General features: G+C 73.6%; 54 protein-coding genes and 2 pseudogenes (1 of these 56 cut by a window edge). 31 read left to right on the plus strand and 25 right to left on the minus strand.

Annotated features, from left to right (window positions below; translation table 11 throughout):
• A protein-coding gene (locus ACFY3N_RS32180) for a LysR family transcriptional regulator (protein ID WP_390820317.1) crosses the window boundary here: on the minus strand, positions 1-321 show its start. The gene continues 564 nt to the left of window position 1, outside the view; the window shows 321 of its 885 coding nt (coding positions 1-321); it begins with the start codon at positions 319-321; the stop codon falls past the left edge of the window.
• Positions 322-404: 83 nt separating this feature from the next.
• Here ACFY3N_RS32180 and ACFY3N_RS32185 point away from each other — a divergent pair, with 83 nt between their 5' ends.
• The 6 genes from ACFY3N_RS32185 to ACFY3N_RS32210 all read left to right on the plus strand — a co-directional run bounded on the left by ACFY3N_RS32185 (position 405) and on the right by ACFY3N_RS32210 (position 6,592).
• Positions 405-1,112 carry a succinate dehydrogenase gene (locus ACFY3N_RS32185; protein WP_390820318.1) on the plus strand — a complete coding sequence of 236 codons (708 nt, stop codon included), beginning with the start codon at positions 405-407 and terminating at the stop codon, positions 1,110-1,112.
• A gap of 2 nt (positions 1,113-1,114) precedes the next feature.
• Positions 1,115-3,064 (plus strand): fumarate reductase/succinate dehydrogenase flavoprotein subunit, encoded by a 1,950-nt coding sequence (locus ACFY3N_RS32190; protein WP_390820319.1) that lies wholly within the window; start codon positions 1,115-1,117, stop codon positions 3,062-3,064.
• Entirely contained in the window at positions 3,061-3,810 is a 750-nt protein-coding gene (locus tag ACFY3N_RS32195; RefSeq protein ID WP_390820320.1) for a succinate dehydrogenase/fumarate reductase iron-sulfur subunit, read from the plus strand. The genes ACFY3N_RS32190 and ACFY3N_RS32195 overlap by 4 nt, the downstream gene beginning before the upstream one ends.
• Positions 3,811-4,056: 246 nt before the next feature.
• Positions 4,057-4,830: a GNAT family N-acetyltransferase gene (locus ACFY3N_RS32200; RefSeq protein WP_390820321.1), complete on the plus strand. Its 774-nt coding sequence runs from the start codon at positions 4,057-4,059 to the stop codon at positions 4,828-4,830.
• Positions 4,827-5,627, plus strand: a complete 801-nt coding sequence (locus tag ACFY3N_RS32205) for a lysophospholipid acyltransferase family protein (protein ID WP_390820322.1) — start codon at positions 4,827-4,829, stop codon at positions 5,625-5,627. Before ACFY3N_RS32200 ends, ACFY3N_RS32205 begins: the two co-directional genes overlap by 4 nt.
• Before the next feature lie 104 nt (positions 5,628-5,731).
• On the plus strand, positions 5,732-6,592 hold the full coding sequence (locus ACFY3N_RS32210) for a DUF2382 domain-containing protein (RefSeq protein WP_390820323.1): 861 nt from the start codon (positions 5,732-5,734) through the stop codon (positions 6,590-6,592).
• Positions 6,593-6,621: 29 nt separating this feature from the next.
• Here ACFY3N_RS32210 and ACFY3N_RS32215 read toward each other — a convergent pair whose 3' ends face one another.
• Positions 6,622-7,644, minus strand: coding sequence for an LLM class flavin-dependent oxidoreductase (locus ACFY3N_RS32215; protein WP_390820324.1), 1,023 nt, complete (start codon positions 7,642-7,644; stop codon positions 6,622-6,624).
• Between the two features lie 61 nt (positions 7,645-7,705).
• On the opposite strand from ACFY3N_RS32215, the gene ACFY3N_RS32220 reads away from it, so the two are divergent.
• Positions 7,706-8,197, plus strand: a complete 492-nt coding sequence (locus ACFY3N_RS32220) for a hypothetical protein (protein WP_390820325.1) — start codon at positions 7,706-7,708, stop codon at positions 8,195-8,197.
• A gap of 25 nt (positions 8,198-8,222) precedes the next feature.
• Here ACFY3N_RS32220 and ACFY3N_RS32225 read toward each other — a convergent pair whose 3' ends face one another.
• Positions 8,223-8,438: a dodecin gene (locus ACFY3N_RS32225; RefSeq protein WP_390820326.1), complete on the minus strand. Its 216-nt coding sequence runs from the start codon at positions 8,436-8,438 to the stop codon at positions 8,223-8,225.
• 187 nt (positions 8,439-8,625) lie between these two features.
• On the opposite strand from ACFY3N_RS32225, the gene ACFY3N_RS32230 reads away from it, so the two are divergent.
• Positions 8,626-9,876, plus strand: a complete 1,251-nt coding sequence (locus tag ACFY3N_RS32230) for an extracellular solute-binding protein (RefSeq protein ID WP_390820327.1) — start codon at positions 8,626-8,628, stop codon at positions 9,874-9,876.
• A gap of 18 nt (positions 9,877-9,894) precedes the next feature.
• Here the strand turns inward: ACFY3N_RS32230 and egtD are convergent, their stop codons facing one another.
• The 6 genes and pseudogenes from egtD to ACFY3N_RS32260 form a co-directional block, all read right to left on the minus strand.
• Positions 9,895-10,857, minus strand: a complete 963-nt coding sequence (egtD, locus tag ACFY3N_RS32235; RefSeq protein WP_390820328.1) for an L-histidine N(alpha)-methyltransferase — start codon at positions 10,855-10,857, stop codon at positions 9,895-9,897.
• A complete protein-coding gene (gene egtC / locus ACFY3N_RS32240; protein ID WP_390820329.1) occupies positions 10,854-11,657 on the minus strand; it encodes an ergothioneine biosynthesis protein EgtC in 804 nt (267 codons plus the stop codon). The genes egtD and egtC overlap by 4 nt, the downstream gene beginning before the upstream one ends.
• Positions 11,657-12,973, minus strand: a complete 1,317-nt coding sequence (gene egtB / locus ACFY3N_RS32245) for an ergothioneine biosynthesis protein EgtB (protein ID WP_390820330.1) — start codon at positions 12,971-12,973, stop codon at positions 11,657-11,659. The genes egtC and egtB overlap by 1 nt, the downstream gene beginning before the upstream one ends.
• Complete coding sequence (egtA, locus tag ACFY3N_RS32250; protein ID WP_390820331.1) at positions 12,970-14,292, minus strand: ergothioneine biosynthesis glutamate--cysteine ligase EgtA; 1,323 nt, start codon at positions 14,290-14,292, stop codon at positions 12,970-12,972. Before egtA ends, egtB begins: the two co-directional genes overlap by 4 nt.
• Before the next feature lie 602 nt (positions 14,293-14,894).
• The gene (locus ACFY3N_RS32255; protein WP_390820332.1) at positions 14,895-15,341 is read right to left on the minus strand and encodes a type II toxin-antitoxin system PemK/MazF family toxin; all 447 of its coding nucleotides are present in this window, start codon (positions 15,339-15,341) and stop codon (positions 14,895-14,897) included.
• 173 nt (positions 15,342-15,514) lie between these two features.
• Positions 15,515-15,936 (minus strand): annotated as a pseudogene (locus ACFY3N_RS32260) (pyridoxamine 5'-phosphate oxidase family protein).
• Between the two features lie 190 nt (positions 15,937-16,126).
• Here ACFY3N_RS32260 and ACFY3N_RS32265 point away from each other — a divergent pair.
• From ACFY3N_RS32265 to ACFY3N_RS32280, 4 genes are all read left to right on the plus strand, one after another.
• Positions 16,127-16,663: a cysteine hydrolase family protein gene (locus ACFY3N_RS32265; RefSeq protein WP_390820333.1), complete on the plus strand. Its 537-nt coding sequence runs from the start codon at positions 16,127-16,129 to the stop codon at positions 16,661-16,663.
• Entirely contained in the window at positions 16,660-17,505 is an 846-nt protein-coding gene (locus ACFY3N_RS32270; protein WP_390820334.1) for an aminoglycoside adenylyltransferase domain-containing protein, read from the plus strand. The genes ACFY3N_RS32265 and ACFY3N_RS32270 overlap by 4 nt, the downstream gene beginning before the upstream one ends.
• Positions 17,506-17,652: 147 nt before the next feature.
• Entirely contained in the window at positions 17,653-18,081 is a 429-nt protein-coding gene (locus ACFY3N_RS32275; RefSeq protein ID WP_390820335.1) for a VOC family protein, read from the plus strand.
• 118 nt (positions 18,082-18,199) lie between these two features.
• The gene (locus tag ACFY3N_RS32280) at positions 18,200-18,625 is read left to right on the plus strand and encodes a CBS domain-containing protein (RefSeq protein ID WP_390820336.1); all 426 of its coding nucleotides are present in this window, start codon (positions 18,200-18,202) and stop codon (positions 18,623-18,625) included.
• A gap of 83 nt (positions 18,626-18,708) precedes the next feature.
• Here ACFY3N_RS32280 and ACFY3N_RS32285 read toward each other — a convergent pair whose 3' ends face one another.
• On the minus strand, positions 18,709-19,164 hold the full coding sequence (locus ACFY3N_RS32285; protein ID WP_390820337.1) for an archease: 456 nt from the start codon (positions 19,162-19,164) through the stop codon (positions 18,709-18,711).
• A 129-nt stretch (positions 19,165-19,293) separates the two neighbouring features.
• Here ACFY3N_RS32285 and ACFY3N_RS32290 point away from each other — a divergent pair, with 129 nt between their 5' ends.
• Positions 19,294-19,941, plus strand: coding sequence for a phosphoribosyltransferase (locus tag ACFY3N_RS32290; RefSeq protein WP_390820339.1), 648 nt, complete (start codon positions 19,294-19,296; stop codon positions 19,939-19,941).
• A 6-nt stretch (positions 19,942-19,947) separates the two neighbouring features.
• On the opposite strand, the gene ACFY3N_RS32295 is transcribed toward ACFY3N_RS32290, so the two are convergent.
• Positions 19,948-21,132: a CaiB/BaiF CoA transferase family protein gene (locus ACFY3N_RS32295; RefSeq protein WP_390820340.1), complete on the minus strand. Its 1,185-nt coding sequence runs from the start codon at positions 21,130-21,132 to the stop codon at positions 19,948-19,950.
• 204 nt (positions 21,133-21,336) lie between these two features.
• The gene (locus tag ACFY3N_RS32300; RefSeq protein ID WP_390820342.1) at positions 21,337-21,951 is read right to left on the minus strand and encodes a TetR/AcrR family transcriptional regulator; all 615 of its coding nucleotides are present in this window, start codon (positions 21,949-21,951) and stop codon (positions 21,337-21,339) included.
• A gap of 273 nt (positions 21,952-22,224) precedes the next feature.
• Here ACFY3N_RS32300 and ACFY3N_RS32305 point away from each other — a divergent pair, with 273 nt between their 5' ends.
• Genes ACFY3N_RS32305 through ACFY3N_RS32320 form a run of 4 tightly spaced genes read left to right on the plus strand, consistent with a single transcriptional unit; the run spans position 22,225 to position 27,014 of the window.
• The gene (locus ACFY3N_RS32305) at positions 22,225-22,782 is read left to right on the plus strand and encodes a 2Fe-2S iron-sulfur cluster-binding protein (RefSeq protein ID WP_390820343.1); all 558 of its coding nucleotides are present in this window, start codon (positions 22,225-22,227) and stop codon (positions 22,780-22,782) included.
• Positions 22,779-23,771, plus strand: a complete 993-nt coding sequence (locus ACFY3N_RS32310; RefSeq protein ID WP_390820344.1) for an FAD binding domain-containing protein — start codon at positions 22,779-22,781, stop codon at positions 23,769-23,771. Before ACFY3N_RS32305 ends, ACFY3N_RS32310 begins: the two co-directional genes overlap by 4 nt.
• Positions 23,768-25,885: a xanthine dehydrogenase family protein molybdopterin-binding subunit gene (locus ACFY3N_RS32315; RefSeq protein WP_390820346.1), complete on the plus strand. Its 2,118-nt coding sequence runs from the start codon at positions 23,768-23,770 to the stop codon at positions 25,883-25,885. The genes ACFY3N_RS32310 and ACFY3N_RS32315 overlap by 4 nt, the downstream gene beginning before the upstream one ends.
• Positions 25,878-27,014, plus strand: a complete 1,137-nt coding sequence (locus ACFY3N_RS32320) for an XdhC family protein (RefSeq protein WP_390820347.1) — start codon at positions 25,878-25,880, stop codon at positions 27,012-27,014. Before ACFY3N_RS32315 ends, ACFY3N_RS32320 begins: the two co-directional genes overlap by 8 nt.
• Positions 27,015-27,125: 111 nt before the next feature.
• Here the strand turns inward: ACFY3N_RS32320 and ACFY3N_RS32325 are convergent, their stop codons facing one another.
• Positions 27,126-27,689: an NADPH-dependent FMN reductase gene (locus ACFY3N_RS32325; RefSeq protein WP_390820348.1), complete on the minus strand. Its 564-nt coding sequence runs from the start codon at positions 27,687-27,689 to the stop codon at positions 27,126-27,128.
• Between the two features lie 123 nt (positions 27,690-27,812).
• Here ACFY3N_RS32325 and ACFY3N_RS32330 point away from each other — a divergent pair, with 123 nt between their 5' ends.
• Both ACFY3N_RS32330 and ACFY3N_RS32335 read left to right on the plus strand, forming a co-directional pair.
• Positions 27,813-28,475: a TetR/AcrR family transcriptional regulator gene (locus ACFY3N_RS32330; protein WP_390820349.1), complete on the plus strand. Its 663-nt coding sequence runs from the start codon at positions 27,813-27,815 to the stop codon at positions 28,473-28,475.
• Positions 28,476-28,536: 61 nt separating this feature from the next.
• Positions 28,537-29,574, plus strand: a complete 1,038-nt coding sequence (locus ACFY3N_RS32335; protein WP_390820351.1) for a LacI family DNA-binding transcriptional regulator — start codon at positions 28,537-28,539, stop codon at positions 29,572-29,574.
• Positions 29,575-29,796: 222 nt separating this feature from the next.
• Here ACFY3N_RS32335 and trxA read toward each other — a convergent pair whose 3' ends face one another.
• Complete coding sequence (trxA, locus tag ACFY3N_RS32340; protein ID WP_390820352.1) at positions 29,797-30,186, minus strand: thioredoxin; 390 nt, start codon at positions 30,184-30,186, stop codon at positions 29,797-29,799.
• 118 nt (positions 30,187-30,304) lie between these two features.
• Here trxA and ACFY3N_RS32345 point away from each other — a divergent pair, with 118 nt between their 5' ends.
• A complete protein-coding gene (locus ACFY3N_RS32345) occupies positions 30,305-31,750 on the plus strand; it encodes a dihydrolipoyl dehydrogenase family protein (protein WP_390820353.1) in 1,446 nt (481 codons plus the stop codon).
• 232 nt (positions 31,751-31,982) lie between these two features.
• On the opposite strand, the gene ACFY3N_RS32350 is transcribed toward ACFY3N_RS32345, so the two are convergent.
• The gene (locus ACFY3N_RS32350) at positions 31,983-32,627 is read right to left on the minus strand and encodes a peptide deformylase (protein ID WP_390820354.1); all 645 of its coding nucleotides are present in this window, start codon (positions 32,625-32,627) and stop codon (positions 31,983-31,985) included.
• A gap of 132 nt (positions 32,628-32,759) precedes the next feature.
• Between ACFY3N_RS32350 and ACFY3N_RS32355 the strand changes: the two genes are divergently transcribed.
• Complete coding sequence (locus ACFY3N_RS32355) at positions 32,760-34,169, plus strand: PepSY-associated TM helix domain-containing protein (protein ID WP_390820355.1); 1,410 nt, start codon at positions 32,760-32,762, stop codon at positions 34,167-34,169.
• Between the two features lie 49 nt (positions 34,170-34,218).
• Here the strand turns inward: ACFY3N_RS32355 and ACFY3N_RS32360 are convergent, their stop codons facing one another.
• The 4 genes from ACFY3N_RS32360 to ACFY3N_RS32375 all read right to left on the minus strand — a co-directional run bounded on the left by ACFY3N_RS32360 (position 34,219) and on the right by ACFY3N_RS32375 (position 37,331).
• Positions 34,219-34,566, minus strand: coding sequence for a tetratricopeptide repeat protein (locus ACFY3N_RS32360; protein ID WP_390820357.1), 348 nt, complete (start codon positions 34,564-34,566; stop codon positions 34,219-34,221).
• Between the two features lie 118 nt (positions 34,567-34,684).
• Entirely contained in the window at positions 34,685-35,347 is a 663-nt protein-coding gene (locus ACFY3N_RS32365) for a response regulator (RefSeq protein WP_390820358.1), read from the minus strand.
• Positions 35,344-36,501 carry a sensor histidine kinase gene (locus tag ACFY3N_RS32370; RefSeq protein ID WP_390820359.1) on the minus strand — a complete coding sequence of 386 codons (1,158 nt, stop codon included), beginning with the start codon at positions 36,499-36,501 and terminating at the stop codon, positions 35,344-35,346. The genes ACFY3N_RS32365 and ACFY3N_RS32370 overlap by 4 nt, the downstream gene beginning before the upstream one ends.
• Positions 36,498-37,331 (minus strand): CPBP family intramembrane glutamic endopeptidase, encoded by an 834-nt coding sequence (locus ACFY3N_RS32375; protein ID WP_390820360.1) that lies wholly within the window; start codon positions 37,329-37,331, stop codon positions 36,498-36,500. Before ACFY3N_RS32375 ends, ACFY3N_RS32370 begins: the two co-directional genes overlap by 4 nt.
• A 251-nt stretch (positions 37,332-37,582) precedes the next feature.
• Here ACFY3N_RS32375 and ACFY3N_RS32380 point away from each other — a divergent pair, with 251 nt between their 5' ends.
• From ACFY3N_RS32380 to ACFY3N_RS32390, 3 genes are all read left to right on the plus strand, one after another.
• Positions 37,583-38,227, plus strand: a complete 645-nt coding sequence (locus tag ACFY3N_RS32380) for a hypothetical protein (RefSeq protein ID WP_390820361.1) — start codon at positions 37,583-37,585, stop codon at positions 38,225-38,227.
• A 152-nt stretch (positions 38,228-38,379) separates the two neighbouring features.
• On the plus strand, positions 38,380-39,027 hold the full coding sequence (locus ACFY3N_RS32385) for a sigma-70 family RNA polymerase sigma factor (protein WP_390820362.1): 648 nt from the start codon (positions 38,380-38,382) through the stop codon (positions 39,025-39,027).
• A 548-nt stretch (positions 39,028-39,575) separates the two neighbouring features.
• On the plus strand, positions 39,576-39,935 hold the full coding sequence (locus ACFY3N_RS32390; RefSeq protein ID WP_390820363.1) for a cupin domain-containing protein: 360 nt from the start codon (positions 39,576-39,578) through the stop codon (positions 39,933-39,935).
• Positions 39,936-40,096: 161 nt separating this feature from the next.
• On the opposite strand, the gene ACFY3N_RS32395 is transcribed toward ACFY3N_RS32390, so the two are convergent.
• The 6 genes from ACFY3N_RS32395 to rhaI all read right to left on the minus strand — a co-directional run bounded on the left by ACFY3N_RS32395 (position 40,097) and on the right by rhaI (position 47,878).
• On the minus strand, positions 40,097-40,738 hold the full coding sequence (locus tag ACFY3N_RS32395) for a lactate utilization protein C (protein ID WP_390820364.1): 642 nt from the start codon (positions 40,736-40,738) through the stop codon (positions 40,097-40,099).
• On the minus strand, positions 40,735-42,213 hold the full coding sequence (locus ACFY3N_RS32400) for a LutB/LldF family L-lactate oxidation iron-sulfur protein (RefSeq protein ID WP_390820365.1): 1,479 nt from the start codon (positions 42,211-42,213) through the stop codon (positions 40,735-40,737). The genes ACFY3N_RS32395 and ACFY3N_RS32400 overlap by 4 nt, the downstream gene beginning before the upstream one ends.
• Entirely contained in the window at positions 42,210-42,965 is a 756-nt protein-coding gene (locus ACFY3N_RS32405) for a (Fe-S)-binding protein (RefSeq protein ID WP_390820366.1), read from the minus strand. The genes ACFY3N_RS32400 and ACFY3N_RS32405 overlap by 4 nt, the downstream gene beginning before the upstream one ends.
• An 86-nt stretch (positions 42,966-43,051) precedes the next feature.
• Positions 43,052-44,521 carry a rhamnulokinase family protein gene (locus ACFY3N_RS32410; protein WP_390820368.1) on the minus strand — a complete coding sequence of 490 codons (1,470 nt, stop codon included), beginning with the start codon at positions 44,519-44,521 and terminating at the stop codon, positions 43,052-43,054.
• Complete coding sequence (locus tag ACFY3N_RS32415; RefSeq protein WP_390820369.1) at positions 44,518-46,557, minus strand: bifunctional aldolase/short-chain dehydrogenase; 2,040 nt, start codon at positions 46,555-46,557, stop codon at positions 44,518-44,520. Before ACFY3N_RS32415 ends, ACFY3N_RS32410 begins: the two co-directional genes overlap by 4 nt.
• 160 nt (positions 46,558-46,717) lie before the next feature.
• Entirely contained in the window at positions 46,718-47,878 is a 1,161-nt protein-coding gene (rhaI, locus tag ACFY3N_RS32420; RefSeq protein WP_390820370.1) for an L-rhamnose isomerase, read from the minus strand.
• A 262-nt stretch (positions 47,879-48,140) separates the two neighbouring features.
• Between rhaI and ACFY3N_RS32425 the strand changes: the two genes are divergently transcribed.
• The 7 genes and pseudogenes from ACFY3N_RS32425 to ACFY3N_RS32455 all read left to right on the plus strand — a co-directional run.
• Positions 48,141-49,658, plus strand: a complete 1,518-nt coding sequence (locus ACFY3N_RS32425; RefSeq protein ID WP_386020492.1) for a sugar ABC transporter ATP-binding protein — start codon at positions 48,141-48,143, stop codon at positions 49,656-49,658.
• Positions 49,655-50,695, plus strand: coding sequence for an ABC transporter permease (locus ACFY3N_RS32430; protein WP_390820371.1), 1,041 nt, complete (start codon positions 49,655-49,657; stop codon positions 50,693-50,695). Before ACFY3N_RS32425 ends, ACFY3N_RS32430 begins: the two co-directional genes overlap by 4 nt.
• Positions 50,688-51,719 carry an ABC transporter permease gene (locus tag ACFY3N_RS32435; RefSeq protein WP_390820372.1) on the plus strand — a complete coding sequence of 344 codons (1,032 nt, stop codon included), beginning with the start codon at positions 50,688-50,690 and terminating at the stop codon, positions 51,717-51,719. Before ACFY3N_RS32430 ends, ACFY3N_RS32435 begins: the two co-directional genes overlap by 8 nt.
• A 27-nt stretch (positions 51,720-51,746) precedes the next feature.
• Positions 51,747-52,832, plus strand: a complete 1,086-nt coding sequence (gene rhaS, locus ACFY3N_RS32440; RefSeq protein ID WP_390820373.1) for a rhamnose ABC transporter substrate-binding protein — start codon at positions 51,747-51,749, stop codon at positions 52,830-52,832.
• A 31-nt stretch (positions 52,833-52,863) separates the two neighbouring features.
• Positions 52,864-53,184: an L-rhamnose mutarotase gene (locus tag ACFY3N_RS32445; RefSeq protein WP_390820375.1), complete on the plus strand. Its 321-nt coding sequence runs from the start codon at positions 52,864-52,866 to the stop codon at positions 53,182-53,184.
• 92 nt (positions 53,185-53,276) lie between these two features.
• A pseudogene (locus ACFY3N_RS32450) lies at positions 53,277-53,474 on the plus strand (Tat pathway signal sequence domain protein); the annotation flags it as partial.
• Positions 53,475-53,554: 80 nt separating this feature from the next.
• Positions 53,555-53,915 (plus strand): LacI family DNA-binding transcriptional regulator (locus ACFY3N_RS32455; protein ID WP_390820377.1); only part of this gene is annotated, 361 nt, incomplete at its 3' end.

A 53,915-nucleotide genomic window follows, 5' to 3' on the forward strand; every position in this document is an offset into this window, starting at 1 on the left:
CGGCAGCAGCCCGGTGCACAGGCTCGGCGTCGCGCCCAGCCGCACCCGCCCGCTGCGCAGCTGCGCCACCTCCTGCACCTCGTGCCGGGCGGTGTCCGCGTCGGCGAGGATCCGCCGGGCCAGTGGCAGCAGCGCCTCGCCCGCGTCGGTCAGCGTGATGTTCCCGCGCGCCCGCCGGAACAGATCCGCCCCCAGCTCCCGCTCCAGCGCCCTGATCTGCTGCGACAGCGACGGCTGCGCGACGTGGACCAGCTCCGCGGCCCGGGTGAAGTGCCGGGTCTCGGCGACGGCCACGAAGTACTGGAGCTGCTGGAACTGCATGCACTCAGCATAGGCTCCCCCTATCGAAACGAGCCGGACCATGTCTTGGACCGATGGGGCCTTCCGGCCCTAGCGTCTGGGACATGGCTCCGGCAACGCGGACGGACCGACGGCCGTCCCTCGCACGCACCCTGTGGGACTCGACCGTCGGCAAGAAGACAGTGATGGCGGTCAGCGGCCTGATCATGCTGCTGTACCTGGTCGTCCACATGATCGGGAACCTGAAGATCTTCTTCGGGGCCGGCGAGTTCAACCACTACGCCCACTGGCTGCGCACGGTCGGCGAGCCGTTCATGCACTACGAGTGGACGCTGTGGGTCGTCCGCGTCGTGCTCGTGGTCGCCGTGGTCGCCCACGGCGTCTCCGCCTACCAGCTCAGCCGCCGCGACATCAAGGCGCGCCCCAGCAAGTACGTGCACAGGAAGCCGCGCGCCAGTTACGCCACGCGCACCATGCGCTGGGGCGGCGTCATCCTCGCCCTGTTCATCGTCTGGCACCTCCTCGACCTGACCACCGGCACCGTGCACTCCGGCGGCTTCGAGACCGGCAAGCCCTACCAGAACGTCGTGGACACCTTCTCCACCTGGTACGGCAACGTCGTCTACATCGTCGCGATGCTCGCCGTCGGCCTGCACGTCCGGCACGGCTTCTGGAGCGCCGCCCAGACCCTCGGCGTCGGCAGCCGCACCCGCGACCGCGCCCTCAAGACCACCGCCAATGCCCTCGCGCTGCTGCTCACGGCCGGCTTCCTCGCCGTCCCCGTGGGCGTCATGACCGGAGTGGTGAGCTGACCATGACTTCCTACACCGAGTACACGACCGGCGAGCCGGTCGCCGACACCAAGGCCCCCGCGGGGCCGGTCCACGAGCGCTGGGACAAGCGCCGCTTCGAGGCCAAGCTGGTCAACCCCGCCAACCGGCGGGGCAAGACCGTGATCGTCGTCGGCACCGGGCTCGCGGGCGGTTCGGCCGGCGCCACGCTCGCCGAACAGGGTTACCGCGTCGTCCAGTTCTGCTACCAGGACTCCCCGCGCCGCGCCCACTCCATCGCCGCGCAGGGCGGCATCAACGCGGCGAAGAACTACCGCAACGACGGCGACTCGGTCCACCGCCTGTTCTACGACACCGTCAAGGGCGGCGACTTCCGCTCCCGCGAGTCCAACGTCCACCGCCTCGCGCAGATCTCCGTCGAGATCATCGACCAGTGCGTGGCCCAGGGCGTGCCCTTCGCCCGCGAGTACGGCGGACTGCTCGACACCCGCTCCTTCGGCGGAGTCCAGGTCTCCCGCACCTTCTACGCCCGCGGCCAGACGGGCCAGCAACTGCTCCTCGGCGCCTACCAGGCCCTGTCGCGCCAGATCGCGGCCGGGAACATCGAGATGCACCCGCGCACCGAGATGCTCGACCTGATCGTCGTCGGCGGGCGGGCCCGCGGCATCGTCGCCCGGGACCTGATCACCGGGAGGATCGACACGTACGTCGCGGACGCCGTCGTCCTCGCCAGCGGCGGCTACGGCAACGTCTTCTACCTGTCGACGAACGCCATGAACTCCAACGCCACCGCGATCTGGCGGGCGCACCGGCGCGGCGCCTACTTCGCCAACCCCTGCTTCACCCAGATCCACCCCACCTGCATCCCGCGCACCGGCGACCACCAGTCCAAGCTGACGCTGATGAGCGAGTCGCTGCGCAACGACGGCCGGATCTGGGTGCCGAAGGCCAAGGGCGACACCCGCCCGCCGAACCTGATCCCCGAGGACGAGCGCGACTACTACCTGGAGCGCATCTACCCCTCCTTCGGCAACCTCGTGCCCCGTGACATCGCCTCCCGCGCCGCGAAGAACGTCTGCGACGAGGGCAGGGGAGTGGGCCCCGGCGGCCAGGGCGTGTACCTGGACTTCGCCGACGCCATCGCGCGGATGGGCCGGGGGGCCGTCGAGGCCAAGTACGGCAACCTCTTCGACATGTACCAGCGGATCACCGACGAGGACCCGTACCGGGTGCCGATGCGGATCTACCCCGCCGTGCACTACACGATGGGCGGACTGTGGGTCGACTACGACCTCCAGACCACCGTCCCGGGCCTGTTCGCGATCGGCGAGGCCAACTTCTCCGACCACGGCGCCAACCGGCTCGGCGCCTCCGCGCTGATGCAGGGCCTGGCCGACGGCTACTTCGTCCTCCCGGCCACCGTCAACGACTACCTGGCCCGCACCCCGCGGCAGGAGGAGGTGACCGACGAACACCCGGTGGTGCAGGAGGTGCTGGCCGAGACCGAGGACCGGCTCAACCTGCTGCTGTCCGTGGACGGCGACCGCACCCCCGACTCCTTCCACCGCGAGCTCGGCGAACTCATGTGGGAGTTCTGCGGCATGGCCCGCACCGACTCCGGGCTGCGCAAGGCCCTCGAGCGCATCCCGGAGATCCGCGAGGAGTTCTGGCGGCGCATCAAGGTCCCCGGCACCGGTGAGGAGTTCAACCAGTCGCTGGAGAAGGCCAACCGCATCGTCGACTACCTGGAGCTCGCCGAGCTGATGTGTCTCGACGCGCTGCACCGCGCCGAGTCCTGCGGCGGCCACTTCCGCGAGGAGTCCCAGACCCCCGACGGCGAGGCCGCGCGCCGGGACGAGGCGTTCTCCTACGCCGCCGCCTGGGAGTTCACGGGCACCGGCACGGCGCCCGCCCTCCACCGGGAAGACCTGGTCTTCGAGTACGTCCACCCCACCCAGCGGAGCTACGCATGAAGCTCAACCTGCGCGTCTGGCGGCAGAAGAACGCCGACGCCGACGGCGCCATGTCCACGTACGAGGTGGACGGCATCTCGCCCGACATGTCCTTCCTGGAGATGCTCGACACCCTCAACGAGGAGCTCATCCTCAAGGGCGAGGACCCGGTCGCCTTCGACCACGACTGCCGAGAGGGCATCTGCGGCGCCTGCTCGCTCGTCATCAACGGCGACGCCCACGGGCCCGAGCGCACCACCACCTGCCAGCTGCACATGCGGTCCTTCGAGGACGGCGACACCATCGACGTCGAACCGTGGCGGGCATCCGCCTTCCCGGTAGTGAAGGACCTGGTGGTCGACCGGTCCGCCTTCGACCGGATCATCCAGGCCGGCGGTTACATCACGGCGCCGACGGGGTCCGCGCCCGAGGCCCACGCGACGCCCGTGCCGAAGCCGGACGCCGACCTCGCCTTCGAGCACGCCGAGTGCATCGGGTGCGGGGCGTGTGTCGCCGCGTGCCCCAACGGGGCGGCGATGCTGTTCACTTCGGCGAAGATCAACCACCTCAACGTGCTGCCGCAGGGGGCGCCCGAGCGGGAGACGCGGGTGCTGGACATGGTGGCGCAGATGGACGAGGAGGGGTTCGGGGGGTGCACTCTCGCCGGCGAGTGCGCGACGGCATGCCCCAAGGGCATCCCGCTCACCTCCATCACGGGGATGAACAAGGAGTGGCTGCGGGCCACCCGCAAGGTGAGCAAGCGGTAGCCTCGCGCGGCGGAGCCGCACGAGGTCACGCCCCGCGCCCCTCCGGGGCGCTCCACCGACGTCCGCCGGAAGGTGCGGACGGGCGGGGCCGGGAGAGGTGCTCCTCCCGGCCCCGTCCCGCTCTTCGTCCCTGGCATTCAGCATCTCCACATCCGTGCTCCCGGCTCCGGTCACGTACACGCCAACCCGGATCGGAAGAACAGGGGTGTCCTCACCCCCGCCCCGGCGCGTGATCAGGAGAGAGCCATGACCGGCGCACTGACCGTCGACCACCCCCCGCAGCCCGCCGCCCCCACCCGCTACACCGTCACCCTCGCCCGCGACGAGGAGGACGTGCGTGCCGCTCAGCGGCTGCGGTACGACGTCTTCGCGGAGGAGATGGGCGCCCTGCTGGCCACCCCGCAGCCGGGGCTGGACGTCGACCCCTTCGACGCGTACTGCGACCACCTGCTCGTGCGCGAGGAGACCGGCGGTCAGGTCGTCGGCACCTACCGGCTGCTGCCGCCGGAGCGTGCCGGGATCGCCGGACGGCTGTACGCCGAGGGGGAGTTCGACCTGTCGGCCCTCGACGCCGTACGGCCGTCCCTCGTCGAGGTCGGCCGTTCCTGTGTGCACCCCGACCACCGGGACGGCGCGGTCATCGGGCTCATCTGGGCCGGCATCGCCCGCTACATGACCGACCACGGCCACGCCTGGCTGGCCGGCTGCTGCTCCGTCCCGCTCGCCGACGGGGGCGCGCTCGCCTCCGCCGCCTGGGACCGGGTGCGGGCGGGGCACCTCGCGCCGGAGGAGTACCGGGTGCGGCCGCTGCTGCCCTGGCGGCCGCGGACCTCGGCACCCGCGGCCCCCCGGGAGCTGCCCGCCCTGCTGCGCGGCTACCTCCGGCTCGGCGCCTGGGTCTGCGGCGAGCCCGCGCACGACGTGGACTTCGGTGTCGCCGACTTCTACGTGCTGCTGCCGATGAACCGGGTCAACCCCCGCTATCTGCGGCACTTCCTCTCCCTCGTCCCCGCCCGGTGAGCGCCTGGCTGCCGGGCGCGCCCTGCACCCCGCGGGGCTGCGTGGAGCCGACCGCGTCCGCGGCGGCCGTACCGCTGGCGGTGCTGCGGCTGGCGGCGCTGGGCCTGCTGGTCCTCGCCGGGATCGCGCTGCTCCCGCTCGGGCGGCGGGTCCCGGCGGGCGCGGTGCGCCGGTGGTGCCGGGGGATCGTACGGGCCGCCGGGGTCCGGGTCCGCATCGCCGGGGCCGCCGAGCCCACGGGCGGACTGCTGCTCGTCGCCAACCACATCTCCTGGCTGGACGTGCCGCTGCTCGCGGCGGTCCGTCCGGCCAGGATGCTGGCCAAGGCCGAGATACGGCGCTGGCCCGTGGCGGGGGCGCTGGCCGCGCGCGGTGGCGTGGTGTTCATCGACCGCGACCGGCTGCGCGCCCTGCCGGACACGGTCGCCGCGCTCGCCGGGATCCTGCGCGGCGGCGCGGCGGTCGCGGCGTTCCCGGAGGGCAGCACCTGGTGCGGCCGGGCCCGGGGGCACTTCCGCCGCGCGGTCTTCCAGGCGGCGCTGGACGCCGGTGTCCCGGTGCAGCCGGTCCGCATCCGCTACCGGGTGGCGCGGGGCGCCCCGGCCACCGCGCCGGCCTTCGTCGGTGACGACACGCTCCTCGCCTCGCTGTGGCGGGTGGCGTCGGCCCGTGGCGTGGTCGCCGAGGTCGAGGTGCGGGCTCCCGTCCCGCCGGGGAGCCACGTCGACCGCCGCGCCCTGGCGCGCGCGGCACAGCCGGAGGCGGTGGCGGGACACGAGGCCGGCCGCCACGCGTGAGCACTGCGGAAAAGTAAGCGTATTTTGTCGCTTTCATGCTGTTTTTGGCGGGCGTTCCGGGAGAACCCGTGAGGGGGCGACCTGCGAAAGGAGGGTGATGGAAGATGATCACCCGCGAAGAGATCTCGATCATGCTGGACCATCCCGTCTACGACGAGGAGGGGAACAAGGTCGGCGAAGCGAAGCACGTCTTCCTCGACGACGCGAGCGGAAGCCCCGAGTGGGTGACCGTCAAAACGGGCATGTTCGGCTCCAGCGAGTCGTTCGTCCCCATCCGTGACGCCACCCTGGTGGAGGACCACCTCGAGGTCCCCTACCGCAAGGACAAGATCAAGAACGCGCCGAACGTCGACATCGACGCGGGCGGCCACCTGTCGGTGGACGAGGAACACCGTCTGTACGAGCACTACGGCATCGACTGGGACTCCGTGCTGGCCGGGCCCGGCGAACGCGACCGGTCACCCGGCACGGGCACGGCCGGTACGGCGGGCGCCGCCGGCACCGCGGGCATGACCGGCGGCCGGGGCGAAGCCCGGACCCGAGGGCACGACGACGACGCCATGACCCGCTCCGAGGAGCAGATGCACGTCGGCGTCGAGCGCCGCGAGGCCGGACGGGCCAGGCTGCGCAAGTACGTGGTCACGGAGGAGGTCCAGCAGACCGTGCCGGTGCGCCACGAGGAAGTACGGGTGGAGCGCGAGCCGATCACGGACGCCAACCGCGGCGAGGCCATGTCGGGCCCGGACATCAAGGAGGACGAACACGAGGTCATCCTGCACGAGGAGCGTCCGGTCGTGGAGACCGAGACGGTGCCGGTCGAGCGGGTCCGGATGACCACGGAGGAGAAGACCGCCGAGGAGACCGTCCGCGGCGAGGTCCGCAAGGAGCGCATCGAGGCCGAGACGGAGCTGGACGAGGAGTCCGGCCGCCGTGCCCGTGACGTTCCCGGGCGAGGCCGCGAGTAGCCCCGCCCCCAGCGCGCGCCGGTGTCGTCTCACCGGCGCGTCGCCGTGCCGCCGTCCAGTCCGGCGATCGCGGCGAGCCGCCGGTAGGAGTCCAGCAGCGCCTCCCGGTCGTGGGTGCTGGTGGTGACGAGCACCTCCTGCGCGCCCGTCTCCTTCAGGATCGTCTCCAGCCGGTGCGCCACCTCCTCCTCGGTGCCGGCCGTCTGGCCGCTGAGCCCCGACTCGTAGAAGCCGCGCTCCCTGGCGCCCAGGGAGAGCGCCTCGACGCGCTCGGCGGGCGGCAGCGGCGGAAAGCTGCCGCGGGTCCGGGAGTACGCCATCGACCAGGCCTCCGGGATCAGCAGCCGCCGGGCCTCCTCGGAGGTGCCGGCCACCGCGACCGTGCCGGAGACGACCACGTACGGCTCGCTCGCCCACTCCGAGGGGCGGAACCGTTCGCGGTAGCGGTCGATGCCGCGCCGCACCCCGTCCCGGTCGCGGAGGTCACCGATGACCATCGGCAGGCCCGCGCGAGCCGCGATCGCGGCGCCCTCACCCATGGCGAGCACGAACGGCGGCACGGTCAGGCCCTCGGCGGGCCGGGCGTGCACCCCGGTGGGGGAGGTGCCCCGGAACCAGCCGAGCAGTTCGTCGAGCTGGGCCGCGAAGTCCTCCGCGTCGTCCTTGCCGCGCCCCAGTGCCCTGCGCACCCCGTCGGTGAAGCCCACCGACCGGCCCAGGCCCATGTCCACGCGCCCCGGGAACAGCGATTCCAGCACCCCGAACTGCTCGGCCACCACCAGCGGCCGGTGGTTGGGCAGCATCACCCCGCCGGTGCCGACGCGGATGGTCCGGGTCGCCCCGGCGACGGCGGCGGCCAGCACGGTCGGCGCCGAACCCGCGACCCCCGGCACCCCGTGGTGTTCGGCGACCCAGAACCGGTGGTAGCCGAGCCGCTCCACCTCCCGCGCCAGGGCGACGGTGTCCCGCAGCGCCTCGGGGCCGGTGTGCCCCTCACGGATGCGGGAGCGGTCGAGTACGGAGAAGCGGGCCGAGGCGATCACGGAACTCATACCGGGTTCAACACCCGGGCGTGCTCAGGATTCCGCACGCCCCGTGTCTACGCTGGGCGGTGTGACCGACCGCACCGAGCGTCCGCTGGCCGTGTTCGACCTCGACAACACCCTCGCCGACACGGCGCACCGGCAGCGCTTCCTGGAGCGCAGACCGCGCGACTGGGACGCCTTCTTCGCCGCCGCGCCGCATGACCCGCCGCTCGCCGAGGGCGTCGCACTGGTCCGGGAGAGCGCGCGGGAGTGCGAGATCGTCTACCTCACCGGGCGGCCCGAACGCTGCCGGCGCGACACGCTGGACTGGCTCGCCGCGCAGCGACTGCCCGCGGGGGACCTGCACATGCGCGCGAACGCCGACCGCAGACCGGCCCGCCACACCAAGCTGGCGGTCCTGCGCCGCCTGGCCCGCGCCCGGGACGTCCGCGTGCTCGTGGACGACGACGAGCTGGTCTGCCAGGACGCCCGGCGGGCTGGCTTCACCGTCGTCCTCGCCCGCTGGACGGCCCCCTCCGGGGAGCTGGAGGACGCGCAGGAGCGGGAAGGGCGTACCTGAGCGGCGGCCCGGCCCCCGCCCCGGCTCAGTCCGCCTCCTCCAGCCGGAAGCCGACCTTCAGCCCCACCTGCCAGTGCGCGACCCCTCCGTCCTCGATCTGGCCGCGCACCTGGGTCACCTCGAACCAGTCCAGATTGCGCAGGGTCCGCGAGGCGCGTTCGATGCCGTTGCGTACGGCCTGGTCGACGCCGTCCGGTGAGGTGCCGACGATCTCCGTGACCCGGTAGGTGTGATTCGACATGGAAGTGCTCCTCTCGCGTCACTCCACCGTGCCCCACACCGCGGCGGGGCGCGAGGCGTCGGCCCCGCTCGCCCGGCGGCCTTGACCTACGCATTGGTCCATACCAAGATGCTGGGCGCCCGCCCGAGCCCCGCTCGCCCCCCACGCCGGGCCCCGCCCTGTCCGTCAGACAGAAACAGGACCCCTCGTGAGACGCCGTCTGCCCGCCCTTGTCTGTGTGTCCGCCTCCCTGCTCAGCGGCTGTGGGCTGATGCCCGGCGACGCCGAACGGCGCACGGTCACCGTGTGGTTGATGCGGCACAGCGCCTCGCCGGAGTACCTGGACCGCTTCACCGAGGAGTTCGAGCGCGAGCACCCCGCACTCGACCTCGACATCCGCGTCCAGGAGTGGACCGGCATCGGCGAGAAGGTGCAGAAGGCACTGGAGACGGACGAGGCGGACGGCCCCGACGTCATCGAGGTCGGCAACACCCAGGTCGCCACGTACGCGGAGGGTGACGGACTGCTCGACCTCACCCTGGAGTCGATGCGCGACTGGGGCCGCGACGACTGGCTGCCCGGCCTCGCCGAACCCGGCCGGTGGGGCTCCCAGCAGTACGGCATCCCCTGGTACGCGGCCAACCGCGTCGTTATCTACCGCAAGGACCTCTTCCGGAAGGCCGGCGTCACCGCCCCGCCGAAGACCCGCGACGAGTGGCTCACCCTCACCGAGAAGCTCGACAGCGGCGGCAACCAGGGCATCTACCTCGCCGGACAGGACTGGTACACGCTCGCCGGCTTCATCTGGGAGGAGGGCGGGGACCTCGCCAAGGAACGGGACGGCCTCTGGCGGGGCACGCTGGACAGCCCGGCGGCGCTGCGCGGCATGGACTTCTACCGCCGGCTCCAGGCGCTCGGCGACGGGCCGGTCGACGCCGACGAGGAACACCCGCCGCAGGCCGGCGTGTTCGCGCGGGGCGAGGTCGCGCAGATCGTGGCCGTACCGGGGCTGGCGCGCGCCATCGTCAAGCAGAACCCGCGCCTGGAGGACGAGTTGGGCTACTTCCCCGTCCCCGGCAGGATCACCGGCCGGCCCGGCGCCGTCTTCACCGGCGGGTCCGACCTCGTGGTCCCGGCCGGGACCGACGCCAGGGAGGACGCCGTCGAGGTCGTCGCCGCGCTCACCGGCGCCCGGTGGAACACCGACCTGGCCCGCACGATGAACTACGTCCCCAACAAGGCCGGACTCGCCGAGTCGGTGGCGGGGGAGGAGGGGGTCGCGGCCATGGCGGCCGGAGCCGCACGGGGCCGGGCGACCCCCGGCACACCCCGGTGGGCCGCCGTCGAGGCGGACAACCCGATCAAGGAGTACATGACCGAGGTGCTCACCGGGGCCGACCCGGCCACCGAGGCCGGGCGCGCCGCGCGCCGCGTCACCGAGGCCCTGGCCTTCGACTAGGGCGGCGCGGCGCTCCCGTCAGCGCGCGACGCTCAGCGACAGCGCGAACCTCCCCTCCTCGTCCGTCCACCACCGGGCCGGCTCCAGCCCCGCGGCCGACAGTTCCTCACGCACCCGGTCCCGGCGGAACTTCGCCGACACCTCGGTGCGCAGGTCCTCGCCCGCCGCGAAGTCCACGGCGAGTCCCAGGGAGGGGATCTTCACCGTCTGCGCGGTACGGGAGCGCAGCCGCATCTCGATCCACTCGTGTCCGGCGTCCCACAGTGCCACGTGGTCGAAGGCGTCCGGGTCGAAGTCGGCGCCCAGCTCCCGGTTGATGACGGTCAGGACGTTCTTGTTGAACGCGGCCGTCACACCGGCCGCGTCGTCGTACGCCCGGACCAGCACCCGCTCGTCCTTCACCAGGTCCGTGCCCAGCAGCAGGGCGTCGCCCGGGGCGAGCAGGGCGCGGACGGAGGCGAGGAACGCGGCACGCTCGGCCGGCAGCAGATTGCCGATGGTGCCGCCGAGGAACGCCACCAGCCGCGGCCCCGGTGCGTCGGGCAGCGTCAGCCGGGCGGTGAAGTCGGCGATCAGCGCGTGCACCTCCAGTCCCGGCCGTTCGGCCACCAGGGCCCGCCCGGCCAGGGTGAGGGCGCTCTCGCTGACGTCGACGGGGACGTAGGTGCGCAGTCCGGTCAGGGCGTCGATCAGATGCCGCGTCTTCTCCGAGGAGCCGGAGCCCAGTTCGACCAGGGTGCGGGCCCCGGACGCCTCGGCGATCTCACCGGCGCGGGCGCGCAGGATCTCGCGTTCGGCACGGGTCGGGTAGTACTCGGGCAGCCCGGTGATCTCCTCGAAGAGCTCACTGCCCCGGGCGTCGTAGAACCACTTGGGCGGCAGCGTCCTGGGGCTGCCCGTCAGGCCCTCGCGGACGTCGGCGCGCAGGGCGGCGTCGGTGGTGTCCTCGGGCAGGGTGCGGGTGAGACGGAACGGACTCACGTAAGGGGCTCCCTCACAGGTGCGGGTGCGTCGGCGGACGTCAGGGCGTCGCCGGGTTCCTTGAGCGGGGTCAGCAGGACGTCGGTACGGCTCGCCGCGAGCAGCGTGCGGTCGGGGACCTCGCGCCAGTGCGGATCGTCGTCGTAGGGCTCGGAGGCCACGACGGTGCCGCCGCCGGCCCGGGTGAGGTACCACAGGGTGTCGCCCCAGGCGGTCGCGGTGACGGTGTCCCCGTCCGTGAGCAGCAGGTTGAGCCGGGCCGCGGGGGCTGCCGCGGCGACCTCCAGGACCGTGTCGGCCAGCGCCTGCCCCTCCTCGTCGCCGGCCCGCAGCCGGGCCAGCACCAGCGCCCACACGAACGCGGAGTCGTTGCGGGCCTCCAGCGACAGCACGTCCTCGGCGGACAGGGCCGGCACCAGCGGCGCGAGCGAGCCCGGCCAGCCCGGCACCGCCCCGTTGTGGCTGAACAGCCAGGTCCCGGCGGCGAACGGCGCCGCCGCGGCCTCCGCGTCGGCACCCGACAGGGTCGCGTCCCGTACGGCCGCGAGGAGTGCCCGGGTCCGCACGACACGGGCGAGATCCGCGAACGACAGGTCCGCCCACACCGGTCCGGCCCGCCGGTAGCGGGCCGGCACCGGATCGCCCTCGGCGTACCAGCCCACGCCGAAGCCGTCGGCGTTGACCGTGCCGTACCGCTGCCGCCGGGGCGCCCAGGACTGCCGGTACAGACCGTGCGGCGGCGCCACGAGCAGTTCGCCCAGCGCCTCCCCGGGCCCCACGTAAGCGATGTGACGGCACATCAGACGTCCTCCGAGCGCGCCGTGCGGAACCCGGAGAAGATCTGCCGCCGGACCGGAAGGTCCCAGTTGCGGAACGTGCCCCGGCAGGCCACCGGGTCCACGGCGAACGAACCGCCGCGCAGCACCTTGTGCTCCGGCCCGAAGAACACCTCCGAGTACTCCTTGTACGGGAACGCCCTGAACCCCGGGTACGGCAGGAAGTCGCTCGCCGTCCACTCCCACACGTCGCCGATCATCTGCCGTACCCCGAGCGGCGACTCACCGGCCGGATAGCTCCCGGCGGGCGCCGGACGCAGATGCCGCTGGCCGAGGTTGGCGTGCTCGGGACCAGGGTCGGCGTCACCCCACGGGTAGCGCATCGAGCGGTCGCCGGCCGGGTCGTACCGGGCCGCCTTCTCCCACTCGGCCTCGGTCGGCAGCCGGCGCCCGGCCCAGCGGGCGTAGGCGTCGGCCTCGTACCAGCACACGTGCAGCACCGGCTCGTCGGGCGGCACCGCCTCGGTGAGACCGAACCGGCGCCGCAGCCACTGCCGGCCGTCCCGGCGCCAGAACAACGGCGCGCTCAGGGAGTTGCGGCGGACGTGGGCCCAGCCCCCGGCGGTCCACCAGCGGGGCTCGTCGTAGCCGCCGTCCTCGATGAACGCCTGGTAGGCGGCGTTGGTCACCGGGGTGGTGTCGATGCGGAAGGGCGCCACCTCGCGCCGGTGCGCGGGCCGTTCGTTGTCCAGCGCCCACGGCTCGTCCGAGGTGCCCATGGTGAACGGGCCGCCCGGGACGAGGACTTCGGAGGGACCCGTGAACAGGGGCACCGGCTCCGGGTCCGGGGCGGTCAGGGCCCGCGGTCCCTTGCGGAGCTGATGGGTGATCAGCATGGTCTCGTCGTGCTGCTGTTCGTGCTGCGCGATCATCCCGAAGGCGAAGCCCGCCTCGGTCAGCCGCGTCCCCCGGAACGTGGCGGTCTCCAGCACGTCCAGCGCCCGGCCGCGCACGTCGGCCGCGTACCGGCGGGCCTCCTCCGGCGGCAGCAGCGGCAGCTTCGGGCGTTCGGCGCGCGGGTGCTCGAAGGCGTCGTACAGGGCGTCGATCTCGGGCCGTATCGCCTCGTGCCCGGCGACGGCCCGCAGCAGCCACTGCTCCTCCTGGTTGCCGATGTGGGCGAGGTCCCACACCAGCGGCGACATCAGCGGCGAGTGCTGGGCGGTCAGCTCGGGCCCGTCGACGCAGCTGGTGAGCAGCGTGGTGCGGTCCCGCGCGGTGATCAGCGAGGCGACCGCGCGCTCGCGCAGGGCCTCGGCGTCCGGGGCGGCGTCAGTCATGAGGAGGTGTCCTTCCCGTACGGGTGCGGGGGGCGGGGACGTACGCCGCCGGCCGTCGCGCGCAGCTCGTCGAGCAGATCGTCGGCCGGGCAGCGGCCCCGGGCGACATAGCGGTCCCGGTACGCCGCGACCGCGTCGACCACCTCGGTGGTGGCGCCGAGCCGGGGCAGGGCGCGCAGCGCCGCCGCGAAGCAGGTGGCGGCCGCCTCGCGCAGCTCCGGGTCGGCCGGCCCGACGCGGGCCGCGTCCCGCCAGAGCGGGTTGTGCGGCGCGGGCGTGCCGTGCGCCCGCTCGGCCAGCGGCTTCACCGCCCGGTAGGCGGTCTCGGTGGCCTCCGGGTCGTCGAACAGCGCCGCGACCACGGCCAGCGGCACGATCCAGCCGTCGTCGCCGGGCTGCGCGTCGATCATGCGCAGTTCCAGATGGCCGCGCGGCCTCACCGGCGGGAACAGGGTCGTGGCGTGGTAGTCGAGGTCGTCCCGGGTCGGCGGCCCGGGCGTGCCGGACCTGATCCACTCCCGGAAGGTGAGTCCCCGGGGCACGTCCCACGGCCCGCCGTCGCGCCGTACGCACATCACGGGCGAGTCCAGGACGTGCCGGGCCCAGGCGCCGCGCGGGTCGGTGTCCAGCGCGGGGGCACCCGCCCGGCCGGCGCCGATCTGTGCCCAGCGCAGCTGCCGGGTGGACAGCCAGCCGGTCGGCCGGTCACCGGCGATCGGGGAGTTGGCGAACACGGCGACCAGGACCGGGCCCAGCCGGTGCGCCAGCCACCAGCGCCGTACGTGCCCGAGCGGGCCGGGCTCCTCGTAGCCGGCGTCCACGCACACCTGCACGGAGGCGGAGGTGCACATCATGGCCCGGCCGGCGGGGCCGGTGCGGTCGAGACAGGCCTCCATGGCGTCGTAACGCGGTTCGCGCAGGAAGCGTCGGGGGGTGTGCCAGGGGTCGTGGCCGAGGCCGGTGAGGACCAGACCGTCCTCGCGCAGGACCGCGCGGACGGCGTCGAGGTCGGCGGAGACGGTACCGACGCACTCCATCAGGGAGGCGGCGGGCGGCGAGCTCAGCTCCAGCTGGCCGCCGGGCTCGATGGTGAGCGCCGACCCCAGGGGCACGGTCCGCAGCGCGGCGTAGGCCGCTTCGAGTCGTTCGGGTGACACGGGGAGCCGCGGGTCCCGCAGCTCGTGGACGAGCCATTCCACCTCGACGCCGAGGAGGCGCGGAGGTCCGGTCTTGAAGCAGATGCCCCGTACCAGGGCTTCCACCTCGGCTTCTGTGACGGCGGTACGCGGCTCCACACAGCCGCCTGCCGAATCGGACATGTGGGGATCCTCCTGAGATTCCACCATGTCACCGGCCCGGAACGCCAACGGTCCCGGCCGGCATCAACCCGTCCACCCAAAACCCTCGCGGCGGTGGGCACAAGGGCGCCTGACGGGGTGTCCCGGTTCGGCCGTCCTTTCGTCCGGCCTGTTCCCGGGCGGTTCTCCGCCCGTTTCCCGGGCCTTCCGGGGAGGCGGAAACTCCGTTGCGGCGCATCACCAGCATCGCTCAGGATGCCTGCATGAGCACGACGAGCGGGACCGCGCGTCGCGTGGTCACGGCGGCTACGGGGGTGGCGCCGTGAGCGCGCGCCCGTGCGGCATCGCCCGCGGGACGAGCGGAGCGTAGCCGGATCGAAGGGGGGTGCCCCCGTGCCCGGAGGGCCACGGGGGGAGGATCGTGGCGGCGGGCGCCCACCGCGCACCCGGCGGCCACGCGGTGTCCGTCGCGGCGGCGTTCCGGTCGCGCCTGGAGCCGGGCGGGCGCTTGGCGGGCGCCTTCGGGCACGTGGTGTCCGGCATCCCGGACCGCACCCGCGGCAGCGCGGTCCGCGCCGCGTTCGAACGGGGCTTCGGGGACCTGCCGTCCGGGCCGGTGCCGGTCAGTTCCAGCCGTACCGCTCCCGCAGCCGCTGACGCACGAGGTTGAACCGCATCCGGTCCAGCGCGCACGCCTCCCGGCGCATGCCCTCCTCGTGCAGCCGCAGCACCCGGTCCACGCCGACCCACGAGTCGCGGCCCGACCGGTCCCACGGCCCGCTGCCGATCGGCACCCACTCCCGGTGACCGTCGCGCCCCCTGCTGGACAACTGCACGGCGAGGAACGTCCCGCCCGCCTCACGGGCCACGACCAGCACCGGACGGTCCTTGCCCCGGCCGTCGTTCTCCTCGTAGGGCACCCAGGTCCAGACGATCTCCCCGGGGTCGGGGTCGCCGTCGTACGCGGGCGAGTACTCGGTGCGCACCCGGCCCACCTCACGGGGCGCGGCCTCGACGGTGGCGGAAGGGCCGTGGCGGCCCGGGGTGTTCTCGGGGCTGAAGGCGGTCACAGGCGGTACCGTACGGCACCCCGGAAGGCGCCCCGCACGCGGCCGGGGACACCGGCGGCGGCTCGCCGCGCCGGGCGGCCCCGCCGACGCCGTGCGGGCATCCCCGGCAGCGGCGTGTCCACCGGACGGCGACCGCGGCGGGGGAGCGGCCCGGCGCACGGCGGGCCACCGGTTCAGCCGGGCTCGGGCAGCCCCGTGAGTTCCCGGCCCGTGACCATCTCGGCCTCGATCCGGACGAACACCCCGTCGTGCATCGGCATCCACGAGCGGGGCCGGTCCGCAGCAGGCGCTCGTGCTCGGCCGGGTCGGTCACCACGGCCGCCCGGCCCGTGACCACCACGCTCCAGCCGGACCGGCGGCCGGCGTCGAAGTCGTCGGCCTCGAAGGCGACCACGACGCCGTCGACCGCCCGGACCAGATCGGAGGCGGCGGAGGCGCACAGCACCACGGAGGAATCCGTGTCCAGGGTGAAGTTGACGGGGAGGACCGCGGGCAGCGCCCGCCGGGTGTAGACGACGCGACCGACCGGCACCTTGGCCGGCAGGCGCAGGCACTCCTGGCGGCCGGGCGACCGGAAGCCATCGCTGTGGATCATTCCTCCATCGTCGGCGGCGGACCCCCGCGGGGCCAGGGCCGGACGGCCCTGATGGCCGTCCGGCCCCGGCGACGGTTCCCCACGGGCGGATCGCCGGGGGCGGCCGCCGCGCACCTCCGCTTCCGGCCGCCACGGCCGTGCGCGCGAGCGAACATGTCTGATTCCCCTTCGCGGGTGGAACCCGGAGGGCATGGGCAAGACCGCACTGATCGTCATCGACATGATCAACACCTACGACCATGCGGACGCCGACCGGCTGATCCCGTCCGCCGAGTCGGTCGTACCGGTCGTCTCCGCGCTGCTGGAGCGGGCGCGGCACCGGGACGTGCCGGTGATCTACGTCAACGACAACTTCGGCGAGTGGCGCTCCCACCACGGCGAGCTGCTCGACAAGGCCCTGTCGGGACCGCACGCGCGCCTCGTGGAGCCGCTGCTGCCGGACGACTCCTCGCTCTTCGTCGTCAAGGCGCGGCACTCGATCTTCTTCGAGACCCCCCTGGGCTATCTGCTCAACCAGCAGGGCATCGACCGGCTCGTGCTGTGCGGCCAGGTCACGGAGCAGTGCGTCCTCTACTCGTCGCTCGACGCGCACATCCGCCACTTCGACGTGACCGTCCCCCGGGACGCGGTCGCCCACATCCACGCCGACCTCGCGGACGCCGCCCTGCGGATGATGGAACGCAACATGGGCGCACAGGTGTGCGAAAGCGAAGAACTGTGGAAATGACGCGCCGCGGCGCGGACCCGCGGGCCGGCACCGCTCTCCCCAGCCGTGCTCCCGTACCGCCCCGCGAGGTCCGCCCCTACCTCGACGAGCTGGTCCACCGCACGCGCGCCGTCTGCGGCCCCCACCTGGTGAGTGTCCTCGCCGTCGGATCCCTCGCCCTCGGCGACTACCGGCACGGACGCAGCGACGTCGACGTGACCGTCGTGGTGGACCGCTCACTTCCCCCGCGGGCCCTGACCGAACTGGCCGGGGCGCTGGCGCACCCCGCCCTGGCCTGTCCCGCGGCCGGACTGGAACTGGTCGTGTACCCGGCCGACTTCGCCGGCCGCCCGTCCGGCGGGGCGGGGTACCTCATGGACCTCAACACCGGGCCGTCCCTGCCCGAGCGGGTCAGCCACGACCCCGCGGAGGCGCCCGCGTTCTGGTACGTCCTCGACCGTTCCCTCGCCCACCAGGCCGGCCTGCCGCTGTTCGGCGGGCCGGCGCGGGACGTGATCGCCGCACCGGAGCGGTCCGCCGTGCTCACCGCGCTGCGGGCCTCCGTGCGGGAACACGCCGAGGGCGAGGGGCACGCGGCCGACAACCGGGTGCTCAACGGCTGCCGCTCCGTGGTGTACTGCCGCACCGGCCAGTGGTTCGCCAAGCGCGGGGCGGCCGGGATCGTCGCCGCCGCGGAGGCGGACTTCCGGCCCCTGATCACGGACGCGCTGCGCAGCTTCGAGCGCCCCCGCGAGTCCGCGCTCGCGCTGCCCGGGGCGGCGGTCGGGGACTTCCTGGCCTGGGTGGCCGTCCGCCTGGACGAGGCCGCCGCGGTCGAGGGCGGACACGAGGCCCCGCCCTGACACGCGCCTGCTCGCCGTCGCCCCCTGCCTCATCGGATCGACAGCCGTCGGTCCCGCCGCCTAGGATCCTCGGTGCGGCATCGCGTGCCGGTCACCGGCCGGGTGAGGCATGGAGGCGCCGCGGATGCCCGTGGAGGCATTGACATCGTGTCAGTCGAGTTCAACCACACCATCGTTCTCACCCGTGACCGGGAGAAGTCCGCCCGTTTCCTCGCCCGCGTCCTGGGCCTGGAGGTCGGGGAACCGGCCGGAATGTTCCTGCCGGTGACGACCGCCAACGGAGTCACCCTGGACTTCGCGACCGTCGACATCGACATCCCGGCGCAGCACTACGCGTTCCTCGTCTCCGAGGCCGAGTTCGACGCGATCCTCACCCGGCTCGTGGACGACGGGATCCCCGTCCAGGCCGATCCGCACGGCAGGCACCCCCGCCGTGTCAACCGCAACGACGGCGGTCGCGGCGTGTACTTCCGGGACCCGGCGGGCCACGGCCTGGAGGCCATCACCCGTCCGTACGGCACCGACCCGGCCTCGCCGCTGAACGGCGTCACCGAGGAGATCCCCGGAGCCGTGTAGGCGGGCGGAGGGCGGGCGTGCCCCACGCCCGCCCCCGTCCGGTCGGTTTACGCGCCGCGCAGCGGGCTACGCGGCGGACACAGGGGGGGGCGGACCGGCCACGTACCGGGAGGTGCCCATGACCATGCGGATACGGGACGTGATGTCCGCGGACACCGCGTCCGTCGAGCCCATGACGACGGTGGCGCGGGCGGCGCGCCTGATGCGCGAGCGGGACGTCGGCGATGTCCTCGTCGCGTACGACTGTGATCTGTTCGGTGTGCTCACCGACCGCGACATCGTGCTGAGGGGCGTCGCGCAGGGGTGCGACCCGGAGGCCACGACGGTCGGTTCCCTGTGCACGCGCCCGCCCCTGGTGACCCTCGACCCCGAGGACACCACCGACCACGCGGTGGAACTGATGCGGCGGTACGCCGTCCGGCGGCTGCCGGTGGTGGAACGCGGCGGCTGTCCGGTGGGGATGGTGAGCCTCGGGGACCTCGCCGTGACGGAGGACCCGCACTCCGCCCTGGCGGACATCAGCGCGGCGGCCCCCACCCACTGAGCGCGGGCCCTCCCGGCGCCGGGGGAGCCCTCGTCGGCGGGCCGGGGCCCCCCGGGAGGGGCCGCTCCGGGCCGGAACGGCTGTCATCCGTCGACCGTGAGCGCGCACGTCCAGCCGTACGGGCCCGGGTGGATCCGCAGTTCCTCCCAGTCCACGGCCGTCGGCATCGGTCCGGTGACCCGTACGTCCGCCAGGGCGGCCACCGCCAGGCGTACGTCGAGGCCGTCCTCGATTCCGTCCGCCTCCACGTCGACCGGTACCTGGCCGTACTCCTCCAGCCGGTACAGGACCTCGTCCAGCAGCGCTGCCAGCAGATCGTCGTCACTGGATCCGGCCAGCCGGACGCGGCCCACACCCGTCGGCCGCACCCCGGAGACGTCGGCGAAGCACTCCACCATCCCCGCCACCGCCTCCGCCAGACAGTTCTCCCGGCTCGTCGCCCACGCCTCGATCCGGAACTCGTCCTCCTGCGCCACCGCCCGGTGCCCGCTCTCCTCCGGCCGCCGCGCCTGCCCGTAGCCGCTCGTGTCACCGACCATGGAACTCGCCTGCCCGACGACCGCGCACCCATGCCGGACACGGGCGCTTCGAGTGCCGCGGAGCGGGGTACACGGATGCGGATCAGGTGCTCCAGGTGCCGTCTCCGGTACGGAGGGAGGGCATCCGCCATGCGGTTCCGTGATCGCCGGCAGGCCGGCCGCGCACTGGCCGCACGGCTGCGGGAGAGGCAGGACGAGGGGGCCCTGCCCGACCCCGTCGTGCTGGCCCTGCCCCGCGGCGGTGCCGCCGTGGCACTCGAGGTCGCCCGGGCGCTGGACGCCCCGCTCGACGTCCTCGTCGTACGGAAGATCGGCGCCCCCTTCCACGAGGAGTTCGGCGTCGGCGCGATGGCCGGCGACGGGGTGCCGCTCCTCGACGAGGACACCCTGCTGCGGCTGGGCCTCGACGAGGCCGACCTCGCGCCCGTCGTCGAGCGCGAGCGCGCCGAGCTGCGCCGCCGCGAACAGCGCTACCGCCAGGGCCGGCCCGCTCCCGAACTGCGCGGACGGACCGTGATCGTCGTCGACGACGGGCTGGCGACCGGCTCCACCGCCCGCGCCGCGCTGCGCGCCCTGCGGGCACGGCACCCCGGACACCTCGTGCTGGCCGTTCCGGTCGGCGCGGCGGAGGGCGTCGCGCTGATGCGCTCCGAGGCCGACGAGGTGGTGTGTCTGTACGAGCCGGCCGCGTTCATGGCCGTGGGCCAGTGGTACGAGGAGTTCGACCAGCTGACGGACGAGGACGTGCTGGACGCGCTGCACCAGCGGCAGGCGTAGCCGCGGTCAGACGACCCCGTCCGCGCGCAGTGCCGCGATCTCCTCGGGGGAACGGCCCAGTTCCGTGAGGATCGCCCCGGTGTGCTCGCCCAGGGCCGGCACCGGGTCCATGCGGGCCGGCAGACCCGCGAGGTCGGCGGGCGGCAGCAGCGCCTCCACGGTTCCGCCCGGGACCGCCACCTCGCGCCAGCGGCCGCGGGCGGCGAGCACCGGGTGGTCGAGGAACGCGGCGACGTCGTTGACCCCGGCGCAGGCGATGCCGATCGCCTCCAGGTCCCCGAGCAGCTCATCGGCGTCCGCGCGGGCGAAGCGCTCGGCGATGACCGCGTTCAGTTCCTCGCGGTGGGCCACCCGGTCGGGGCCGGTGGCGAAGCGCGGATCGTCGGTCAGCTCCGGCCGGCCGAGGAACTCCGCGCACAGGGCCGCCCACTCGCGCTCGTTCTGGACGGAGAACAGCACCTCGCGTCCGTCGGCGGCCCGGTAGGTGCCGTACGGGGCGATGGTGGCGTGCTGCGTGCCCAGGCGAGGGGGCTGGGCCCCGCCGTAGCGGGTGTAGTAGGCGGGCTGGCCCATCCACTCGGCGAGCGCCTCGAACAGGGACACCTCCACCGGGTGCGCCGTGCCGGTGGTCGCGCGGGTGTACAGGGCGGTGAGCACACCGCTGTAGGCGTACATCCCGGCGGCGATGTCGGCGACGGAGATCCCGGTGCGGGCGGTCTCCTGCGGTGTTCCGGTCAGCGACACCAGTCCGGTCTGGCACTGCATCAGCAGGTCGTACGCCTTGCGGTCGGCCCAGGGGCCGCTCGTGCCGTACCCGGAGATCGTGCAGGGGATCAGCCGGGGGTGGCGGCGGGCCAGCTCGTCGGTGCCGAGGCCGAGGCGGTCGGCGGCGCCCGGCGCGAGGTTCTGCACGAACACGTCGGCGTCCTGAAGGAGCCGGTGCAGGATCGCGCGGCCCCGCGGGTCCTTCAGGTCCAGGGTGAGGGATTCCTTGGAGCGGTTGATCCACACGAAGTAGCTGGAGTGGCCGTGCACGGTCGTGTCGTACCGGCGGGCGAAGTCCCCCTCGCCCGGCCGCTCCACCTTGATCACACGGGCGCCGAGATCGGCCAGCTGCCGGGTCGCGTAGGGGGCGGCCACCGCCTGCTCCACACTGACCACCGTGACCCCGGACAAGGGGGGATTCCGCACGTCCGCGCCTCCTGCCTGCTCCGGCCTCGATTAGTACGGCCGGGGCGGGGCGGCTGTCAACGGCGGCCCCGGCCGGGCACCCCGGGCCCGCCGCTCACCCGGGTGCGCCGCACCGGCATCCCGCGCCGCCGGCCGGCGCCCGCGGTGGCGGCCGCCCCGCGGAACCGCGGGACGTCGCACCCGGGGTGCCCGGCCGGGCGTGCGCTACCGCCCCGGCGCCCCCGCGCGCAGCCCGTCCATGACCAGGTCCAGCAGCCGGGTGGCACGCGGCTGCCAGTCCTCGGCGGGGTCGAGCTGCCAGAGGCCGCCGATGGCGAGGACGAGGTCGTCCGCGGTCACCCCCGGGCGAATGGATCCGGCCTCCTCGCAGCGGCGCAGCAGGAGTTCCGCCGCCTCGGTCACCGGGCTGTGTCCCGGCTTCGCCGGACTCCCCGGCCCGCTGGTGGCCTGCCGGATGGCGTCGGCCAGCCCGGCCTTGGCCATGGCGAAGCGGGCGAGCCCGTCCATCCACTCGCGCAGCGCGCAGTCGGGCTCCCGCGTGCTCAGCAACTGCGCCGCGCTGTCCGCCACCTGCTGCATCTCGTACCGGTAGATCTCCATGACGAGGGCCTCGCGGCTGGGGAAGTTCCGGTAGAACGTGCCCTGCCCGACGCCCGCCTTCTTGGCGATCACGCTCAGCGGGGTGTCCGCCGAGCGCGTGAGTTCGACGAGGGCCACCTCCAGGATGCGCTCGCGGTTGCGCTGCGCGTCCGAGCGCAGGGGTACCGCCGTGCTCCGCGGTGTCCGCGCGCACGGGGACGCGTCCTTGTCGTGCCCCACTCGTCCTCCTCCCGGGCCGTGACCGAAACCCGTCCTTGCTAAGCGGACAGGTGTCCACTACGTTCTCGGGAGTAACGGACAGCTGTCCGCTTCAAGTCCATCGTATCGGCGGACGGACGGCGCGGGACACCCGGTGGCATGCCCTCGACGACCGGCGCGTTCCCGGTGCCTCCTCCCTCCACATGCTCCCGAACGATCCACGCCCCGTACAGCCCACCCCCTCTGCGTCATCGACTCGTCCCGCCTTCCGGCATCCGTGAAAGAAGGCTGCTCATGGCCCCCTCGACGTCCAGCGGCGTCACCCTGAACATCAACGGCGAGAAGCACACGCTGTCCGTCGACCACCGCACCACCCTGCTCGACGCCCTGCGCGAGCGCCTCGATCTGACCGGCACCAAGAAGGGCTGCGACCAGGGACAGTGCGGCGCCTGCACGGTCCTGGTCGACGGCCGCCGCACCGTCTCCTGCCTGCAACTGGCCGTCGCGTCCGACGGGCGCGAGATCACCACCGTGGAGGGCCTGGCCGACGGGGACCGGCTGCACCCGGTGCAGCAGGCCTTCCTCGACCTGGACGGGTTCCAGTGCGGCTACTGCACCCCCGGCCAGATCTGTTCGGCCGTCGCCGTCATCGAGGAGCACGCGGCGGGCTGGCCCAGCGCCGTCACCGCGGACGTGCGTCCCGAAGCGGGACCGCCGCCCCTGACCCCCGAGGAGATCAGGGAACGCATGAGCGGCAACCTGTGCCGCTGCAGCGCGTACGTACAGATCGTCGAGGCGGTCGCCCGCGCGGCCGCGGAGAACCGGAACGAAACCGAGGAGGCCGCGGTATGAGGGAGTTCGACTACCGGCGCGCCGACGACGTCCCCGGCGCGGTGGCGCTGCTCGACGCCGACCCCGACGCCCGCTACCTCGGCGGCGGCACCAACCTCGTCGACCTGATGAAGAACGGCGTCGAGCGCCCGGCCCGGCTCGTGGACGTCCGCGCCCTCCCGCTGGACCGGATCGAGCCGGCCGGTGACGGCGGACTGCGCATCGGCGCCACCGTCACCAACAGCGACCTGGCCGCGCACCCCGGGATCCGCCGTGACTACCCCGCCCTGGCCCAGGCCGTACTCGCCGGTGCCTCCGGGCAGTTGCGCAACATGGCCACCGTCGGCGGCAATCTGCTCCAGCGCACCCGCTGCGGCTACTTCACCGATGTGACCAAGCCCTGCAACAAGCGTGCGCCCGGCAGCGGTTGCCCCGCCGTCGAGGGCGAGCACCGCAACCACGCGGTCCTGGGCGCCTCCGACCACTGCGTGGCCGTCCACCCCTCCGACATGGGGGTGGCGCTGACCGCCTTCGACGCGGTCGTCTCCTACGAAACCCCGGATGGTCCCGGGGAGTTACCGCTGACCGACTTCTACCTCCCGGTGGGCGACACCCCGCACCTGGAGACCGCCCTGCCGCCCGGCGCGCTCGTCACCCACGTCACCCTGCCGCCCGCGCCGGTCGCCGCCCGCTCGCGCTACCGCAAGGTCCGCGAACGCGCCTCGTACGCCTTCGCGATCGGCTCGGTCGCCGCCGCCCTCGACGTCGGCGGGGGAGTGGTGCGCGAGTCCCGCCTCGCCCTCGGGGCCGTGGCGTCCCGGCCCTGGCGGGCCCGTGCCGCCGAACGCGTGCTGAACGGCGCCCCGGCCACCGCGGAGTACTTCGCGGCGGCGGCGGACGCCGAACTCGCGGCCGCCAGACCGCTGCCGGACAACGGGTACAAGGTGACACTCATGCGCAATCTCGTGGTGGCCGTGCTGTCCGAACTCGCCGAGGAGGCCGCCCGATGACCACCGCCACGACGACGGGCGCCGTCGGCACCGCGCACACCCGCGTCGAGGGCCGCGACAAGGTCACCGGCGCCGCCCGCTACGCCGGCGAGATACCCTTCGCCGACCTCGCCCACGGCTGGCTGGTGCTGTCCACGATCGCCCGCGGCCGGATCCTGTCCGTCGACACCGGGCCCGTGCTCGGGATGCCGGGCGTGCTCACCGTCCTGCACCACGGGAACGCCCCGCGCCTCGACCTCGACTACGTCGGCATGCTGGGCGTCCCGCCGGACCCGACGGCCGCCGTCTTCCAGAACGACCGGGTCCCGCACGCCGGCTGGCCCGTCGCGCTCGTCGTCGCCGAGACCTCCGAGCAGGCCCGGGAGGCCGCCGAGGCGCTCGTCGTCACCTACGAGCAGGAGCCGCACGACATCGAGCTCTCCGCCGGCCGCCCGGACGCCTACCCGGTGGACGGGCACATGCCCGCGGTGACGGAGAAGGGCGACCTGGAGGCCGAACTCGCCGCCTGCGCCCACGTGGTGGACGTGGAGTACACCACGCCCGAGGAGCACCACGCCATGATGGAGCCGCACGCGGCGACCGCCCTGTGGGACGGCGGCCGGCTCGAGGTCGTCGACTCCAACCAGGGCACCACCTGGGTCGCCGACGAGCTCGTGCGGATGTTCTCACTGGACGCGTCCGCGGTACGGGTGCGCTCCGAGCACGTCGGCGGCGGCTTCGGCAGCAAGGGCGTACGGGCCCACCAGGTGTCCGCCGTGATGGCCGCGACCGCCCTGCAGCGGCCGGTCCGCGTGGTGCTGACCCGGCGCCAGATGTTCTCGCTCACCGGCTACCGCAGTCCCACCGTCCAGCGGGTCCGGCTCGGCGCCGACCCCGACGGCCGGTTGCGCGCCCTCGAGCACCGCTCGCTGAACCAGACGTCGACGGTCTGGGAGTTCGTCGAGCCGAGCGCCGGTGTGGCGCGCGTGATGTACGACGCCGACGCCCACCGCACCTCGAACGAGGTCGTACGGCTGGACGTGCCGTCCCCGACGTGGATGCGCGGACCGGGCGAGGCGCCCGGGTCGTTCGCGCTGGAGGCGGCGCTCGACGAACTGGCCGAGCGGTGCGGCATCGACCCGGTCGAGCTGCGGCTGCGCAACGATACCGAGCGCGGCCCGGTCTCCGGACTGCCGTTCGCCGGCCGCAACCTCGCCGCCTGCTTCCGCGAGGGCGCCCGCCGGTTCGGCTGGGCCGGCCGCGACCCGCGTCCGGGCAGGCGCCGCGAAGGGCGCTGGCTGCTCGGCACGGGCACGGCCGCGGCCTCCTTCCCCGCGGGCGCCCTTCCGTCGACGGCCGCGGTGACCGCGGAGGCGGACGGCACCTACACCGTGCGGATCGCCGCGGCCGACATCGGCACCGGGGCGCGTACGGCGCTCACCCTGGTCGCCGCCGACGCGCTCCACGTGACGCCCGACCGGGTCCGGGTGCGCATCGGCGACAGCGACTTCGGCCCGGCGGGGATCGCGGGCGGTTCCATGGGCACCCGCTCCTGGGCCTGGGCGGTCACGGCCGCCGCCGGGGAGCTGCGGGACCGGCTCGTCCCGGGAGGCGCCGTGCCGCCGGAGGGCATCACCGTGCGGTCCGACACCACCGCCGCCCTCGGCGCCCTCGCCCAGAAGGAACGGCACTCCTTCGGGGCGCAGTTCGCCGAGGTGGCCGTGGACGTCACCACCGGCGAGGTGCGGGTGCGGCGGATGCTCGGCATCTTCGCCGCGGGCCGGATCGTCAACCCGCTCACCGCGCGCGGTCAGCTCGTGGGCGGCATGACCTGGGGCATCTCGATGGCCCTGCACGAGGAGGCGGTCCGGGACCGGGCCTTCGGCGGCCTCCACGGCGCCGACCTGGCCGGCTATCACGTCGCCACCCACGCCGACGTGCCGGCGGTCGAGGCGGACTGGGTCGACGACCCGGACCCCGACGACCCCGTCGGCATCAAGGGCATCGGCGAGGTCGGCATCGTGGGCGCCGCGGCGGCGGTCACCAACGCCGTCTGGCACGCGACCGGCGTACGGCACCGGAACCTGCCCATCCGTCCGGACCGGGTACTGAGGGCGGGAGGACCGGGTGTTTGACATCGCCGGCGAGCTGCACCGCTGGCTGACCGAGGGCCGGGAGTTCGCGGTGGCCACGGTGGTGTCCGTGAGCGGCAGCGCGCCGCGCGGCCCCGGCGCCGCCCTCGCCGTCGACAGCGGGGGCACGGTCGTCGGCTCGGTGTCCGGCGGGTGCGTGGAGGGCGCGGTGTACGACCTGTGCGCCCAGGCGCTCGCGGACGGCGAGACCCGTGTCGAACGGTTCGGCTACAGCGACGAGGACGCCTTCGCCGTCGGCCTGACCTGCGGCGGGGTCATCGACATCCTGGTGACCCCGGTCGGCGTGCGGGCCCCCGCCCGGCAGGTGCTGCGGGCGGCGCTGGCGGCCGTCCTCCGGGGCGGGCCGGGGGCACTGGCCCGGGTCGTCGAGGGTCCCGCGGAACTCCTCGGCGGGGCCCTGTTCGTCCACCCGGACGGATCGTACGAGGGCGGCCTCGGCGGGGCCCCCGAGCTGGACCGGGCGGCGGCCGGGGAGGCCGGGGCCCTGCTGGACGCCGGCCGCACCGGCACGGTCGCCGTCGCGGCGGGCGGGGCGTACTGCCCCGGCGGTCCGACCCTGTTCGTGGAGTCCTCGGTGCCGCCGCCCCGCATGATCGTCTTCGGGGCGATCGACTTCGCGGCGGCGCTGGTGCGGGCGGGCAAGTTCCTCGGCTACCACGTCACGGTGTGCGACGCACGGCCCGTGTTCGCCACCGGGGCCCGTTTCCCGGAGGCGGACGAGATCGTGGTCGACTGGCCGCACCGCTATCTGCGGAGCACGGAGACCGACGCGCGCACGGTGCTGTGCGTCCTCACCCACGACGCGAAGTTCGACGTACCGCTGCTGGAGGTGGCGCTGGGCCTGCCGGTGGCGTTCGTCGGGGCGATGGGCTCCCGGCGCACCCACGCCGACCGCGAGCGCCGTCTGCGCGAGGCGGGCGTGGGGGAGCGGGAGCTGGCCCGCCTCCGCTCCCCGATCGGCCTCGACCTCGGTGCCAGGACCCCGGAGGAGACGGCCCTGTCCATCGCGGCGGAGATCGTCGCCACCCGCCGGGGCGGCACGGGCGCGCCCCTGACGGGCTCGGACACCCCGATCCACCACGAGGGCCGGAACACGCGGACGGCCGCCTGAGCCGACGGCGAGGGGGCCGGAGCCGTGCCGGCTCCGGCCCCCTCGCCCGTGCCGTGCCCGGCCGGGGTGCGCGGGGGCCGGAGGCGGTGCTCAGGCCCCTCGCGGGGTGGTTCAGGCGGCCGCCGGCTCGCCGGCGAGGCCGTGGAGGCGGGTGATGACCTCGGTCAGCTGGTCGGCGACCTCGCTGTCGTCGGCCGGGTGGGTCTCGGCGAAGCGGGTCACCGAGCCGGGGATGGAGAGCTTGATGTCCTCGATCACCTTGCCGCCCGCGATGCCCACGGACTTGCGCGCCTCGTCGTGCGCCCACACACCGCCGTACTGGCCGAAGGCGGTACCGATCACGACGACCGGCTTGCCGCTGATGGCGCCGGCGCCGTAGGGGCGGGACAGCCAGTCGATGGCGTTCTTCAGGACGGCCGGCATCGTGCCGTTGTACTCGGGCGTGAAGAGCAGCAGCGCGTCGGCGCCCGCGGCGGCCTCACGCAGCTTGGCGGCGGCGGCCGGCACGTCGCCCTCGACGTCGATGTCCTCGTTGTAGAAGGGGATCTCCGCGAGCCCCTCGTAGAGCGCCACCTCGGCGCCCGCGGGAGCGAGCTTGACCGTGGCCTCGGCGAGCTGACGGTTGTGCGAACCGGCGCGGAGGCTGCCGACGAGGGCGAGGATGCGAACAGACATGAGGGAAACTCCAGGGGGGTGCTGAAACACTGCCGAAACAATCCGGACCGGGGTCCGCTTTTCCTTTGTAGCATCCCAACCGGACCGCGGTCCAGTTTCTTCCCGATGCTTTACGCTGGCTTCATGTCCGCCGCGCCACCGCCCGCCCCGGCACCCCAGGACCCCGTACGGCCGCAGGAGTTGCTGCAACTCGGCACCGGCCCCGACGAACCCTGCCTGCGCGCCGACGCCGCACGCAACCGGGCCCGCCTGCTGGAGGCGGCCGCGCTGCTCGTGGCCGAGCGCGGCGCCGACGGCATCACCATGGAGGAGGTCGCGGCAGCGGCCCGCGTGGGCAAGGGGACGGTCTTCCGCCGCTTCGGCGACCGCACCGGGCTGCTCACCGCCCTCCTCGACCACTCCGAGAAGAAGTTCCAGGCCGCCTTCCTCACCGGCCCCCCGCCGCTCGGGCCGGGCGCGCCCCCGGCCGAGCGGCTGCGCGCCTTCGGCCTCGCGATGCTCCGCCGCACCGCCGACGAGCTGGAACTGCAGCTGGCGGCCGAACCGGAAGCGGGCCGCCGCTTCACCAGTCCGCCCCGCCGCGTCCTGCGCCACCACGTCACCCTGCTGCTGCGCGAGGCGGTCCCGGACGCGGACTGCGAGGTCCTCGCCCACACGCTGATGGCCCAGCTCGACCCCGCCCTGATCCACCATCTGACACGGCAGTGCGGCATGCCGCCGGAGCGGCTGGAGTCGGCGTGGCTGGACCTGGTCGACCGGGTGACGGACCCGGCGCCCACCCGCTGACGGTACGTCAACTCCCCCGGCCGATCGCCCGGTTACGGCTTCTGCAAGGATGCCGTACGTCATGGTGCAGATAACGAACACGCCCGCGCCCGCGTCCCCCGCACCGACGCGCTCCGTACCCACGAGCGCCGATGTGGCCCGCCTGGCCGGCGTCTCGCGCGCGACCGTCTCCTACGTCCTGAACAACGCCGGCGCCGTCCGGATCAGCGAGCCCACCCGCCGCCGGGTCCGCGAGGCCGCGAAGGAACTCGGGTACGTGCCGCACGCGGCGGCCCGCAGCCTGCGCGCCGGGCACAGCCGTACGGTCCTGATGCCCGCGCCCGCCTTCCCCGTCGGGCCGCTCTACAGCCGGTTCATCAACGATCTCCAGGCCTCCCTCGCCCGCCTCGACTACACGGTCGTGCAGTACGGCACCGTCGGCCTGCACGACGACGAGGCCGCCCGCTCCTGGGCCGAGCTGAGGCCCGTGGCGGTCCTGGTGCCCGGCTCCGGACTCGGTCCGCGCGGCGTCGAGGTGCTCAAACGCTCCGGGGCGCGGGCCGTCGTCACCCTCGGTCCCGAGCCCGTCGAGGGCGCGCACGCCCTGCTCATGGACCACGACGTCGTCGGTCACAGCGCCGGCGCCCACCTCTTCGACCGGGGCCGCCGCCGGATCGGCGTGGTCGTTCCCCGGGAGCCCGGCCTGGAGGCGTTCTCCGCGCCCCGCCTGGCCGGGGTGCGCGCCGCCCTGCGCGGCACCGACGCCACGGTCACCGAGCTGCCGCTCGCGCACGACGAGGGTGCCGCCGCCCGGCTGGCCGCCCGCTGGCGCGGGCTCGGCCTCGACGCCGTGTTCACGTACAACGACGAGTACGCGATGCTGCTGATGCGCGCGCTGCAGGACGAGGGCGTCCGCATCCCCGAGGAGACCGCCGTGCTGGGCGCCGACAACCTGATGCTGGGCCGGCTGCTGCGGCCCCGGCTGAGCACCGTCCACCTCGAACTGCCGTCCGGCCGTGAGCTGGCCGAACTGGTCGACCGGGCGGTGCGCGACCCGGCCGCGGCACCCGGGGCCCACAAGGTGCTGGGCGCCTCGGTGGTGCGACGCGAGTCCAGCTGACACGGCGGAGGACGGCGGACGGCCCCCGGGCCGTGCGGACCGCGGGCCGGGACGGTGCGCGCTCGACGGCCCGGGTACGCGACAGGGCGGCCGCGGCGCACCGGCGGCCGGTCGAAGAGCCGTCATGACACCGCCCGACCTCACGGAGGGTCCCGCCGGCGCGCGGGACCCGAGTGCACCGTCACCGAGGCGGTACCCGTTCCAGGCGTCGCCGCGGCCGTCTCAGGCGTTCGGCGTCCCGCCCTGCTGCGCCTGCTGCTCGGCGATCTGCTTGCGGACGTCGTCCATGTCCAGCTTGCGGGCCTGCCCGATGACGTCCGTCAGGGCGGCCTCGGGCAGCGCGCCCGGCTGGGCGAACACGGCGACCTGGTCGCGCACGATCATCAGCGTCGGGATCGACTGGATGCCGAAGGCCGCGGCCAGCTCCGGCTGCGCCTCCGTGTCCACCTTGCCGAACACCAGGTCGGGGTTCTCCTCCGCCGCCTTCTCGTACACCGGCGCGAACCGGCGGCACGGACCGCACCAGGCCGCCCAGAAGTCGATCAGCACGAACTCGTTGTCCGTGACCGTCCGGTCGAAGTTCTCCTTGGTGAGCTCCACGGTGCTGCTCATCGCGTGTTCCCTCTTCCTGGTCTCGGGTCGGGCCGTCGGCACAACACGGCCCGCCGGTCACGTATTCCGCGCCCCTACCCGTGTGGCCACGGGGCACACCACCCACCAGACTGACGCCATGACGGAAACGCAATCGACGCAACCGGAATCAACCGCCTACGACGTCGTGGTGCTCGGCGCCGGACCCGTGGGCGAGAACGTCGCCGACCGCACCCGGGCCGCCGGACTCACCACCGCGGTCGTGGAGAGCGAACTGGTCGGCGGCGAGTGCTCCTACTGGGCGTGCATGCCCAGCAAGGCCCTGCTGCGCCCGGTCATCGCCCGGGCCGACGCCCTCCGCCTCCCCGGCCTGAGCCGGTCCGTCCAGGGGCCCCTGGACGCCGACGCCGTACTCGCCCGCCGGAACTCCTTCACCTCCGACTGGAAGGACGACGGCCAGGTCCGGTGGCTGGAGGGCACCGGAGCCGACCTGTACCGCGGCCAGGGACGGCTCGCCGGTCCGCGCACCGTCACCGTCACGGACGCCGGCGGCGGCAGGCGGGTGCTCACCGCCCGGCACGCCGTCGCCGTCTGCACCGGCAGCCGCGCCCAGCTGCCCGACCTGCCCGGACTCGACGGGGTCCGGCCCTGGACCAGCCGCGAGGCCACCGGCGCGCAGTCCGTGCCCGGCCGGCTGGTCGTGGTCGGCGGCGGGGTCGTCGCCACCGAGATGGCCTGCGCCTGGCAGGCCCTCGGCTCGCGGGTCACCGTCCTCGTCCGCGGCAGGAGCCTGCTGAACCGCATGGAGCCGTTCGCCGGGGAGATGGTCGCCGAGGCGCTCACCGGGGCCGGCGCGCAGATCCGCACCGGCACCTCCGTGAAGTCGGTGACCAGGGAGAACGGAACGGTCCTGGTCGTCACCGACGACGGTGACCGGATCGAGGCCGACGAGATCCTCTTCGCCACCGGACGCGCCCCGCGCACCGACGACATCGGCCTGGAGACGATCGGTCTGGAGCCCGGCTCCTGGCTCACCGTGGACGACAGCCTCCGCGTCCCCGGCCACGACTGGCTGTACGCCGTGGGCGACGTCAACCACCGGGCCCTCCTCACCCACCAGGGCAAGTACCAGGCCCGGATCGCGGGCGCCGCCATCGTCACCCGGGCCGCCGGGGAACCCGTGCAGGCGGAGGACTGGGGCGCGCACGCCGCCACCGCCGACCACGCCGCCGTCCCCCAGGTCGTCTTCACCGACCCGGAGGCGGCCTCCGTCGGCCTCTCCCTGGCCGAGGCGCAGCGGGCGGGCCACCGCGTGCGCGCCGTCGACGTCGACCTGTCCTCGGTCGCGGGCGCCGGCCTGTACGCCGACGGCTACAAGGGCCGCGCCCGCATGATCGTCGACCTCGAGGACGAGGTCCTGCGCGGCCTCACCCTCGTCGGCCCCGGCGTCGGCGAGCTCATCCACTCCGCGACCGTCGCGGTCGCCGCCCGGGTCCCGGTCGCCCGCCTGTGGCACGCGGTCCCGTCCTACCCGACGATCAGCGAGATCTGGCTCCGCCTCCTGGAGGCCTACCGCGACGCCTGAGCCCCTTCAGCCCGTCCGGCGTTTGAGGACGAGGCCCGTTCAGGGCCGAAGGGGGGTCCGGGGGCGGAGCCCCCGGGGACGGGACGGGAAGGGGCGGCGGGGGCGAACCACCCTGGGGAACGGCGGCCGACGGCCCGGTCCGGCGGAGGACGAGGGTCAAGGCGCCCGACGCCGAGCACCCCGGTCCTCCCTCCGGCGGGCGGATGCCGCCGGACGGAGGACCAGGCCGAGGTCACGGCAGGTCGAAGCCCAGGTCCCGGGCCGCCCGGTCCGGGGTCGGCTGCGACCAGCGTTCCGTCACGGAGCGGTGGGACGACAGTGAGCGCGGCTCGGCCCGGTCGAGGTACAACGTGCCGTCGAGATGGTCCGTCTCGTGCTGCACGATCCGCGCGGGCCAGCCGGTGAACACCTCGTCCAGCGCCCGCCCGTGCTCGTCCCGCCCCCTCAGCCGCACCTCGGCGGGCCGCGCCACCACCGCCTGGTACCCCGGCACGCTCAGGCACCCCTCGAAGAACCCGACCCGCCGGGTGCCGACCGGCTCGTACACCGGATTGACCAGCACCCGGAACGGCTGCGGCACCCGCCCGCGCGCCAGGCGCACCTCCTCCGGGACCGGCGCCGGATCCTCGATCACCGCGATCCGCAGACCCACCCCGACCTGCGGCGCGGCCAGTCCCACACCCGGCGCCGCCCGCATGGTGACCCGCAGTGCCGTGACGAACCGGGCCAGCAGCTCGGGCCCCAACTGCCCGTCGTACGGCTCGGTGCCACCGCGCAGCACCGGGTCACCGGCCGCGACGATGGTCAACGGCCCTTCCACGGCGAGCAGTTGCTCGACCCGCTCGGCCAGGGGCGCGTGCTCGTCCGGAGTTCCCATCCCGCCAGGATGGCACGCCCTTGGCGTGTGGCACAGGTCACATGGATTTCCCGGGAACCGGACGCCCCGCCGCTCCGACTACTGCACCACCACCATCCCGCCCGCCCAGACGTCCCCGGGAGAACCCCACCGATGACCACCGCTCCCTCGACCGGCACGGACGAGACACCGAAACCCCCCGCCCCCGCACCCGCGAAGAGCGCCCGGTCCGGCCTGCGCCCCCTCGTCCTGCGCCTGCACTTCTACGCGGGAGTCCTGGTCGCGCCGTTCCTCCTCGTCGCCGCCCTCACCGGCCTGCTGTACGCCGCCTCGTTCCAGGCCGAGAAGATCGTCTACGACCACGAGCTGACCGTCCCCGCCGGCGACCGCAAGCTGCCCGTCTCCGCGCAGGTGGCCGCCGCCCGCGAGGCCCACCCCGAGGGCACGGTCTCCGCCGTGCGCCCCTCGCCCGAGGCGGACGCCACCACGAGGGTGATGCTGTCCGGCATACCGGGGGTGGACCCCGGCCACACCCTGGCCGTGTTCGTCGACCCGTACACCGCAAAGGTGCGCGGTGCGCTGGAACAGTACGGCTCCACGGGCGCGCTGCCCCTGCGCACCTGGATCGACGAGTTCCACCGCGATCTGCACCTCGGCGAACCGGGCCGGCTCTACAGCGAGTTCGCCGCCAGCTGGCTGTGGGTGATCGCGGGCGGGGGACTGGTGCTGTGGTTCTCCCGGCGCCGCGCCCTGCGCAAGGTGCGCGGCACCAGCGGGCGGCGCCGCACGCTGGCCCTGCACGGCGGCGTGGGCGTGTGGGCCGCGGCCGGCTTCGTCTTCCTCTCGGCGACCGGCCTGACCTGGTCCACCTACGCCGGAGCGAACATCGGCGAGCTGCGTACCGCCCTCGGCCAGGAGACCCCCTCGGTGTCGGCCGCGGCGGCCGGCGAGCACGCGGGCCACGACGCGGCCGGCGGTACGGCGGGCGACGCGGCGCACGGGGCCGGCCTGGACCGGGTCCTCGCGGCGGCACGGGCCGAGGGCCTGGGCGACCCGGTGGAGATCGTGCCGCCCGCCGACGAGAAGTCCGCGTACGTCGTGCGGCAGATCCAGCGCGGCTGGCCCGAGGGACAGGACTCGGCGGCCGTCGACCCCGCCTCCGGCGAGGTCACCGACGTCCTGCGGTTCGACGACTATCCGGTCCTCGCGAAACTCACCCGCTGGGGCATCGACCTGCACACCGGCAACCTGTTCGGCCTGGTGAACCAGATCGTCCTGATGGCCCTGGCCCTCACCCTGATCCTGCTGATCCTGTGGGGCTACCGCATGTGGTGGCAGCGGGGCCGCGGATCCGCCTTCGGCCGGCCGGTCCCCCGCGGGGCCTGGCAGCAGGTACCGCCGTACGTGCTCGTCCCCCTGCTGGCGGCGATCGCCGTCCTGGGCTACTTCGTCCCGCTCCTCGGCATCCCCCTGGCGGCGTTCCTCGCCGTCGACATCGTGCTCGGGGAAGTGGCCCACCGCCGGGGCCTGCGGACGTACGGAAGCGACACGGCGGCGCGGTGACGCACGGTGCCCGGTTCCCCGTCGCGGGGAACCGGGCACCGGCCCGCCCTCACTCCTCGTCGAAGGAGCCGCCCAGCGCGGCGGCGATCCGCAGGTGCGGCCGGGCCTCGTCGTCCCGCCCCTGCCGCTGGAGGGTGCGCCCGAGCATCAGCCGGGCGTAGTGCTCCACCGGGTCACGCTCCACGACGACCCTCAGCTCCGCCTCCGCGCGCCGCAGCTGAGCCGAGTGGTAGTAGGCGCGCGCCAGCAGCAGCCGCGGCCCGGTCTGCTCCGGCACCTCCTCGACCAGCCCGCCCAGGACGCGCGCGGCGGCGGTGTAGTCCTTGGCGTCGAAGAACATCCCGGCGCGCTCCCAGCGCTCGGCCGGCGTCCCGTGGTCGTAGTACATGGTGTCCACTCCTGACCTCCTTCGACGCCGACAACGGACCGGGACGGTCCCGTATTCCACTCGTCGCCGCCGGGCGGACCGGCGCCCGGGGACAGGGGGTGCCGGCGGCCCGGCACCCGGCTCCGCCTCAGGTCGCCAGGCCCTGGCGGTAGGCGTACACCACCGCCTGGACACGGTCGCGCAGGCCGAGTTTGGCGAGGATGCGCGAGACGAAGGTCTTCACGGTCTCCTGGCTGATCAGCAGGGCCGCGGCGATCTCGCTGTTGGACAGGCCGTCCGCGATGAGGCGCAGGACCTCCAGTTCGCGGGGGGTCAGGGGGAGGTCCCGCGGCGCCCCGCCCTCGGCGGGGCGGATCCGGGCGGCGTACCGGCCCACGAGCCGGCGGGTCACCTCCGGGTCCAGCAGCGCCGCGCCCGTGGCCACGGTCCGGATGCCGTGGAGCAGCTGGGACGGCGGCGCGTCCTTGAGCAGGAACCCGCTCGCTCCCGCGCGCAGCGCCTCGTAGACGTACTCGTCCAGGTTGAACGTCGTCACCACGAGCACCTTCACCGGATGCGGCACTCCGGCACCGGCCAGCAGGCGGGTGGCCTCGATGCCGTCCAGCACCGGCATGCGCACGTCCATCACCACGACGTCCGGACGGAGCCGGCCGGCGAGGTCGACGGCGGACTGCCCGTCGCCGCACTCGCCCGCCACCTCCAGGTCGGGCTGGGCGTCGATGATGGTCACCAGGCCGGTGCGGACCAGCATCTGGTCGTCGCAGACCAGGACCCGGATCGGTGCGCTCACGCCGTGCTCCCCGTCGGTATGCGGGCCCGTACGGCGAAGCCGCCGCCGGCCTCCGGGCCCGCGCTGAAGTCGCCGCCCAGGACGTCGACCCGCTCCCTGAGGCCCGCCAGGCCCCGGCCGCTCCCGCCGGGGGAGGAGGTCGCCAGCGTGCCGGAACCGTCCGTGCCGACCTCCACGGTGATCTCCCGTTCGCCGTGCCGCACCCGGACCCGGGTGGCGCCGCCGTGGGCGTGCTTGAGGGCGTTCGTCAGGGCCTCCTGCACGACCCGGTAGGCGACGAGGTCGGCGCTGCCGGTCGACGGCGCCGGCGTGCCCTCCTCGGTGAACTCCACCGGCTGCCCGGCCCGTCGGGTCTGCTCCACGAGCGTGAGGAGCCGGCCGACGGGCGGTGTCCGGGCCCCGGGGCCGTGGTCGGGGTCGAGCAGGTCGAGCAGGTGCCGCAGGTCGGTGATGGCCCGTCGGCCGGTGTCGGTGACGGCGGTCAGCGCCCGGTCCAGCCGGTCGGGCGCGGCGGTCAGATAGCGGGCCGCCTCGGCCTGCACGACCATCGCCGTCACATGGTGGGTCACGACGTCGTGCAACTCGCGGGCGATCCGCGCGCGTTCGGCGGCCCGGGAGTCCTCGGCGACGCGGCGCCGGCGCTCGGCCTCCGCGATCCGGGTGGAGCGCAGCCACGCCCCGATGCCCCACGCGAGGGCCACCGCCAGGTAGAACGTCACGAACTCGCTCACCGGCTCGCCCGGACCGAGCCGGTGGAACGCGACCGTCAGCGCCACGTAGGCGACGGTGCACAGGGCCGCGGTGGTGCGCCGGTACCGTTCCAGACACGCCCCGGCACTCAGCAGCGCGACAAGCAGCGCGGTCCCCGCGGGGGAGTGGTAGCCGCGGAGCTGGTCGAGGGCGAACCCGGCCGCCACCAGGGCGAGACAGCCGGCCGGCCACCGCCGGCGCACGGCGAGCGGAAGCGTCTGGAGGGCCACCGCCACGAGGGCGAGCGCGTCGAAGGGGCGGTCCGGCACACCGCCGAGGAGCGTTCCGTGGTTCTGGAAGGCCGGCAGCAGCGACAGGGAGAGGAGGAGCAGCCCGAGCAGAAGGTCCCTGACGGTGACGTCCAGCCGACTCCACGATTCCCGGACCCGGTGCGGAGCGATCACCGGGGCAGTCTAGCGGTGGCGTCGACCCGGTCGGCGCGCCGGCGGGGCACCAGACGGCCGCGCCGGTGGGCCAGCCACAGGAACGCGAGCGTCAGCAGCACACCGAACAGCACCGAGTACACGCTTCCCTCCGGCCCGAAGTCGCCGCCGGTGATCCACTCGTTGCCCGACGTCGTGGCGTCCAGCAGTCCCTGCTCGGTGTCGTTGCCCGAGACCACGGTGCTGAAGATGCCGCCCGCGGCGAAGTTCCAGCCGAAGTGCACGCCGATCGGCACCCACAGGTTGCGGGTGGCGACGTACGCGGCGGCGAGCATGCCGCCGGCCTCGATCGCGATGGCGAAGGCGCCCCACGCCGTGGCGTCCGGGTTGGGCAGGTGCGCCAGGCCGAACAGCAGCGCGGTCAGCGCCAGTGCGATCCAGGTGCCCAGGTACTCCTCGGCGATCCGGAACAGGACCCCGCGGAACAGTAGTTCCTCCGTGACGGCGGCGGCGGCCATGAAGCCGAAGAGCCCCACCGCGCCGCTCGGCGAACCCAGGCCGTGCACCTCGTAACTGCCGAAGGTGAAAAGGTTCGTGATGACCATCCCGAACATCACGAGGCCGATCAGCGTCCCCCGGCCGAGCGCCGGCCCGGCCCCGGCCGGGGCCAGCTCCGTGACCGGCCGGTGCTCGGTCCGCCCCACCACCCACCGGTAGACCAGCACCGCGAGCACGGTGGTCAGCGCCCCGAGGAGGAGCGAGAGCCACGGGTCGTCCCGCACCGCGTTCACGCTCTGACCGCCCAGGGCGGAGATCGCCACCACGGCCAGGAACTGCAGGACCACTCTCATCGAAAACTCCTTCGTCCACCGCGCGGACGGGCGCCGCGTGTCGTGACGGACGCTACGGATCCGGCGGCCGGGAATCGTCACCGCACAGTGGACACTTGTCCGTAGCTCGCTCGGGGGACAGGACACGCTTCCCGCCGACTTGCCCGCGGACGAAGGGTGTTCCGGATCACGTCCCGGGGAATGAGTCGCGGGCGTGGAAGAAGTCGTATCCACGGACGGCCGGTTGGGCCCGGATGCGACGATGGGGGGCCATGACTGCTGGGTGGGGTGCTCGCGCGGGGCGGGCCGCGGTGTTCGCGGCCGTCTGCGTCGTGCTCGCCGCCCTGGGGCACGTCATGATGTCCGGCGACCGTGTTCCCCTCCGGACGCTGGCGGCCGGCTGGGCCGTGACCGGCGCCCTGGGCTGGGGACTCGCGGGGCGTGAGCGCGGACTGCCGCTGGTCACCGCCGTCGCCGTCGCCGCCCAGACGGTTCTGCACGCGGCCTTCTCCCTGGTGGGCCCCGCCGGCGCCGGCTCCATGGACGGGGACGGCATGGGCGCGGTGCCGCACGGCACGCACTCCATGCCCATGCCCATGCCCACGGGGACGGGCATGGGGGAGCACACGGCGGCCTTTGGCCACTCCTCGGCCGGCATGCTCGCCGCCCACCTGCTGGCCGCACTGCTGTGCGGTCTGTGGCTCGGGTACGGCGAGCGGGCGGTGTTCCGGGTGCTGCGGGCCGTCGGCGGATGGCTGGCCGCCCCGGTGCGGCTGCTCCTCCCCGCGCCGGTGCCGCCGCGCCGTCCGTCCCTCCGCGGCCGCCGGCGCCGCCGCTCGGACCGCGCGCCGCGTCTCCTCCTCCTCGTCCACGCGATCACCTCCCGCGGTCCGCCCGCCGGGGCCGCTGCCGTCTGACGGCAGCCGGTGACTCCCCGGGCCGCCCCTGCGCGCCCCGGGCTTCGGCCGTGTGCCGGTGCGGACCCGTTCCGCGTACCGCCCGCGGCCGCATCCCCGCCGACCGGGCCGCGCCCGCCCGCGGTTCCCGGTTCCTCAGCGAAGGACATCAGGTGATCGCTTCCACCCTGCCCGCCTCCGCCGGGAGACCCACCGACGACGCGGCGACCGCCTGGGCGCTGGCCGCGCGCGGCGGTGACTCCGACGCCGTCGACCGCTTCGTCCGCGCCCTGCACCGTGACGTCATCCGCTACGTCGCCCATCTGTGCGCCGACCCCCAGGCGGTGGACGATCTGACCCAGGACACGTTCCTGCGGGCACTGGGCAGCCTGCACCGGTTCGAGGGACGTTCCTCGGCCCGCACCTGGCTGCTGGCCATCGCCCGCCGCGCGGTGGCCGACAGCCACCGGTACACGGCCGTACGGCCCCGGACGGCGGACGTCTCCGACTGGCAGCTGACCGTGGAACGGGCGCAGCCGCGCGGGCTGCCCGGATTCGACGACGGGATCGTGCTGCTCGATCTGCTGGACCGGCTGCCGGACGAGCGGCGCGAGGCGTTCGTCCTCACCCAGCTGCTCGGGCTGCCGTACACGGAGGCGGCGGCCCTCGGCGACTGCCCGGTCGGCACGGTCCGCTCCCGCGTCGCCCGCGCGCGGACCGCCCTCGCCGCCCTCGTCGCCGAGGCGGAGGAGGCCGCCGCAGCGGCACGGAGACCGGTACCGGACCGGGAGTCCGGCGACCGGACACGCAGGCCGGGATGAGGAGGGCGCAGCGGACAGGAGGTGCGCGCGGGGCGGCCGCACGGGGCCGGGACGCCGAGCGGGGGGCCGGCCCCGTGCGGCCGCCCGCGAACCCCCGCACGTCCTCGCGGGGCAGGGCACGGCGGCCCTCGGACCGTTCGGGAGGCAGGGGGGCCGGAGGCGCCGCTCGCACCGGTCGGCGGCGGGGGACCGGCCGCCGGAAGCGCCGTCGCCGTCCAGGGCCCGCGCCCCGCGGCCCGGGTGACCGGCGTCGAGCCGGAGGCCGGCGACGACACCGGGAGACCCCTGGGGGCGGGCCGGCGCGTCGGCGTCCCGCCCCCCCCCCCGCCGCGCGTCGGCCCGGACCTGTCCGGCGGCGGCAGTGACGCCGGCCGCTTCGCCCGGCTCCGAGGTCCGGGCGAAGCGGCGTGCCGGCCCTCACCCGAATGGCGCCGGCGAGTGGACGGGCGGACGATGAAGGGGCGGGGCCCGGCCCCCGCCGGTGCCGTTCGGGACAGACGGAGACCGGACCCGGCCGTACAGGGAGACGGTCGGAAGGGAACAGGGTCATGCTCGAGATCAAGACGCTGGACAAGCCCGACGAGAGGCGCGACTTCCCCAGGGGACACCTGGAGGCCGTCCACATGACAGGGCTGGACTTCGCCGTAGCCACCTTCGAGCCCGGGTGGCGCTGGTCCGAGTCCGTCGGGCCCATCGCGGGGACGGAGAGCTGCCGGGTCCACCACAACGGCTATGTCGTCCAGGGCCGTATGCACATCCGCATGGACGACGGCGCCGAGCAGGAGGTCGGCCCCGGAGACGTCTTCGTCTGCGCCCCGGGCCATGACGCCTGGGTCGTCGGCGACGACCAGGTCGTGGTGCACGACTTCGCGGGCGGCATGGCCCAGGACTACGCCAAGGCCGACTAGCCGCTCACCCGGAGCCGCAGCCGTCGCGGACCATCGGCGTCCCCTCCGTCCGGCACGTCCTGTGCCCTGCCGAGGACGCCACGGGGGAGACGCCCGCGCCCCAGGGGGGGCGCGGAGCCCGTGCCGGGGGGTGCGGTCAGGAGCACCCCCCCGGCACGGGCTCATCCGACCAGCACGACCTCCAGCGTGCGCGGGCCGTGCACGCCCTCCACCCGGTCGAGTTCGATGTCGCTGGTCGCCGACGGGCCGGAGATCCAGGTGAGAGGGCGGACCGGGTCCAGACGTTCGAGGGCCTGGGGGACGGAGGAGACGACCTGGTCCGGGACGCGGACCACACAGATGTGGTGGTCGGGGACGAGGGTGATCCGGCGCCGGCCCTGGTCGGGGGAGCCGTCCAGCACGATCGTGCCCGTCTCGGCGATCGCCACCGCGCAGGCGGTGACCACGCTGTCGACCCGGTCCAGCTCGTGGGGCGTGCTCTCCGCCCGGTCCGCCACCCGCGTCACCTCCGTCGCGGCGAGCCACTCCTCGTCGAGGCCGGGCGGAACGAGCACCGACGACGCGCCGCGCGCCGCGAGCAGCCCGGCGACCACCCCGGCCAGCCCGGCCGCGTCGGTACGGTGCACGACCGCCCGGTAGTCGGCCAGGTTCTCCGCGAGGAGTTCCACCGTCTCCCCGGCGGTGCGCTCACCGTGCTCGCGCAGATAGTCACGGGCGATCGCCCCTTCGTACGGGGTGTCGTCCTTCGGCACGTCGGCGAGGGCACGCCGCACCCGGCCCAGGATCCGTTCCCTGCTGCTCACTTCGCCGTTCCCTTCCCGCTCTGCGTACGCTGCCACCAGTCCCGGAACGGTTCGGCCGGCACCGGCGGCAGGTCCCGGGTCCCGCTCCACGCGCGGCCGGGTCCCGGCAGGGTGCGCGGATGGAGGCGGCGGGTGCGCGAGGCGAGGCGCTGGCCGGCGCGCAGGGCCCCGGGGTGCGCGAACGCCCAGCGGGCGGCGCGCATCGCGGCGCGCTCGGCGGCGTGCCCCTTGGCCGGCTTGAGCACCACCTTGTTGCCGCCCCGGGTCACCTCCCCGCCCTGGGCCACCCGCTCCCGCAGATGCACCAGCACCTCGGGGATGTCGATGGCGACCGGGCAGACCTCGTAACAGGCCCCGCACAGCGACGAGGCGTACGGCAGGGAGGCGTCGATCTCGCTTCCGGTGCCCCGCAGCTGAGGGCTGAGGATGGCGCCGATCGGCCCCGGGTAGACCGAGCCGTAGGCGTGGCCGCCGGCCCGCTCGTACACCGGGCACACGTTGAGGCAGGCCGAGCAGCGGATGCAGCGCAGCGCCTGCCGGCCCACCTCGTCGGCGAGGGTGTCGGTGCGGCCGTTGTCCAGCAGGACCAGGTGGAAGTTCCGCGGGCCGTCCTCGTCCGTGGTCCCGGTCCAGGTGCTCGTGTACGGGTTCATCCGCTCGGCGGTCGAGGAGCGGGGGAGGGTCTGCAGGAACACCTCCAGGTCCTGCCAGGTCGGCACGATCTTCTCGATGCCGACGACCGAGATCAGCGTCTCGGGCAGGGTCAGGCACATCCGCCCGTTGCCCTCGGACTCCACCACCACCAGCGTGCCGGTCTCGGCGACGACGAAGTTGGCGCCGGAGACGCCTACCTTGGCGCGCAGGAACTTCTCCCGCAGGTGCAGCCGCGCCGCCTCGGCGAGTTCGGCGGGCGTGTCCGTCAGCCCCTCGGGCGCGGGGCGGCCCCACTCGCTCATCTCGCGGGCGAAGATCTCCCGGATCTCCCCGCGGTTGCGGTGGATCGCCGGCACCAGGATGTGCGAGGGCCGGTCCTTGCCCAACTGCACGATCAGCTCGGCCAGATCGGTCTCGTAGGCGGCGATGCCCGCCGCCTCCAGGGCCTCGTTGAGACCGATCTCCTGCGTGGCCATCGACTTGACCTTGACGACCTCCGACTCACCGGTCTCCTTGACCAGTTCGGTGACGATCCGGTTGGCCTCGTCGGCGTCCGCGGCCCAGTGCACGGTGCCGCCCGCGGCCGTCACCGCCTCCTCCACCCGCACCAGATAGCGGTCCAGGTGGCGCAGCGTGTGGTCCTTGATCCGCCGGCCCGCCTCGCGCAGTTCGGCCCAGTCGGACACCTCGGCGACCGCGGCGGCGCGCTTGACGCGGATGGTGTGCGTGGCGTGCCGCAGATTGCCGCGCAGCGTCGTGTCGCGGACCGCGTCGTGCGCGGCCCTGGGAAACGCCGGCATCCCGACGAACGTCCCGCTCATACCAGGGGCTCCTCTTCCGTGCTCGCCAGGATCTCCGCGATGTGCACCGGCCGCATGCCGACCTTCAGCCGGCTCATCGTGCCGCCGATGTGCATCAGGCACGAGTTGTCGGCCGCGCACAGCGCCTCGGCGCCGGTCGACTCCGCGTTGCGCACCTTGTCGACGCCCATCGCCGTCGAGACGTCGGAGTTCTTCACGGCGAAGGTGCCGCCGAAGCCGCAGCACTCCTCGGCCCCCGGCAGCTCGGCCAGTTCCAGGCCCCGCACCGCCCGCAGCAGCTTCAGCGGCCGGTCACCGAGGCCCAGGCCGCGCAGCCCGTGGCAGGTCGGGTGGTAGGTCACCGTGTGCGGGTAGTAGGCGCCGACGTCGGTCACCCCCAGCACGTCCACCAGGAACTCCGTCAGTTCGTACGTCTTCGGCACGACCGGCGCCACCGCCCGGGCCAGGGTGTCGCCGCGGCCCTCGGCGCGCGCCCGCTCGCCCATCCGCGGATACAGTTCCCGCACCATCGCCCCGCAGGACCCGGACGGCGTCACGATCGCCTCGTAGTCCTTGAAGACATCGGAGAACTGACGGGCCAGCGGCTCGGCCTCGTGCCGGTAGCCGGTGTTGTAGTGCGCCTGCCCGCAGCAGGTCTGCGCCATCGGGAAGTCGACGTCCACCCCGAGCCTGGTCAGCAGTTTCACCACGGCACGGCCCGTGTCGGGATAGAGCGTGTCGTTGACGCAGGTCAGGAAGAGGGCGACACGCATGGTGGCTCCTTGCTTCGATCATCGGATGAGTGCAGCGTACGACGGGGTGGCGGCGCGGGGGAGTGCCCCGCACCGCCACCGCGGCGTCATACCGCGGCGGTCTCGGCCCCGCGGCCCGCGAGCCGGGCCTCGGCCTCCCGCCAGGCCGCGGTGTCACCACGCGGCTCGTACCGCTCGAGCGGCTGGGTACGGGCGAGCAGCCGGCGCATCCCGGCCCGGTCGCCGACCAGCCCGTGCGCACGGGCCTGCACCAGGACGTTGCCCAGCGCCGCGGCCTCGGTCGGCCCGGCCACCACCGGCAGCCCGCAGGCGTCCGCCGTCAGCTGGCACAGCAGCGTGTTGCGGGTGCCGCCGCCGACGATGTGCACCACGTCGACCGGGTGGTCGGCGAGCGCCTGCGCCTGGGCGACCGCCTTGCGGTGGGCCAGGGCGAGCGAGTCGAGGATGCAACGGGTGGTCTCCGCGGGGGAGTCCGGCACCCGCTGTCCGGTGGCCCGGCAGGCGTCCGCGATCCGCTCGGGCATGTGCCCGGGCGCGAGGAACGCGGCGTCCCCCGCGTCCACCACCGACCGCAGCGCCGGCACCTCGGCCGCCGCCCGCAGCAGTTCGCCCAGGTCCGGATTCCCCCAGGCGCGTACGCACTCCTGGAGCAGCCACAGACCCATGATGTTGCGCAGATAACGGACCGTGCCGTCCAGGCCCAGCTCGTTGGTGAAGTTGGCCGCCCGGCTCGCCTCGCCGAGCACCGGCGCGTCCAGCTCCAGGCCGGCCAGCGACCAGGTGCCGGTGCAGATGTACGCGAACCGCTCGCCGTCGGCGGGCACCGCCGCCACCGCGGAGGCGGTGTCGTGCGAGCCGACCGTCGTCACCGGCACCGGGCCGCTCAGCCCGGTCTCCTCCAGCACCCGCGGACGCAGCACGCCGGCCGGGTCCCCCGGCCGCCGCAGCGGCGCGAACAGGTTCAGGTCGACGCCCAGGCGCGCGGCCACGTCGTACGCCCAGTCGCCCGTGCGGGGGTCGATCAGCTGGGTGGTGGAGGCGTTGGTCAGCTCCGTGCCCTGTTCACCGGTGAGCCAGTACGCCAGCAGGTCCGGGATGAGCAACAGCCTTCCCGCCTGCGCGAGCTGGGCGGAGCCGCGGGCCGCCGCCAGCTGGTACAGGGTGTTGAACGGCGCGTACTGCAACCCGGTCGCCGCGTACAGCTCGGCGGCCGGGACCGTCGCCCACACCTGCTCGGCGACGCCCTCGGTACGGGCGTCCCGGTAGTGCACCGGGTTGCCGAGCAGGGCGCCGTCTGCGTCGAGCAGCCCGTAGTCCACCGCCCAGCTGTCGATGCCGACGGAGTCCACCTGCCCCGCCGCCCTCAGACCTTCCAGGACGCCCCCGTACAGCCCCAGGATGTCCCAGCGCAGCCCCTCGGGGACCCGCACCGGACGGTTGGGGAAGCGGTGCGCCTCGGTCAGCTCCAGCGTGCCGGGGCCGACGCGGCCGACCATGACGCGTCCGCTGGACGCGCCCAGGTCGACCGCGGCGTACGACTTCACGGACGCGCTCATCGCAGGAAGGCGGCGGCGACGCCGGCGTCGACCGGGACGTGCAGCCCGGTGGTGTGGGTCAGCTCCCCGCCGGTCAGCGCGAACACCGCGTTGGCCACGTGCTCGGGCAGCACCTCGCGCTTGAGGATGGTCCGCTGGGCGTAGAACTCGCCGAGCTTCTCCTCCTCGATGCCGTAGGTCGCCGCGCGCTGGGCGCCCCAGCCGCCGGCGAAGATGCCGGAACCGCGCACCACGCCGTCCGGGTTGACACCGTTGACGCGGATGCCGTGCTCGCCCAGCTCGGCCGCGAGCAGCCGCACCTGGTGGGCCTGGTCGGCCTTGGTCGCCGAGTAGGCGATGTTGTTCGGGCCGGCGAAGACGGCGTTCTTGGAGGCGATGTAGACGATGTCGCCGCCCAGCTCCTGCGCGATCATCACCCGGGCCGCCTCGCGCGAGACGAGGAAGGAGCCGCGGGCCATGATGTCGTGCTGGAGGTCCCAGTCCTTCGCGGAGGTCTCGAGCAGCGGCTTGGAGATCGAGATGCCCGCGTTGTTGACGACGAGGTCCACCCCGCCGAAGGCCAGCACGGCGGCCTTGAAGGCGTCGGCGATCTGCTCCTCGTCCGTCACGTTCACGGTGACGGCCACGGCCTTGTCCGCACCGCCCAGCTCCTCGGCGACGGCCGCGGCGTTCTCCGCGTTCAGGTCCGCGACGACGACGCACGCGCCCTCGGCCACCAGCCGGTGCGCGATCGCCCTGCCGATCCCGCTGCCCGCGCCGGTCACCAGCGCCACCCGGGTCGCCAGCGGCTTCGGCTTCGGCATCCGCTGGAGCTTGGCCTCCTCCAGGGCCCAGTACTCGATGCGGAACTTCTCCGACTCCTCGATCGGCGCGTACGTCGAGACGGCCTCCGCGCCGCGCATCACGTTGATGGCGTTCACGTAGAACTCGCCCGCCACGCGCGCGGTCTGCTTGTCCTTGCCGAAGGAGAACATGCCCACGCCCGGGATCAGCACGATCGCCGGGTCGGCGCCGCGCATCGCGGGGGAGTCGGGCTCGGCGTGCCGCCGGTAGTAGGCGGCGTACTCCTCGCGGTACTCGGCGTGCAGCTCCTTCAGCCGCGCGACGGCCTCCTCCACCGGGACGGTCGGCGCCAGGTCGAGGACGAGCGGGCGGACCTTGGTGCGCAGGAAGTGGTCGGGGCAGGAGGTGCCCAGGGCCGCGAGCCGCGGGTGCTCGGCCCGGGCCACGAAGTCCAGCACGACCTCGGAGTCGTTGAAGTGCCCGACCTGCGGCCGGTCCTGGGAGGCGATGGCCCGCACGTACGGGGCCAGCGCCGCCGCCCGCTCCCGGCGCTCGGCCTCGGGGAGCGCCGCGTAGCCCTCGATCACGGGCCCGAAGGGCTCCGCCCCGCCGCGCTCGGCGAGGAACCGCTCGGCGGTGCGGATGATGTGCAGCGAGTTGCGCTCGCACTCCTCGGAGGTGTCGCCCCAGGCGGTGATGCCGTGGCCGCCCAGGACGCAGCCGATGGCCTGCGGGTTGGCCTCCTTGACGGCGGCGATGTCCAGGCCGAGCTGGAAACCGGGCCGGCGCCACGGCACCCACACCACACGGTCGCCGAAGCACTCGGCGGTCAGCTTCTCGCCGTCCGCCGCGCAGGCCAGGGCGATACCGGAGTCGGGGTGCAGGTGGTCGACGTGGGCCGCGTCCACCAGGCCGTGCATGGCGGTGTCGATGGAGGGGGCGGCGCCGCCCTTGCCGTGCAGGCAGTAGTCGAACGCGGCGACCATCTCGTCCTCGCGCTCGACGCCCGGGTAGACGCCCTTCAGCGCCCGCAGCCGGTCCAGCCGCAGCGCGGCGAGCCCGGCCTCGGTGAGGGTGCCGAGGTCGCCGCCGGACCCCTTGACCCACATGAGCTCCACGTCACCACCGGTGACGGGGTCGGTGTCGGTGCCCTTGGCGGAGGTGTTGCCGCCGGCGTAGTTGGTGTTGCGGGGGTCGGCGCCGAGCCGGTGCGAGCGGGCGAGGAGGGCGTCGGCTGCGGGGTGGGGTGCCATGGGGAGATCAGTCCTTCGGGGAAGAGAGGTGTGCGGAGTCGGGGTGCCCGGGAGGGCGGCGCGTCCGGGAGGGGCGCGGGCCTGTGCTCGTGTGCGGCTCCGTCACGGGGCGCGACCGGCCGTGGCCGGCCCGCGGCCCGCGAACGACGGAACCCGGGGCTCAGGCGCCCCAGCCCGCCTGCTCTCCCCCCACGCGCTCGGCGACGATCTTCTCCTGCCATCCGCTGGAGCGGTACGCCGCGATGGGGTCGGGGGCCAGCCCCTGCTCCTCCCGCACCTCGCGCAGCAGCGGACGCACGTCCGTGTTGTACGCGTCCATCAGCACCGCGTTGGCCTCCAGCACGTCCCCCGAGCGCTGGGCGGCGGAGAGCGCCTCCCGGTCCACCAGCAGTGCCTTGGCGGTGGCCTCCTGGACGTTCATCACCGAGCGGATGATCGCCGGGATCTTCGCCTCGATGTTGTGGCACTGGTCGAGCATGAACGCGACCTCGGGCGTGAAGCCACCGCCCCGGATGACCTCGTACATGATCCGGAACAGCTGGAACGGGTCCGCTGCGCCCACCATGAGGTCGTCGTCGGCGTAGAAGCGGGAGTTGAAGTCGAAGCCGCCGAGCTTCCCCTCGCGCAGCAGCGTCGCCACGATGAACTCGATGTTGGTCCCCGGAGCGTGGTGACCGGTGTCGACGACCACCTGCGCCTTCTCGCCCAGCTTCAGGCAGTGCGCGTAGGCGGTGCCCCAGTCCGGCACGTCCGTCGTGTAGAACGCCGGCTCGAAGAACTTGTACTCCAGCAGCATCCGCTGGCCGTCCCCGAGCCGCTCGTACACCTCGGCGAGCCCTTCGGCGAGCCGGTCCTGCCGGCCCCGGATGTCGTCCTGGCCGGGGTAGTTCGTCCCGTCGGCGAACCACAGCTTCAGGTCCTTGGAGCCGGTCGCGTCCATGATGTCGACGCACTCCAGCAGGTGGTCGACGGCCTTCCTGCGCACCGCCGCGTCCGGGTGGCAGATGCTGCCGAGCTTGTAGTCGTCGTCCTGGAAGGTGTTGGAGTTGATCGCGCCGAGCCTCACCCCGCGGTCCTCGGCGTGCTTGGCCAGCGCCGCGTAGTCCTCGACCTTGTCCCACGGGATGTGCAGCGCCACGGTCGGCGCCACGCCCGTGAACGCGTGCACCTGGGCGGCGTCGTCCAGCTTCTCCTGCGGGGTGCGGGGGACGCCCGCTTGCGCGAACACCTTGAACCGGGTCCCCGAGTTCCCGTACGCCCAGGACGGCGTCTCCACTGCCTGTGTCTTCAGAGCGGCTTTCACCGCGGCGAGCTCGGTCACGTCAGGGCTCCTGTGACATCGGGTCGTGACGACCACTGAATGAAACGATTCAGTAGGGGAAGCTATGGGTCTCCCGAAGGGGTGTCAACCCCTTCGGCGAAGGCCGTCCTCCGTGACCAGGCCGAGACCTGAAGGTGTCGAAAGTTTTTCGACCGGAACCCATTGACGTGACATGTGTCGCGCGCCTAACGTCCCGGCAACCCAGTTGAAACCTTTCACGACGTCGCGAGGGCCTCCTCACCGGCGTCGTCGAGGAGCCCTCATGACCCACCCGTCCGACACGGGTCCGGCCCCGGTTCTCGCACTGAAGGACATCTCCAAGTCCTTCGGCGCGGTCCGCGCCCTGCGGGACGTCTCCCTGGAGCTGTTCCCCGGGGAGGTGCACGCCCTCGCCGGAGAGAACGGAGCCGGCAAGTCGACCCTCATCAAGACGCTCGCCGGGGTGCACCGGCCGGACACCGGCCAGGTGCTGCTCGACGGCGCCCCCGTCGTCTTCCAGGGTCCCGGTGACGCCCGCGACGCCGGTATCGCCGTGATCTACCAGGAGCCCACGCTCTTCCCCGACCTGTCGATCGCCGAGAACATCTTCATGGGCCGGCAGCCCCGGCGGGCGCTCGGCCGGATCGACCACCGGGCCACCCACGACGCGACCGCCGCCCTGATGCGGCGGCTCGGCGTCGAGCTCGACCCGGACCGCCCGGCCCGCGGTCTGTCCATCGCCGACCAGCAGATCGTCGAGATCGCCAAGGCGCTCTCCTTCGACGCCCGCGTCCTGATCATGGACGAGCCCACCGCCGCCCTCACCGGCAGCGAGGTCGCCCGCCTCTTCGGCGTCGTGCGCACCCTGCGCGAACAGGGCGCCGCGGTGCTGTTCATCTCCCACCGCCTGGAGGAGATCTTCGAGATCTGCCAGCGGGTCACCACGCTCCGCGACGGCGCCTGGATCTCCAGCGAGCCGCTGGCCGGCATGACCGAGGACGACCTGGTCCGCCGCATGGTCGGCCGCGACCTCGAGGAGCTCTACCCCAAGCAGGACGTGACACCGGGCGAGACCGCCCTGAGCGTGCGCCGGCTGACCCGCGAGGGCGTCTTCACCGACGTCTCCTTCGACGTGCGGCGCGGCGAGATCGTCGGCCTGGCCGGACTCGTCGGCGCCGGACGCACCGAGGTCGCCCGCGCCGTGTTCGGCATCGACCGCTGGGACGCGGGAGAGGTGGAGGTCGACGGGCGCAGGCTCACCAACGGAGCCCCGTCCACCGCCATGGCCGCGGGCCTCGCCCTGGTCCCCGAGGACCGGCGCGCCCAGGGCCTGGTGATGGACATGTCCATCGAGCGCAACATCGGCCTCACCGGACTCCGTACGACCGTGCGGGCGGGCCTGATGGACCGCGGCGCCGAACGCAGCCGCTCCCTCGACTGGGCCGTCAGGCTCCAGGTCAAGTACGCCCGGCTCGCCGACACGGTGAACACCCTGTCCGGCGGCAACCAGCAGAAGGTCGTCCTCGCCAAGTGGCTCGCCACCGGGCCGAAGGTGCTGATCGTCGACGAGCCCACGCGCGGCATCGACGTCGGCACCAAGGCCGAGGTGCACCGGCTGCTGTCCCAGCTCGCCGCCGACGGCGTCGCCGTCCTGATGATCTCCTCCGACCTGCCCGAGATCCTCGGCATGGCCGACCGCGTGCTGGTGATGCACGAGGGCCGGCTCACCGCCGAGATCCCCCGCACCGACGCCACCGAGGAAACCGTGATGGCCGCAGCCACGGGGAGGGCCGCCGCATGACGGTCGCCGCTCCCGAAGAAGCCCCCGTCGCCGAGGTGCCCAGGGCCGGCGCCACCCGGCTGGTGGACCGTGTCTTCAAGATGCGCGAACTCGCCATCCTCGTCGTCTTCCTGGTGATGATCGCCGTCACCCAGGCCGGCAACAGCGAGTTCCTGTCCGAGCAGGGCATCAAGGACCTGCTGCTGAACGCGACCATCCTGATCCTGGTCGCCACCGGCCAGTCCCTGGTCGTCATCACCCGCAACGTCGACCTGTCCGTCGGCTCCACCCTCGGCATCAGCGCCTTCGCCGCCGGCACCTACCTCCAGGGCGGCGGGAACCCGGTCGTCGCCGTCGCCCTCGCCGTCCTGCTCGGCGTCGGCTTCGGACTGCTCAACGGCCTGCTCGTCAGTCTCGGCCAGGTGCCCGCCCTCGTGGTCACCCTCGGCACGCTCTACATCATCCGCGGCATCGACTCCATCTGGGTCGGCTCCCGCCAGATCACGGCCGCCGATCTCCCCGGCGGGTTCGTCGACTTCGGCTCGGGCGGCATCTCGGCGGTGCCGTACCTGGCGCTCATCGCGCTCGCGGTGCTCATGGCGACGGCGTACTACCTCAAGCACTTCGGCAGCGGCCGCGAGCTGTACGCGCTCGGCTCCAACCCCGAGGCCGCCCGGCTCGCCGGCATCCCCGTGCGCAAGCGGATCCTCGCCGCGTACACCTTCTGCGGCGCCCTCGCCGGCCTCGCCGGCGCCCTGTACCTGGCCCGGTTCGGCAACGTCGACTCCGGCACCGGGAACGGCTACGAACTCACCGTCGTCAGCGCGGTCGTGGTCGGCGGCGTGGTCTTCACCGGCGGCTCCGGCAGCGTCTACGGCGCGGCCCTCGGCGCGCTGCTGCTGACCTCCATCAACAGCGTGCTGCCCGCCCTCGGCGTCAGCTCCGTGTGGGTGCTCGCCATCAACGGCATCCTGCTCATCCTCGCCATCGCGGTCGACCGGGTCGTCGCGCTGCGCGTGGCCTCCGCCCTGAAGAAGAGGAACGCCCGCCATGCCTGAGTCCCTCACGCGCGCGAGCCGCTGGTCCGCCTCGTTGAGGTGGGACACAGCCGTCGGCGCCCTGCTCGTCGTGGTCCTGCTGCTGTCCTTCACCACCGTCGACGGCTTCGGCAACGCGCTCAACCTGTCGTTCCTCATCGGCAACACCCTGCCGATCGCGCTGATCGCCCTGCCCATGACCCTGCTCGTGGTCTCCGGCGAGATCGACCTGTCCGTGGCCTCCACGGCCGGCCTGTCCGGCGCGGTGATGGGCGCCCTGTGGAACCAGGGCATGACCATCGAGACGATCATCCCGATCTGCCTCGTCATCGGTGTCGTCTGCGGCCTGGTCAACGGCCTGCTGGTGACCCGCCTCGGGCTGCCGTCCCTCGCCGTCACCATCGGTACGCTGGCCGCCTACCGGGGCATCGCGCAGATCGTGCTCGGCTCCGACGCGGTGACCGACTTCCCCACCCAGTACCTGGACTTCGCCGCCGGACGCATCGGCGACACGTTCGTCCCGTACGCCCTCCTGCCCTTCCTGGTGCTGCTCGCCATCGCCGTCGTCGCCCTGCACGCCACCCCGTTCGGCCGGTCGCTGTTCGCGATCGGCGCGAGCGAGGAGGCGGCCCGCTTCGCCGGCATCCGGGTCAGGCGGCAGAAGCTGATCCTGTTCACCCTGACCGGTCTGATGGCCTCCCTCACCGGCATCTTCTGGGCGCTGCACTACGCCAGCGCCCGCTACGACAACGCCACCGGCCTCGAACTCTCCGTCGTGGCGGCGGTGCTGCTCGGCGGCATCGACTTCGACGGCGGCAAGGGGACGCTCGGCGGTGCGATCGCCGGCGTGTTCCTGCTCGGCGCGCTGCAGAACGTGATGAGCCTGCAGGACGTGTCCGCGCAGTCCCAGATCGTCGTCACCGGTGTGCTGCTGGTGCTGTCCGTGCTCGGACCCCGCGTCGCACGGCAGGTCGCCGTGGCGCGGGCCGGACGCCGGGCGGCAACGTCACCACCGGTCCCCAAGGCCCCCACTGCCACCCCCTGACCCCTCTCGTCCGCTAAGGAACCCACCATGCGCAAGGCATCCATCCGCCGTACCTGCGCGGCCCTCGCCGCCGTCACCTCGCTCGCCCTGGCCGCCACGGCCTGCGGCGGCACCACCAAGGAGGACGTGAAGAACGAGGGCGGCGGCGCGGCGGCCTCGGCCGGCAAGGCCGACCCGAACGCGGCCACCAAGAAGGGTCTGACCGTCGGCTTCCTGCCCAAGCAGGTCAACAACCCCTACTTCACCACCGCCGACAAGGGCGGCGAGAAGGCCGTCAAGGAACTGGGCTCCACCTACAAGGAGGTCGGCCCCTCCAGCGCCACCGACACCGCCGGCCAGGTCTCCTACGTCAACACCCTGACCCAGCAGCAGGTCGACGCCATGGCCGTCTCCGCGCAGGACCCCGGCGCCCTGTGCACCGCGCTCAAGCAGGCGATGAAGAACGGCATCAAGGTCGTCACCTACGACTCGGACACCACCGCCGACTGCCGCAACGCCTTCATCTCGCAGGCCAGCGGCGAGGACCTGGGCCGCACCGAGGTGCAGCTGCTCGCCGAGCAGATCGACTACAAGGGCGAGATCGCGATCCTGTCCGCCGCGCAGACCGCGACGAACCAGAACGCCTGGATCGAGTTCATGAAGGACGAGCTCAAGGACCCCAAGTACAAGGACATGAAGCTGGTCAAGGTCGCCTACGGCAACGACGACGCCCAGCAGTCCTTCCAGCAGACCCAGGGCCTGCTCCAGGAGTACCCGAACCTGAAGGGCATCATCTCCCCGACCACCGTCGGCATCAAGGCCGCCGCCCAGTACCTGTCCGGCTCCAAGTACAAGGGCAAGGTCAAGCTGACCGGCCTCGGCACCCCCAACGACATGCGCAAGTACGTCAAGAACGGCACCGTCGAGGCGTTCGAGCTCTGGGACCCGGCCAAGCTCGGCGAGCTGGCCGCCCGCACCGCCGTCGCCCTGTCCTCCGGGCAGATCACCGGCAAGGAGGGCGAGACCTTCACGGCCGGCGGGCTGGGCGAGTACACCATCGGCAAGGACGGCGTGATCAACCTCGGCAAGCCCACCGTCTTCAACGCCGAGAACATCGACCAGTTCGACTTCTGATCCCCACCTCCCCCTGAAGGAGCGGTACTTCATGCAACGCGTCTGTTTCCTGCTCAAGGTCCGACAGGACCGGATCGCCGAGTACCGCGAACGCCACGCCGCCGTGTGGCCCGAGATGTGCGAGGCGCTCTCGGCCACCGGCTGGCACAACTACTCCCTCTTCCTGCGCGACGACGGCCTCCTCGTCGGCTACCTGGAGACCGAGGACTTCGAGGCGGCCAGGGCCGGCATGGAGGCCACCGAGGTCAACGCCCGCTGGCAGGCCGAGATGTCGCCCTTCTTCGAGTCCCTGGACGGCTCCCGGCCGGACGCGGCGATGACACCGCTGACCGAGGTCTTCCACCTCGCCTGACGACGGAGCCCGTGATGAGACGACGCACTCTCCTGGCCGGCGCGCTCCTCGGCACCGCGGCGGCCCCCGCCCTGGCCTCCGGCACCGCCCGGGCCGCCGCCTCCGCGGCCTCCGGGCACACCGACTGGAAGCTGCTGTACGACGGAGCCGGCCTGAACGCCTTCGGCGAGGTGGTGATCGACGAGACCCGCGTCGCCCAGGACGGGGTGCTGTCGGTCATGTACCAGGAGAGGTCCAGCGGTACGACACCCTCGCCCCTGCACGTAGTCGACTTCCGGCTGCCCGCCTGACCGTGACCGCTCAGGGGCGGCGCTGCCGGTAGTGTGATGGCCCGCCGCGCCGCCCCCGTCTTTCTGGAGGTCCCTGCCCGATGGCCCAGTCGGTGGGTATCAAGGACGTCGCCCGCGTCGCCGGAGTATCCGTCGGCACGGTCTCCAACGTGATCAACCGTCCGGACACGGTCGCCGCCGAGACCCGGGCGCGGGTGCTGTCCGCCATAGACCGGCTCGGCTACGTGCGCAGCGAGTCCGCCCGTCAGCTGCGCGCCGGCCGCAGCCGCATCATGGGCCTGCTCGTCCTCGACATGGGCAACCCGTTCTTCGTCGACGTCGCGGGCGGGGGCGCCCCCCCCCCCCCCCGGGGCCCGGGGGGCGGGGGGGGGCGCCACCCCCCCCCCCCACCCCGCCGCGAGGGCGCCGAACACACCCCCAAAACCCCACACCCCCGGGCGG

The sequence above is a fragment of the Streptomyces sp. NPDC000348 genome, assembly GCF_042898795.1.
Lineage (GTDB): Bacteria > Actinomycetota > Actinomycetes > Streptomycetales > Streptomycetaceae > Streptomyces.

What these genes read in the sequence shown, in the direction of transcription:
- ACFY3N_RS32290 (WP_390820339.1), top strand. Translation starts at nt 19,294, where the DNA reads ATGCGGTTCCGTGATCGCCGGCAGGCCGGCCGCGCACTGGCCGCACGG.
- ACFY3N_RS32285 (WP_390820337.1), bottom strand. Translation starts at nt 19,164, where the DNA reads ATGGTCGGTGACACGAGCGGCTACGGGCAGGCGCGGCGGCCGGAGGAG.
- ACFY3N_RS32445 (WP_390820375.1), top strand. Translation starts at nt 52,864, where the DNA reads ATGCAACGCGTCTGTTTCCTGCTCAAGGTCCGACAGGACCGGATCGCC.
- egtA (WP_390820331.1), bottom strand. Translation starts at nt 14,292, where the DNA reads ATGTCCGATTCGGCAGGCGGCTGTGTGGAGCCGCGTACCGCCGTCACA.
- ACFY3N_RS32215 (WP_390820324.1), bottom strand. Translation starts at nt 7,644, where the DNA reads ATGAGTTCCGTGATCGCCTCGGCCCGCTTCTCCGTACTCGACCGCTCC.
- ACFY3N_RS32280 (WP_390820336.1), top strand. Translation starts at nt 18,200, where the DNA reads ATGACCATGCGGATACGGGACGTGATGTCCGCGGACACCGCGTCCGTC.
- ACFY3N_RS32305 (WP_390820343.1), top strand. Translation starts at nt 22,225, where the DNA reads ATGGCCCCCTCGACGTCCAGCGGCGTCACCCTGAACATCAACGGCGAG.
- ACFY3N_RS32225 (WP_390820326.1), bottom strand. Translation starts at nt 8,438, where the DNA reads ATGTCGAATCACACCTACCGGGTCACGGAGATCGTCGGCACCTCACCG.
- ACFY3N_RS32200 (WP_390820321.1), top strand. Translation starts at nt 4,057, where the DNA reads ATGACCGGCGCACTGACCGTCGACCACCCCCCGCAGCCCGCCGCCCCC.
- ACFY3N_RS32415 (WP_390820369.1), bottom strand. Translation starts at nt 46,557, where the DNA reads ATGGCACCCCACCCCGCAGCCGACGCCCTCCTCGCCCGCTCGCACCGG.
- ACFY3N_RS32210 (WP_390820323.1), top strand. Translation starts at nt 5,732, where the DNA reads ATGATCACCCGCGAAGAGATCTCGATCATGCTGGACCATCCCGTCTAC.
- ACFY3N_RS32410 (WP_390820368.1), bottom strand. Translation starts at nt 44,521, where the DNA reads ATGAGCGCGTCCGTGAAGTCGTACGCCGCGGTCGACCTGGGCGCGTCC.
- ACFY3N_RS32425 (WP_386020492.1), top strand. Translation starts at nt 48,141, where the DNA reads ATGACCCACCCGTCCGACACGGGTCCGGCCCCGGTTCTCGCACTGAAG.
- ACFY3N_RS32350 (WP_390820354.1), bottom strand. Translation starts at nt 32,627, where the DNA reads ATGGGAACTCCGGACGAGCACGCGCCCCTGGCCGAGCGGGTCGAGCAA.
- ACFY3N_RS32190 (WP_390820319.1), top strand. Translation starts at nt 1,115, where the DNA reads ATGACTTCCTACACCGAGTACACGACCGGCGAGCCGGTCGCCGACACC.
- ACFY3N_RS32195 (WP_390820320.1), top strand. Translation starts at nt 3,061, where the DNA reads ATGAAGCTCAACCTGCGCGTCTGGCGGCAGAAGAACGCCGACGCCGAC.
- ACFY3N_RS32265 (WP_390820333.1), top strand. Translation starts at nt 16,127, where the DNA reads ATGGGCAAGACCGCACTGATCGTCATCGACATGATCAACACCTACGAC.
- ACFY3N_RS32345 (WP_390820353.1), top strand. Translation starts at nt 30,305, where the DNA reads ATGACGGAAACGCAATCGACGCAACCGGAATCAACCGCCTACGACGTC.
- ACFY3N_RS32400 (WP_390820365.1), bottom strand. Translation starts at nt 42,213, where the DNA reads ATGAGCGGGACGTTCGTCGGGATGCCGGCGTTTCCCAGGGCCGCGCAC.
- egtC (WP_390820329.1), bottom strand. Translation starts at nt 11,657, where the DNA reads ATGTGCCGTCACATCGCTTACGTGGGGCCCGGGGAGGCGCTGGGCGAA.
- ACFY3N_RS32310 (WP_390820344.1), top strand. Translation starts at nt 22,779, where the DNA reads ATGAGGGAGTTCGACTACCGGCGCGCCGACGACGTCCCCGGCGCGGTG.
- ACFY3N_RS32185 (WP_390820318.1), top strand. Translation starts at nt 405, where the DNA reads ATGGCTCCGGCAACGCGGACGGACCGACGGCCGTCCCTCGCACGCACC.
- ACFY3N_RS32380 (WP_390820361.1), top strand. Translation starts at nt 37,583, where the DNA reads ATGACTGCTGGGTGGGGTGCTCGCGCGGGGCGGGCCGCGGTGTTCGCG.
- ACFY3N_RS32435 (WP_390820372.1), top strand. Translation starts at nt 50,688, where the DNA reads ATGCCTGAGTCCCTCACGCGCGCGAGCCGCTGGTCCGCCTCGTTGAGG.
- ACFY3N_RS32335 (WP_390820351.1), top strand. Translation starts at nt 28,537, where the DNA reads ATGGTGCAGATAACGAACACGCCCGCGCCCGCGTCCCCCGCACCGACG.
- ACFY3N_RS32270 (WP_390820334.1), top strand. Translation starts at nt 16,660, where the DNA reads ATGACGCGCCGCGGCGCGGACCCGCGGGCCGGCACCGCTCTCCCCAGC.
- ACFY3N_RS32390 (WP_390820363.1), top strand. Translation starts at nt 39,576, where the DNA reads ATGCTCGAGATCAAGACGCTGGACAAGCCCGACGAGAGGCGCGACTTC.
- ACFY3N_RS32405 (WP_390820366.1), bottom strand. Translation starts at nt 42,965, where the DNA reads ATGCGTGTCGCCCTCTTCCTGACCTGCGTCAACGACACGCTCTATCCC.
- ACFY3N_RS32430 (WP_390820371.1), top strand. Translation starts at nt 49,655, where the DNA reads ATGACGGTCGCCGCTCCCGAAGAAGCCCCCGTCGCCGAGGTGCCCAGG.
- ACFY3N_RS32325 (WP_390820348.1), bottom strand. Translation starts at nt 27,689, where the DNA reads ATGTCTGTTCGCATCCTCGCCCTCGTCGGCAGCCTCCGCGCCGGTTCG.
- ACFY3N_RS32330 (WP_390820349.1), top strand. Translation starts at nt 27,813, where the DNA reads ATGTCCGCCGCGCCACCGCCCGCCCCGGCACCCCAGGACCCCGTACGG.
- trxA (WP_390820352.1), bottom strand. Translation starts at nt 30,186, where the DNA reads ATGAGCAGCACCGTGGAGCTCACCAAGGAGAACTTCGACCGGACGGTC.
- rhaS (WP_390820373.1), top strand. Translation starts at nt 51,747, where the DNA reads ATGCGCAAGGCATCCATCCGCCGTACCTGCGCGGCCCTCGCCGCCGTC.
- ACFY3N_RS32315 (WP_390820346.1), top strand. Translation starts at nt 23,768, where the DNA reads ATGACCACCGCCACGACGACGGGCGCCGTCGGCACCGCGCACACCCGC.
- ACFY3N_RS32375 (WP_390820360.1), bottom strand. Translation starts at nt 37,331, where the DNA reads ATGAGAGTGGTCCTGCAGTTCCTGGCCGTGGTGGCGATCTCCGCCCTG.
- egtB (WP_390820330.1), bottom strand. Translation starts at nt 12,973, where the DNA reads ATGACTGACGCCGCCCCGGACGCCGAGGCCCTGCGCGAGCGCGCGGTC.
- ACFY3N_RS32355 (WP_390820355.1), top strand. Translation starts at nt 32,760, where the DNA reads ATGACCACCGCTCCCTCGACCGGCACGGACGAGACACCGAAACCCCCC.